Annotated in this window: 46 protein-coding genes and 1 pseudogene; 23 read left to right on the plus strand and 24 right to left on the minus strand. The window is 72.9% G+C overall.

Translation table 11 applies throughout. The features are described 5' to 3' along the window. Together ACWGN5_RS27045 and mreB are read right to left on the minus strand one after the other, a co-directional pair. Positions 1-286: pseudogene (locus tag ACWGN5_RS27045) on the minus strand (hypothetical protein); the annotation flags it as partial. A 46-nt stretch (positions 287-332) separates the two neighbouring features. Beyond that, positions 333-1,394, minus strand: coding sequence for a rod shape-determining protein MreB (gene mreB / locus ACWGN5_RS27050; RefSeq protein WP_453519730.1), 1,062 nt, complete (start codon positions 1,392-1,394; stop codon positions 333-335). Between the two features lie 288 nt (positions 1,395-1,682). Between mreB and ACWGN5_RS27055 the strand changes: the two genes are divergently transcribed. Beyond that, positions 1,683-2,819 carry an SCO2400 family protein gene (locus tag ACWGN5_RS27055; RefSeq protein ID WP_453519733.1) on the plus strand — a complete coding sequence of 379 codons (1,137 nt, stop codon included), beginning with the start codon at positions 1,683-1,685 and terminating at the stop codon, positions 2,817-2,819. Here the strand turns inward: ACWGN5_RS27055 and ACWGN5_RS27060 are convergent. Then, on the minus strand, positions 2,816-3,256 hold the full coding sequence (locus ACWGN5_RS27060) for a MarR family winged helix-turn-helix transcriptional regulator (RefSeq protein ID WP_453519735.1): 441 nt from the start codon (positions 3,254-3,256) through the stop codon (positions 2,816-2,818). The two genes, ACWGN5_RS27055 and ACWGN5_RS27060, sit on opposite strands and share 4 nt — an antisense overlap. 106 nt (positions 3,257-3,362) lie before the next feature. Here ACWGN5_RS27060 and ACWGN5_RS27065 point away from each other — a divergent pair, with 106 nt between their 5' ends. The 4 genes from ACWGN5_RS27065 to ACWGN5_RS27080 all read left to right on the plus strand — a co-directional run bounded on the left by ACWGN5_RS27065 (position 3,363) and on the right by ACWGN5_RS27080 (position 7,316). Continuing rightward, a complete protein-coding gene (locus ACWGN5_RS27065) occupies positions 3,363-4,382 on the plus strand; it encodes an NADP-dependent oxidoreductase (protein WP_453519738.1) in 1,020 nt (339 codons plus the stop codon). A 64-nt stretch (positions 4,383-4,446) separates the two neighbouring features. Continuing rightward, on the plus strand, positions 4,447-4,869 hold the full coding sequence (locus ACWGN5_RS27070; RefSeq protein ID WP_453519739.1) for an organic hydroperoxide resistance protein: 423 nt from the start codon (positions 4,447-4,449) through the stop codon (positions 4,867-4,869). A gap of 112 nt (positions 4,870-4,981) precedes the next feature. After that, the gene (locus tag ACWGN5_RS27075; protein WP_453519741.1) at positions 4,982-6,499 is read left to right on the plus strand and encodes a serine/threonine-protein kinase; all 1,518 of its coding nucleotides are present in this window, start codon (positions 4,982-4,984) and stop codon (positions 6,497-6,499) included. Between the two features lie 10 nt (positions 6,500-6,509). Beyond that, positions 6,510-7,316, plus strand: a complete 807-nt coding sequence (locus ACWGN5_RS27080) for an EI24 domain-containing protein (protein WP_453519744.1) — start codon at positions 6,510-6,512, stop codon at positions 7,314-7,316. A gap of 6 nt (positions 7,317-7,322) precedes the next feature. On the opposite strand, the gene ACWGN5_RS27085 is transcribed toward ACWGN5_RS27080, so the two are convergent. Continuing rightward, positions 7,323-8,285, minus strand: coding sequence for a LysR family transcriptional regulator (locus ACWGN5_RS27085; RefSeq protein WP_453519746.1), 963 nt, complete (start codon positions 8,283-8,285; stop codon positions 7,323-7,325). Between the two features lie 138 nt (positions 8,286-8,423). Between ACWGN5_RS27085 and ACWGN5_RS27090 the strand changes: the two genes are divergently transcribed. After that, positions 8,424-10,613 carry a M4 family metallopeptidase gene (locus ACWGN5_RS27090; protein WP_453519748.1) on the plus strand — a complete coding sequence of 730 codons (2,190 nt, stop codon included), beginning with the start codon at positions 8,424-8,426 and terminating at the stop codon, positions 10,611-10,613. Between the two features lie 99 nt (positions 10,614-10,712). Here ACWGN5_RS27090 and ACWGN5_RS27095 read toward each other — a convergent pair whose 3' ends face one another. Further along, complete coding sequence (locus ACWGN5_RS27095; protein WP_453519751.1) at positions 10,713-11,426, minus strand: carbon-nitrogen hydrolase family protein; 714 nt, start codon at positions 11,424-11,426, stop codon at positions 10,713-10,715. A gap of 32 nt (positions 11,427-11,458) precedes the next feature. Continuing rightward, positions 11,459-12,376 carry a LysR family transcriptional regulator gene (locus ACWGN5_RS27100; protein ID WP_453519753.1) on the minus strand — a complete coding sequence of 306 codons (918 nt, stop codon included), beginning with the start codon at positions 12,374-12,376 and terminating at the stop codon, positions 11,459-11,461. A gap of 49 nt (positions 12,377-12,425) precedes the next feature. On the opposite strand from ACWGN5_RS27100, the gene ACWGN5_RS27105 reads away from it, so the two are divergent. After that, complete coding sequence (locus ACWGN5_RS27105; RefSeq protein ID WP_453519755.1) at positions 12,426-13,259, plus strand: NAD(P)-dependent oxidoreductase; 834 nt, start codon at positions 12,426-12,428, stop codon at positions 13,257-13,259. Positions 13,260-13,434: 175 nt separating this feature from the next. Here the strand turns inward: ACWGN5_RS27105 and ACWGN5_RS27110 are convergent, their stop codons facing one another. Next, positions 13,435-14,016, minus strand: a complete 582-nt coding sequence (locus ACWGN5_RS27110) for a TetR/AcrR family transcriptional regulator (protein WP_453519757.1) — start codon at positions 14,014-14,016, stop codon at positions 13,435-13,437. Between the two features lie 158 nt (positions 14,017-14,174). Between ACWGN5_RS27110 and ACWGN5_RS27115 the strand changes: the two genes are divergently transcribed. Beyond that, complete coding sequence (locus tag ACWGN5_RS27115; RefSeq protein WP_453519759.1) at positions 14,175-16,631, plus strand: beta-glucosidase; 2,457 nt, start codon at positions 14,175-14,177, stop codon at positions 16,629-16,631. A gap of 52 nt (positions 16,632-16,683) precedes the next feature. Here the strand turns inward: ACWGN5_RS27115 and ACWGN5_RS27120 are convergent, their stop codons facing one another. After that, positions 16,684-17,565 carry an SGNH/GDSL hydrolase family protein gene (locus ACWGN5_RS27120; RefSeq protein ID WP_453519761.1) on the minus strand — a complete coding sequence of 294 codons (882 nt, stop codon included), beginning with the start codon at positions 17,563-17,565 and terminating at the stop codon, positions 16,684-16,686. A gap of 260 nt (positions 17,566-17,825) precedes the next feature. Here ACWGN5_RS27120 and ACWGN5_RS27125 point away from each other — a divergent pair, with 260 nt between their 5' ends. Together ACWGN5_RS27125 and ACWGN5_RS27130 are read left to right on the plus strand one after the other, a co-directional pair. Continuing rightward, positions 17,826-18,320 (plus strand): DUF3145 domain-containing protein, encoded by a 495-nt coding sequence (locus tag ACWGN5_RS27125; RefSeq protein WP_041129084.1) that lies wholly within the window; start codon positions 17,826-17,828, stop codon positions 18,318-18,320. A 69-nt stretch (positions 18,321-18,389) separates the two neighbouring features. Beyond that, entirely contained in the window at positions 18,390-19,895 is a 1,506-nt protein-coding gene (locus tag ACWGN5_RS27130) for an outer membrane protein assembly factor BamB family protein (protein ID WP_453519764.1), read from the plus strand. A gap of 56 nt (positions 19,896-19,951) precedes the next feature. Here the strand turns inward: ACWGN5_RS27130 and fabF are convergent, their stop codons facing one another. The 5 genes from fabF to fasR form a co-directional block, all read right to left on the minus strand. Next, complete coding sequence (gene fabF / locus ACWGN5_RS27135; protein ID WP_453519765.1) at positions 19,952-21,214, minus strand: beta-ketoacyl-ACP synthase II; 1,263 nt, start codon at positions 21,212-21,214, stop codon at positions 19,952-19,954. 79 nt (positions 21,215-21,293) lie between these two features. Next, positions 21,294-21,542, minus strand: a complete 249-nt coding sequence (locus tag ACWGN5_RS27140; protein ID WP_351191550.1) for an acyl carrier protein — start codon at positions 21,540-21,542, stop codon at positions 21,294-21,296. A gap of 58 nt (positions 21,543-21,600) precedes the next feature. Continuing rightward, complete coding sequence (locus ACWGN5_RS27145) at positions 21,601-22,632, minus strand: beta-ketoacyl-ACP synthase 3 (protein WP_453519767.1); 1,032 nt, start codon at positions 22,630-22,632, stop codon at positions 21,601-21,603. 18 nt (positions 22,633-22,650) lie between these two features. Next, the gene (locus ACWGN5_RS27150; protein WP_453519769.1) at positions 22,651-23,568 is read right to left on the minus strand and encodes an ACP S-malonyltransferase; all 918 of its coding nucleotides are present in this window, start codon (positions 23,566-23,568) and stop codon (positions 22,651-22,653) included. A gap of 89 nt (positions 23,569-23,657) precedes the next feature. Further along, complete coding sequence (fasR, locus tag ACWGN5_RS27155) at positions 23,658-24,839, minus strand: fatty acid biosynthesis transcriptional regulator FasR (protein ID WP_351191556.1); 1,182 nt, start codon at positions 24,837-24,839, stop codon at positions 23,658-23,660. 58 nt (positions 24,840-24,897) lie between these two features. Here fasR and ACWGN5_RS27160 point away from each other — a divergent pair, with 58 nt between their 5' ends. Continuing rightward, positions 24,898-25,566, plus strand: a complete 669-nt coding sequence (locus ACWGN5_RS27160; protein ID WP_453519771.1) for a pirin family protein — start codon at positions 24,898-24,900, stop codon at positions 25,564-25,566. Positions 25,567-25,570: 4 nt separating this feature from the next. Here the strand turns inward: ACWGN5_RS27160 and ACWGN5_RS27165 are convergent, their stop codons facing one another. Continuing rightward, a complete protein-coding gene (locus tag ACWGN5_RS27165) occupies positions 25,571-26,746 on the minus strand; it encodes an Ig-like domain-containing protein (protein ID WP_453519773.1) in 1,176 nt (391 codons plus the stop codon). 208 nt (positions 26,747-26,954) lie between these two features. Here ACWGN5_RS27165 and ACWGN5_RS27170 point away from each other — a divergent pair, with 208 nt between their 5' ends. From ACWGN5_RS27170 to ACWGN5_RS27190, 5 genes are read left to right on the plus strand one after another with little or no spacing between them, the layout of a single operon-like run. Next, positions 26,955-28,142 (plus strand): lipid II:glycine glycyltransferase FemX, encoded by a 1,188-nt coding sequence (locus ACWGN5_RS27170; protein ID WP_453519775.1) that lies wholly within the window; start codon positions 26,955-26,957, stop codon positions 28,140-28,142. Beyond that, positions 28,139-29,749 (plus strand): murein biosynthesis integral membrane protein MurJ, encoded by a 1,611-nt coding sequence (gene murJ / locus ACWGN5_RS27175; protein ID WP_453519778.1) that lies wholly within the window; start codon positions 28,139-28,141, stop codon positions 29,747-29,749. The genes ACWGN5_RS27170 and murJ overlap by 4 nt, the downstream gene beginning before the upstream one ends. Positions 29,750-29,799: 50 nt before the next feature. Further along, positions 29,800-30,483: a response regulator gene (locus tag ACWGN5_RS27180; protein ID WP_453519779.1), complete on the plus strand. Its 684-nt coding sequence runs from the start codon at positions 29,800-29,802 to the stop codon at positions 30,481-30,483. 8 nt (positions 30,484-30,491) lie between these two features. Further along, positions 30,492-31,985, plus strand: a complete 1,494-nt coding sequence (locus ACWGN5_RS27185) for an ATP-binding protein (RefSeq protein WP_453519782.1) — start codon at positions 30,492-30,494, stop codon at positions 31,983-31,985. Then, on the plus strand, positions 31,982-32,587 hold the full coding sequence (locus tag ACWGN5_RS27190; protein WP_453519784.1) for a hypothetical protein: 606 nt from the start codon (positions 31,982-31,984) through the stop codon (positions 32,585-32,587). The genes ACWGN5_RS27185 and ACWGN5_RS27190 overlap by 4 nt, the downstream gene beginning before the upstream one ends. A 59-nt stretch (positions 32,588-32,646) precedes the next feature. Here the strand turns inward: ACWGN5_RS27190 and ACWGN5_RS27195 are convergent, their stop codons facing one another. Further along, positions 32,647-33,477, minus strand: coding sequence for a serine hydrolase domain-containing protein (locus tag ACWGN5_RS27195; protein WP_453519786.1), 831 nt, complete (start codon positions 33,475-33,477; stop codon positions 32,647-32,649). Between the two features lie 52 nt (positions 33,478-33,529). On the opposite strand from ACWGN5_RS27195, the gene ACWGN5_RS27200 reads away from it, so the two are divergent. Both ACWGN5_RS27200 and ACWGN5_RS27205 read left to right on the plus strand, forming a co-directional pair. Further along, positions 33,530-33,940 carry a MerR family transcriptional regulator gene (locus tag ACWGN5_RS27200; protein WP_453519788.1) on the plus strand — a complete coding sequence of 137 codons (411 nt, stop codon included), beginning with the start codon at positions 33,530-33,532 and terminating at the stop codon, positions 33,938-33,940. Beyond that, a complete protein-coding gene (locus tag ACWGN5_RS27205) occupies positions 33,937-34,962 on the plus strand; it encodes an aldo/keto reductase (protein WP_453519789.1) in 1,026 nt (341 codons plus the stop codon). The genes ACWGN5_RS27200 and ACWGN5_RS27205 overlap by 4 nt, the downstream gene beginning before the upstream one ends. A 185-nt stretch (positions 34,963-35,147) precedes the next feature. Here the strand turns inward: ACWGN5_RS27205 and ACWGN5_RS27210 are convergent, their stop codons facing one another. The 7 genes from ACWGN5_RS27210 to ACWGN5_RS27240 form a co-directional block, all read right to left on the minus strand. Continuing rightward, complete coding sequence (locus ACWGN5_RS27210; protein ID WP_453519791.1) at positions 35,148-36,344, minus strand: acyltransferase family protein; 1,197 nt, start codon at positions 36,342-36,344, stop codon at positions 35,148-35,150. Then, a complete protein-coding gene (locus ACWGN5_RS27215) occupies positions 36,341-37,330 on the minus strand; it encodes an alpha/beta hydrolase (RefSeq protein WP_453519792.1) in 990 nt (329 codons plus the stop codon). The genes ACWGN5_RS27210 and ACWGN5_RS27215 overlap by 4 nt, the downstream gene beginning before the upstream one ends. Positions 37,331-37,513: 183 nt before the next feature. Beyond that, positions 37,514-38,191 (minus strand): response regulator, encoded by a 678-nt coding sequence (locus ACWGN5_RS27220; protein ID WP_369144046.1) that lies wholly within the window; start codon positions 38,189-38,191, stop codon positions 37,514-37,516. Then, positions 38,188-39,504 carry a sensor histidine kinase gene (locus tag ACWGN5_RS27225; protein ID WP_453519795.1) on the minus strand — a complete coding sequence of 439 codons (1,317 nt, stop codon included), beginning with the start codon at positions 39,502-39,504 and terminating at the stop codon, positions 38,188-38,190. The genes ACWGN5_RS27220 and ACWGN5_RS27225 overlap by 4 nt, the downstream gene beginning before the upstream one ends. Positions 39,505-39,944: 440 nt before the next feature. Beyond that, the gene (locus ACWGN5_RS27230) at positions 39,945-40,868 is read right to left on the minus strand and encodes a DUF4429 domain-containing protein (protein WP_453519796.1); all 924 of its coding nucleotides are present in this window, start codon (positions 40,866-40,868) and stop codon (positions 39,945-39,947) included. A 74-nt stretch (positions 40,869-40,942) separates the two neighbouring features. Next, positions 40,943-42,154 (minus strand): alpha/beta hydrolase, encoded by a 1,212-nt coding sequence (locus ACWGN5_RS27235; RefSeq protein WP_453519797.1) that lies wholly within the window; start codon positions 42,152-42,154, stop codon positions 40,943-40,945. Between the two features lie 49 nt (positions 42,155-42,203). Beyond that, positions 42,204-42,839: a TetR family transcriptional regulator gene (locus tag ACWGN5_RS27240; RefSeq protein ID WP_453519812.1), complete on the minus strand. Its 636-nt coding sequence runs from the start codon at positions 42,837-42,839 to the stop codon at positions 42,204-42,206. A gap of 129 nt (positions 42,840-42,968) precedes the next feature. On the opposite strand from ACWGN5_RS27240, the gene ACWGN5_RS27245 reads away from it, so the two are divergent. After that, the gene (locus ACWGN5_RS27245; RefSeq protein ID WP_453519798.1) at positions 42,969-44,591 is read left to right on the plus strand and encodes an MFS transporter; all 1,623 of its coding nucleotides are present in this window, start codon (positions 42,969-42,971) and stop codon (positions 44,589-44,591) included. A gap of 131 nt (positions 44,592-44,722) precedes the next feature. Beyond that, a complete protein-coding gene (locus ACWGN5_RS27250) occupies positions 44,723-45,157 on the plus strand; it encodes a peptidase inhibitor family I36 protein (RefSeq protein ID WP_453519801.1) in 435 nt (144 codons plus the stop codon). Here ACWGN5_RS27250 and ACWGN5_RS27255 read toward each other — a convergent pair. Together ACWGN5_RS27255 and aceE are read right to left on the minus strand one after the other, a co-directional pair. Next, positions 45,138-45,908, minus strand: a complete 771-nt coding sequence (locus ACWGN5_RS27255; protein WP_453519815.1) for a potassium channel family protein — start codon at positions 45,906-45,908, stop codon at positions 45,138-45,140. The genes ACWGN5_RS27250 and ACWGN5_RS27255 overlap by 20 nt on opposite strands. A 140-nt stretch (positions 45,909-46,048) precedes the next feature. Beyond that, the gene (gene aceE / locus ACWGN5_RS27260; protein ID WP_453519803.1) at positions 46,049-48,781 is read right to left on the minus strand and encodes a pyruvate dehydrogenase (acetyl-transferring), homodimeric type; all 2,733 of its coding nucleotides are present in this window, start codon (positions 48,779-48,781) and stop codon (positions 46,049-46,051) included. A 451-nt stretch (positions 48,782-49,232) separates the two neighbouring features. Here aceE and ACWGN5_RS27265 point away from each other — a divergent pair, with 451 nt between their 5' ends. The 3 genes from ACWGN5_RS27265 to ACWGN5_RS27275 all read left to right on the plus strand — a co-directional run bounded on the left by ACWGN5_RS27265 (position 49,233) and on the right by ACWGN5_RS27275 (position 50,971). Continuing rightward, a complete protein-coding gene (locus ACWGN5_RS27265) occupies positions 49,233-49,655 on the plus strand; it encodes a DUF3052 domain-containing protein (RefSeq protein ID WP_225799709.1) in 423 nt (140 codons plus the stop codon). Positions 49,656-49,786: 131 nt separating this feature from the next. Further along, the gene (locus ACWGN5_RS27270) at positions 49,787-50,245 is read left to right on the plus strand and encodes a peroxiredoxin (RefSeq protein WP_453519806.1); all 459 of its coding nucleotides are present in this window, start codon (positions 49,787-49,789) and stop codon (positions 50,243-50,245) included. Positions 50,246-50,395: 150 nt separating this feature from the next. Continuing rightward, the gene (locus ACWGN5_RS27275) at positions 50,396-50,971 is read left to right on the plus strand and encodes a TerD family protein (RefSeq protein ID WP_030495317.1); all 576 of its coding nucleotides are present in this window, start codon (positions 50,396-50,398) and stop codon (positions 50,969-50,971) included. The last annotated feature ends 31 nt before the right edge of the window (positions 50,972-51,002 follow it).

Consider the following 51,002-nt stretch of genomic DNA (forward strand, 5'->3'; position numbering starts at 1 on the left):
GGCCCGCCGACCCGGCGCCCGCCCCCACGACCCCGCGCCCCGGCTGCCGCCCCCCGCCCGTCAGGCCGGGGGCCCCCCCGGGGGGGGGGGGGGGGGGGCGGGGGCCCCCCCCCCCCCGCGCCCCGTAGCGGGCTCCGGTCAGCTCGGTGGCGGAGTCCACGATGTGCTGGAGGGTGGTGCGGAGTTCGAGGTCCGTGCCGACGCTGAGGACCGCTTCGAGCAGCATGGGCAGGCGGGGAGCGTCCGTGCCGTCGTCGGCGTCGGCGTCCTCGTCCATGATCGTCATGGTCTCATTGTCGTACGAATCGCTCGAATCATCAGGTTTCGGCCACTCAGTCCTCGTCGGCCAGCGGGTCGCGCTCCGCCAGCGGGTCGAGGACCATCGGCTGGACCTTGCCCTCCAGCATCGCGCCCAGACCCAGGACCGCGCAGACGTCCGGCCGTTCGGCGATGTGCACCGGCATCCCGGTCGCCTCGCGCAGCATCTGGTCGAGCCCCGGCAGCAGGGCGCTGCCGCCGACCATCATGATCCCGCGGTCCGCGAGGTCGGCCACCAGGTCCGGCGGGCAGTCCCGCAGCACCTTCCCGATGCCGTCGAGGACCGCCGTCAGCGGGGTGTGGATCGCGTCCCGTACGGCGGCGGTGTCGACGGTCACCGAACGGGCCAGGCCCGTGGCGACGTCCCGCCCGTGGATCTCCGTCCAGGCGGGCCCCTGCGTGGTCAGCCCGTTGCCGCTGAGGGCGAGTTGCAGCGGGCGCACCGACTGGCTCGGCAGCATCAGCTCGTGGTGGTGGCGCAGGTGCTGGATGACGGCGTGGTCGATGGCGTCGCCGCCGACCGGCATCCGCTCCGCCGTCACGATCGCGCCGAGCGACAGCACCGCGACCTGCGTGGTCGCCGCCCCGCACACCAGGATCATGGTCGCGGTCGGCTGCTCGACGGGAAGCCCGCAGCCCACGGCCGCCGCGATCAGCGTGTCGACCAGCTCGACCCGGCGCGCCCCGAGACCGACGAGGGTCTCCACGGCGGCGCGCTGCGCCAGCGGATCGCTGTCGTGCGGGGTGCAGGCCGCCGCGCGCAGTCTGGGCTTGCGGCGCAGCTGCCGGCGCAGCTTCTCGCCGAGGAGGTGACGGAGCATCCGCTGCGCCATCTCGATGTCGACGACCGTGCCGCCCGAGACCGGGCGCACGACCCGGATGTAGTCGGGGGTGCGGCCGGTCATCTTCTCGGCGAGGGCGCCGACGGCGATCAGAGCTCCGGTACGGGTGTTGACGGCGGCGACGCTCGGCTCGTCGACGACGAGTCCGGCGCCCTTGACGAAGACCCGGGTGCGCGCGGCACCCAGGTCGACGGCGACATGGCAACGACGCAGCTGCTCAAGGCTGACGGTCACGGCGGATCCTCCGGAGTGCGGTGCTGGCACGGGCGAGGCGGGTCGCGATTCGCGGTCCTGTTCGCATCGTCCGGCCGTCCGCGGCGCGGCGCGCGCTGGGCTGCGCCGCCCGGGGCTCCGGTGCGGGCCGTGTCGGCGGCCTGACTCCGGGTGAGGAGAGTGCCGGAAGCCCATCCCTCGCGAAGCGGGAGAATCACGGCGCACCGCCGCCGACCTGCGGTTTCCACACAGGATCCTCACTTCTGTGCCTACCTGACGTCGCACCGGGCGACATAGCCTGCGGGCCCCATGGACTACTGCCACGCGTGCCGGCGGCATCTCAACGGGGCCCTCGCCTGTGCCGGGTGCGGGACTCCCGTCGAGGAACTGCGGTACGAGACCCCCCACATACCGGTCCACACCCCGGACCACAGCTACGGCGGGCCGACCAGGCCCGCGGTCTACGAGACGCCGAACCAGCCCGCGACGTACGGCGGGCAGGGCCAGTCCGCGATGTACGGCGGGCAGGGCCAGTCCGCGATGTACGGCGGGCAGAACCAGGCCACGATGTACGGCGGGCCGCCCGCGCCCGCGGCCTACGGTGCGCCGAACGGGCAAGCGGCTTACGGCGAGCCGCCCCGGCCCGGGGTCTACGGCGAGCCGATGCGCCCCGCGATCTACGAGTCGCCCGCGACTCCGGACGCCTCCGCGGCCTACGAGTCCCCGGAGGCCTACGAGTCCCCGGAGGTCTCCGAGGGCTCCGACGGCCACGACGACCCCGACCGCCCCGCGCCCGAGCACGTCTACGAGCTGGACGTCCTCGAACCGCCGCGCCCCGCCCCCGGCGGCCGTCGCGCCGCGGCGCGGGGCCGCTCCGCCCCGCGGCGGGGGAGGGGCGGGCGCTCGCGCCGGGGCCGTACGGTCCTGGTGGGAACGGTGGGACTGGTTCTCGCGGCGGGGACGCTGACCCTGGCGAAGCTCGCCCTCGAAGAACCGCCGCAGGACGGCGCCGCCACGGCCGTGGAGGAGCTGGAGGTCACCGAGACCCCGATGCCTCCCACCTCCGCGGAGCCCTCCGAGACGACGGAGGGGACGAGCCCGGCCCCGGCGACGGACGCACCGAGCTCCGTCTCGGCACGCCCCCGCCAGGTGAGCAGCGGCTCGGGATCCGGCTCGGGTACGGGCACGGGCACGGGCTCCGGTACGGGCTCGGGTACGGGTACGGGGACCGGCGGCGCCCCCGCCCCCGCGCCGACGACCACCGGCCCGGCCTCCCCGTCCGCTCCGCCCAGCGCGAGCTCGTCCGCGACGCCGAGCGGCCCGACGCCGACCGGCTCGGGCACGCCCGGCACGGCCGCGCCCGCGACCACCGGCCCCGCGCCGAGCCAGAGCCCGACGCCCAGCCCGGAGCCGACCTGCACCCGCTTCCTCTGGTGGTGCGTCTAGAGCGGCGCCGCGTCCTCGCCCAGCATCCGCTTCAGCAGGTCCCGCAGCAGGGTCCGCTCGGCCTCGGTCAGCTCGCCGAGCGGCTCGCGCGCGAAGTCGAGGGACTCGCGGAGGCGGCGGGCGGTGTCCCGGCCCTCCTCCGTGGGGACGGCCAGCTTGACCCGCCGGTCGTCCGGGTCGGGCTTGCGCTCGACCAGGCCGCGGGCCTCCAGGCGGTCGACGATCCCGGTGATGTTGGAGGGCTCGCACTTCAGCTTCTGCGCGATGCGGCGCATCGGCAGCGGGTCGAGCGAGAGCAGGCCGAGGACGCGGGCCTGGGCGCCGGTCAGCGCGTGCTGTGCGGCCGCCTGCTCGTACTCCTCGTAGTAGCGCGCGACGACCGTGCCGATCAGCTCGACGACTTCGAGGGTCAGGGGGTCCGTGCGTGAGGTGGCCATGGGGCTCAGTCTACCCAGATACTTGACAACATGAAATATCCAGGCGCATGGTTGTTTCAGTCAGTGAACCTTTTGTGATGTCAAGCTTTGCCTGGAGGCCGTGCTCATGTCCGTTCTTCCCGCGTCCAGCCGTGAGTGGCACCTCGTCGCCCGTCCGCACGGCTGGCCCGTGCCGGCGGACTTCGCCCTGCGCGAGACCCCGGTCGCCGAGCCGGCCGAGGGCCGCATCCTCGTGCGCAACCTGCACTTCTCCGTCGACCCGTACATGCGCGGACGCATGAACGACGTGAAGTCGTACATCCCGCCCTTCCAGCTCGACCACCCCATGGACGGCGGCGCGGTCGGCGAGGTCGTCGCCTCCAACGCCGAGGGCTTCGCCGTCGGCGACCACGTCCTGCACGGCCTCGGCTGGCGCGAGTACGCCGACGTCCCGGCCAAGGGCGCCACCAAGGTCGACCCGAAGCTCGCGCCCCTCTCCGCCTACCTCGGCGTGCTCGGCATGACCGGCCTCACGGCCTACGCCGGCCTCTTCGAGGTCGCCTCCTTCAAGGAGGGCGACGCCGTCTTCGTCTCCGGCGCGGCCGGCGCCGTCGGCAGCCAGGTCGGCCAGATGGCGAAGCTCAAGGGCGCCTCCCGGGTCATCGGCTCCGCCGGCTCCGACGAGAAGGTCAAGTGGCTCGTCGAGGAGCTCGGCTTCGACGCCGCCTTCAACTACAAGAACGGCCCGGTCAAGGACCAGCTCCGCGAGGCCGCCCCGGACGGCATCGACGTCTACTTCGACAACGTCGGCGGGGACCACCTGGAAGCCGCGATCTCCTCGCTCAACGTGCACGGCCGCGCCACCATCTGCGGCATGATCGCCCAGTACAACGACACCGAGCCGGTCCCCGGCCCGCGCAACATGGCGATGATCATCGGCAAGCGGCTGCGGCTCCAGGGCGTCCTCGTCGGCGACCACTACGGCCTGCAGAACCAGTTCGTCCAGGAGGTCGGCGGCTGGCTCGCCTCGGGCGAGCTGAAGCACCGCGAGACCTTCGTCGAGGGCATCGAGAACGGCGTGGACGCCTTCCTCGGCCTGCTGCGCGGCGACAACACCGGAAAGATGATCGTTTCGGCGACCCGCTAGTCTTCCCTCAGCCGCCGCGATCGTGGGCGCGAGTCGCGGCGAACCGAAGAAGGAAGACAACAGCATGTCGATCCAGCAGTCCGACGTCCTGTACACGGCCATCGCCACCGCCGAGAACGGCCGTGACGGCCGTGTCGCCACCGACGACGGTCAGCTCGACGTCGTCGTGAACCCGCCCAAGGCCATGGGCGGCTCCGGCGCGGGCACCAACCCCGAGCAGCTCTTCGCGGCCGGCTACAGCGCCTGCTTCCAGGGCGCCCTCGGCGTCGTCGCCCGCAACGAGAACGCCGACGTGTCCGGCTCGACGGTCACCGCCGAGGTCGGCATCGGCAAGAACGACGAGGGCTTCGGCATCATCGTCAAGATCTCGGCGACCATCCCGAACGTGGACGCCGAGACCGCCAAGAGCCTGATCGAGAAGGCCCACCAGGTCTGCCCGTACTCCAAGGCGACCCGCGGCAACATCACGGTCGAGCTCGCCGTCTGACCCGGCGCGCGACGAGCGAGGGCCGCACCCCGACCGACCGGGGTGCGGCCCTCGCCGTGTCCGGACGCGCTGCGGCATCATGTCCGTGTCCTGCGGACAAGGGGAGCGAGTGGTGGCGTACGACGGGCCGGAACAGGCCGATCACGAGCTGATCGGCGGGCGCTACCGCCTCGGCGAGCGGCTCGGCCAGGGCGGCATGGGCGTCGTCCGGCGGGCCACCGACGAGCTGCTCGGCCGCCAGGTCGCCGTCAAGACGCTCGCGCTCGACTCCGGCGCCGACCCGGCGGGCGCCCTGCGGGAGGCCCGGGTCGTCGCCCAGGTCCGCCACCCGCACGTGATCGTCGTCCACGACGTCGTCGAGCACCGGGGGCAGCCCGCCCTGGTGATGGAGCTCGTCGACGGCGGCTCGCTCGCCGACCGTCTCGCCGCCGGCGAGGTCCTGTCCCCGCGCGAGACCGCGCGGCTCGGGCTCGACCTGCTCGACGCGCTGTCCGCCGCCCACGCCCGCGACGTCCTGCACCGGGACGTGAAACCCGCCAACGTCCTCCTGGAGAAGGGCACCGGCCGGGCGGTGCTCACCGACTTCGGCATCGCGAGCCTCCCCGGCGCGACGACGCTCAGCCGCACCGGCGTCTTCATCGGCACCCCGGAGTACACGGCACCGGAGCGGATGCGCGGCGACGACGCGGGACCCGCCTCCGACCTGTGGTCGCTCGGCGCGCTGCTCTGCGCGGCGGCGACGGGCACGTCGCCGTTCCGCCGGGACTCGATCGGTGCCGTCCTGCACGCGATCGTGTACGAGGAGATCCGGCCGTCCGCACGGATGGGACCGCTCGTCCCCGTCGTCCAGGGCCTCCTCGAACGCGACCCGGCCCGCCGCCTGGGCGCCGCCGAGGCCCGCCGGCTCCTCGCCGCCTGCGCGGCCGAACCCCGGCCGGCGCCGGACCCCCACCTGGCGACCGCGCGGGACACCGCCCCGGAGCCACGACACCAGGCCGACGCCCCCGCCGGCCCCTCCCGCCGGGGCGCGCTCGCGTTGCCGTTCGTCGTCGCTGCCGTCGCCGCCTCCGCCGCGGCCGTGACGGTGGCCGTGCTGCTCGCCGGCCGCGACCAGCCGCCCGCGGGGGCGGAGCCCTCCGCGACCGCCTCAGGGAGCTCGGCCACGACACCCGCGCCCGCGCCCGTACCCGCCGGATACACGGCCGTGCGGGACGAGCGCGGCTTCACCCTCGCCGTGCCCGCCGGTGCGGACCGCTCGACCGACGGCGAGCGGGTCTTCTACACGACGGGGGACGGGGCCGTCTGGGTCGGGATCAGGATCCGGGCGATCCCGCCCGGCGGGGCGATCGGGGCGATGCGTACCGCCGACGCGGCCGGCCCGAAGACCAACAAGGGCTACCGCGACGCCACGGTCGAGGAGACGCGGCACAAGGGACTGCCCGCCGCCCGCTGGGAGTTCACCTGGGACGGCTTCACCGGCGCCGAGGGCCCCCGGCACACCGTCGACGTCTGCTGGGAGCAGGCCGGGACCCTGTACGACCTGTGGGCCTCGGCCCCGGTGGGCCGCGCCGACGAGGCCCGCCGTCACTTCGACACGGCCCTGGAATCCTTCCGTACGACCGGCGGTTAGGGTTTCCCCCATGCGTGATCTCGGGGTGGGTTTCAAGTACTTGCTGCAGGGCCAGAAGTGGGTCGGCCGGCACGGGCGGTGGTTCGGCTTCGGGCTGCTGCCCGGGCTCGTGACGCTCGTCCTCTACGCGGGGGCGCTCGTCGGCCTCGGTTACGGCGCCGACGACCTGGCCGCGTGGGCGACGCCGTTCGCCGACGACTGGAGCTCGCCCTGGCTCGGCCTCCTCCGCGGCACCCTGACGGGGCTCGTCCTCGTCTTCGGGCTGTTCCTCGCGGTCATCACCTTCACCGCCGTCACCCTCCTCGTCGGCCAGCCCTTCTACGAGTCGCTGTCCGAGCAGGTCGACCGCAGCGAGGGCGGCGAGGTCCCCGAGTCGGGCCTGCCGCTCTGGCGCGAGCTGTGGATCTCGGCCCGCGACAGCCTGCGAGTCGTGCTGCGGGTGGCGCTCTACGGCGTGCTGCTCTTCGCCTGCGGGTTCATCCCCGTCGTCGGCCAGACCGTCGTCCCCGCCATCGGCTTCTGCGTCTCCGGCTTCTTCCTCACCGAGGAGCTGACGGCCGTGGCGCTCCAGCGCCGGGGCGTCGAGCTGAAGGAGCGGCTGCGGCTGCTCCGCGGGCGCCGGATGGCCGTCCTGGGCTTCGGCGTGCCGCTGACGCTCGCCTTCCTGGTGCCGTTCGTCGCCGTCTTCCTCATGCCGGGAGCGGTCGCCGGAGCGACCCTGATGGTCCGTGACCTGCGCGGCGAGACGTCCGGGGACGCGGACTCCGAGGACGAGGACAAGGACGAGCACCAGGACGCGCCCCACCTGGCTCGTTAGGACCCGTCAGACCTCGAGGACCGGGTGCAGTTCCGGCCGGGCGTCCCACCAGGCCCGGTGGAAGTCGTTGTTGTCGACGTTCGCGAGGTAGGCGCGGGCCGCCGCCCGGTACAGCAGCTCCGCCTGCGGGGCGGGGACCGCGGCCCGGTTCCAGGCGAGCCGGATCCGCCCGGTCACCGGGTCGCCCTCCAGGGGCCGCAGGACCGTGCCCTCCGCCGCCGGGGCCGTCGGCTGGCTCATCGAGATCGCCCGGCCCGCCGCGATCAGGTCGTAGTGCATCTTGCGGTCGGCGACCCGGTGCCGCAGCGAGGGCGTGAACCCGGCCTTCTCGCAGGCCGCGACCAGCGCCTCGGGGCCGCCGTCGTCGTCCTCCACCAGCGTCATCCAGGACTCGCCGGCGAGCTCGGCGAGCGCGATCCGGTCGCGTCCCGCCAGCGGGTGCGCCGCCGAGAGCCGCACGCAGAACGGCTCCTTGGGGACGAGCGTACGGGCCGACGTCCCCTCGGGCAGTGGCACCTCGTGGTCGTTGACCTCCCCGTACAGCACGGCGTCGTACCGTCCCGCGCCGAGCTGCCGGGTCAGCGTCGTCGCCGAGTGCTCCACGGTGACGGCGATCTCCTGCCCCGCCACGACCTCCTCCAGCTCCCCGAGGAGCCGGTCGACGAGGACGAGCAGGATGCAGCCGAGCCGCAGCGGGGTGTGCGGGGCGACGGCCCGCGCCCCGGCGGCGAGGGCGTCCATCTCGCCGAGCACCAGCCGCGCCTTGGAGAGCACGAACTCGCCCAGCGGGGTGGGTTCCACGCCGTGCCGGCCGCGCAGGAAGAGCTCCCCGCCGGCGACCCGCTCGATGCGGCGGAGCTGCGCGGAGAGGGCCGGCTGAGAGACCCCGAGCCGCCCTGCGGCCCGCCCCAGACTGCCCGCTTCGGCTATCCGGCAGACGGCTTCGAGATGCCTCAACTCCAGCTGCATTTCAGCAGCGTACGCAGCGGTGGCTGGTCTGCACCATAACCCGCGTCTTATGCCGCGTGAGATGTCCCGAACTCGCCATGTCCACGCCCATACTCGGCGCGACGATCCGTCTCCCCCACCCTTGAACGGAGCACGACGTTGCACCCGACCAGACTCACGGCGGCCGTGGCCGCCCTGGCGCTCTCGGCGAGCCTCGCGACCGCCCTCGTCGGACCGGCGACCGCGGCGACCCCGCAGGCGCAGCCCGTACCCCCGGGGCACGGTAAGGCGCTCGCCCTCGCCGCCGCCGACAAGGCCGCGAGCAGCGGTCTCGACGAGCTGCGGCACGGCGCCGACGAGGACCTCGTCCGGACGTCCGTCACCCCGTGGGCGAACGGCCTGTACTACGCCTCGTACGAGCGCACCTACCGCGGCCTGCCGGTCGTCGGCGGCGACGCGGTCGTCGTCTCCGACAGCTCCGGCAAGGTCCGCGAGGTCACCGGCGCCCCGGCCCCCGCGATCCGGCTCTCCACGAAGGCGACGGTGACCGCCGACGCGGCCCTCGCCACCGCCCGGAAGCAGCTGGCCACGGTCGAGAGCGCGAGCGCGCCCGAGCTGACCGTGCTGCTCAAGGGCGGCAAGGCCGTCCTGACCTGGCACACCCTGGTCATCGGCCGGACCGCGCAGGACGCGCCGAGCTCCCTGGATACCTTCGTCGACGCCCGCACGGGGTCCGTGGCCCGCGCCACCGACAAGATCCTGCACGCCGACGGCCGCGGCTACCACAACGGCAACGTCACCATCGACACCGCCGCCACCTCCATGACCGACACCAGCCGCGGCGGCTTCAAGTGCGGCGGCCAGAACGGCAGCGCCTACACGGGCTCCTCGCCGTGGGGCAACGGCACCGCGAACGACCTGGTGACCGCCTGCGTCGACATCATGTACGCGGCGCAGAAGGAACACTCCATGCTCAAGGAGTGGTTCGGCTACAACGGCCAGAACGGGCAGGGCGGCATGGTCCCGGCCCGCGCGGGACTCGGCGAGGTCAACGCGTACTACGACGGTACGAAGACCACGTACGGCCGCAACCAGACCGGCAGCATGCAGCTCACCGGCATCGACGTCGTGGCGCACGAGTACGGCCACGAGATCTTCGACCGGACGCCGGGCAGCTCGGGCTCGTCCAACGAGAACGGCGGCATGAACGAGTCGACGGGCGACATCTTCGGCGCGCTCACCGAGCACTACGCCAACAACCCGAACGACACCCCGGACTACACGGTCGGCGAGAAGCTGAACTTCCTCGGCGACAACAAGCCGATCCGCTACATGTACAACCCCTCGCTCGCCGACAACGCCCCCAACTGCTACCCGCAGCTGACCTCGGGCACCGAGGTGCACGCGGCGGCCGGCCCGCAGAACCACTGGTTCTACCTGCTCGCCGAGGGCTCCAACCCGGGCGGCGGAAAGCCCAGTAGCCCCATATGTTCCGGCGGTCCGTCCTCCGTGACCGGCATCGGCATCCAGAAGGCCGGCAAGATCTTCATGGGCGCCCTGCTCATGAAGACCTCCTCCTGGAACCACCCCGCGGCCCGCAGGGCGACCCTGAGCACCGCCAAGAACACCTACGGCAGCGCCGAGTGCAACGCCGTGAAGGCGGCCTGGAACGCGGTCGGCGTGCCGGCCCAGTCCGGTGAGACCGACTGCGGCGGCACCACCACCCCGGACTTCTCGCTCGCCCTGAACCCGTCCTCGGGCTCGGTGCAGCCGGGTGCCTCCGTCACCTCCACGGTGAACACCTCCACCACCGGCGGCAGCGCGCAGACCGTGCAGCTCTCCGCGAGCGGCGCCCCGAGCGGGGTCACCGTCTCCTTCAGCCCCTCCTCGGTGACCTCGGGCTCCTCGTCCACGATGACCGTCCAGGTCGCCGCGGGCACCGCCAACGGCACGTACCCGATCACCGTCACCGGTACGGGCTCCGCCACGCACACGGTCACCTACCAGCTGTCGGTCGGCACCACGACCCCGCCCACCGGCTGCGACAACACCGAGTACACGTACCAGGGTTCGCTGACCGACGGCGCGGCCGAGGCCCAGCCCGACGGTTCGTACTACTACTCGGCGACCTCCGGCACCCACGTGGGCTGCCTGCGCGGCCCGGCCGGCACCGACTTCGACCTGTACCTGCAGAAGTGGAACGGGTCGACCTGGGCGGACGTGGCCGTCGGCGGCACGGCGACCGCCGACGAGGACACCAGCTACTACGGCACGGCGGGCTACTACCGGTACGTGGTCCACGCGTACAGCGGTTCCGGCGCGTACACGCTGGGCCTGAGCGCCCCGTAAGGGGGGCGGGGTGACGCCGCGGGCCGGGGGTTCCGCGGCGGCCTCCCCGGAGGGCCGGACGGTCGTATGTCCCACGACCGTCCGGCCCCTTCCGTGCGCTCAGCCCACCTCGGCGAGCACGAACCCCGGCTCCTCGGAGCCCGCGTCCGCGATCCGCCCGCCGTCCGGCCCCCAGGCCCCGGCCAGGCCGCAGCCCACGCCGTCCTCGTTGGCCCCCAGGACGTTGCCGAGCACCACGTACAGACCGAAGTCCCTGGCCCGCACCGGGTACACCGTCTCGAAGGAGTCGTTGTCGGCGCCGAGCACCGAACTCGCCAGATACACGGCGCAGTCGTCGGCGGCGGCCCGCTCGGCGAGCTCGGGGAAACGGTTGTCGTAGCAGGTGGCCAGGGCGAAACGGACCCCGTCGAGGGTGAACCGCCCGTCGGTGGAGCCCGGCGCGAAGACCTCGGCCTCGACGCCGTACAGGTGCTGCTTGTCGTAGCGGGCGAGGAGCGAGCCGTCGGGGCCGATCACGAGCGTGGTGATCCCGGCGCCCGAACCGCCCGTCCGCACGGGCCCGTTGACCACGGCCGCCGCACCGGCGGCCCGGCACGCGTCCCGTACGGGGTCGAGTCGGGGATCGTCCTCGGCGAGGGCGAGGCCGGGCGTGTCCCGGATCAGGGACGGCTCGTACCCGGTGAGCGAGAGCTCGGAGAAGACCACGACCCGGGCCCCCGCCGCCCCGGCCGCCCGGACCAGACCGGCGATCGTGCGGACGTTGGCGTCGATGTCCCCGGCGACCGGGGCGAACTGGGTGGCTGCGACGATCATGACGGCCATCCTCTCCCGCCCATGTGTAAGGGTCAATATGGCGTGGAGTCTATTAGCTCACGGGCCGTCTCGCGCAGGACGGCGAGGAAGGCGGTCGCCGCGACCGTCGGGGCCGGCGGGGTGGCCGCGCAGATCCGGCGGTACGGGGCGTCCTCCGGGTGGATCGTGACGAGGGCGACGTCCGGACGGACCGAGGCCGCCGCGAGCGCCGGTACGAGGGTGACGCCCAGGCCCGCCGCGACCGCGCCGAGCTTGGCGATCCAGTCGTGGGCCAGCAGGCCGGTGCGCGGCCGGAACCCGGCCGCGACCGCCGGGCGGAACAGGGTGTCCTCCAGGCGCTCGTTGCCGACGATCCACTCCTCGTCCGCGAGCTCGGCGAGCCGCACCGCCCGCCGCCCCGCGCGCGCGTGCCCCCGCGCGAGCGCCACCAGCATCGGCTCGTCCAGGAGGTGGTGCAGCGTCACGCCCGGCGGCGGGGGGGTGCCCTCGGGCGGGCTGACCACCGCCAGGTCCTCCTCCCCGGCGGCCACCAGACGCAGATGCTTCACCGAGGGGCCCTCCACCCGGCTGACCGTCACCCCCGGGTGCCGCTCCCGGAACGCGGCCTGCGCCCGCGGCACCAGGGCCGCCGTGGCGCTGGAGAAGGAGCCGAGCCGGAGCAGTCCGCCGTCCAGGGAGCGCAGCGCCTCCAGCTCCGCCCGTGCGGTGGCCAGCCGGTCCCGGACCGCCTCCGCGTGCGGAACCAGCACCCGGCCCGCCTCGCTCAGCCGCACCCCGCGCGGCAGCCGCTCGAAGAGCTCCGCGCCGACCTCGTCCTCCAGCGACTGGATCTGCCGCGAGACCGCGGACTGGGTGTAGCCGAGGAGCTGGGCGGCGGCGGTGAAGGAGCCCGCGCGGGCGACGGCGAGGAACACCTCGTACAAGCCATGAGAACGGGGCATGGCATACATGCTAGACATTCGCTTGTCGCATGGGACGGCCGGTCATAGCGTCGACAGCATGGACAACACCCCGCAGCAGAGCCGGCAGAAGATCGCCTTCCTCGGCCTCGGATCCATGGGCCTGCCCATGGCCCGCCGCCTCCTCGACGCCGGACACCCCCTCACCGTCTGGAACCGCACGGCCGCCAAGGCCGACGCCCTCGTCGCCGACGGCGCCGTCCGCGCCGCGAGCCCCGCCGAGGCCGTCCGCGACGCCGACGTCGTCGTCACGATGCTCGCCGACCCGGCCGCCGCCCTCGCCGTCGCCGGCGAACTGCTCCCCGCGCTGCGCCCCGGCACCCACTGGATCGACACCTCGACGGTCGGCCCCGACACCGTCGCCGCCCTCGCCGCCCGGCTCCCCGCCGGGGTCACCCTGATCGACGCGCCCGTCATGGGCAGTGTCGACCGGGCCGCCACCGGTGAACTGCTCATCCTCGCGGGCGGCGACACCGCGCCCGTCGCCGCCGTCCTCGACCGGCTCGGGACGGTCACGCCCTGCGGCGGCCCCGGCACCGGCGCCGCCCTCAAGCTGGTCCTCATCAACGCCGCCATCGGCGGGGTCGCCCTCGTCGCCGAGGCCCTCGCCCTCGCCGGCTCCCTCGGCCTGCCCCGCGAGCTCGCCCTGCGCACCCTCGGCGCGGGCCCCCTCTCCGGCGCCGTCGCCCGGGCCACCGCCACCGGCTCGTACTTCCCGGTCGCCCTCGCCGCGAAGGACGTCGCCCTGGCCACGTCGGCGGCGAAGCTCCCCGTCCTGGAGGCCGTCCACGCCCTCCTGACGGCAGACCCGGCCCTCCTCGGCGAGGACCTGGCGGCCATAACGCGCTGGAGGTCCGCCGAGGCGCGCTCCTAGAATCCGGCGCAGCGGTACCGCGCGCGGTACCGCAGGGTGCGGGGCCGTGGCAGAGCGGTCCATCGCGGATCCGGGCGGAGGAGGTCCCCGAAGCCCGGGGAGGGCGGGTGGTCGCCGGACCTGGCGGCTGCACCGCGCGGGTTCGAATCCCGTCGGCCCCGCGCCCGGCCCTGCCTCAGGGCCTGTCCGGAGGCGCGTCCCCGCGCAGCAGCCGCAGGAAGTCGCGGAACGCGCCCGGCATGTCCACCGCCGACGGGTCCAGGAGCCACTGGTACTGGAGGCCGTCCATCACCGCCGTGAGCAGCGGCGCCGCCCGCTCCGGGGTGAGGCCGCCCGGCAGCCGCTCGCCGAACTCCAGGCGCAGCACGTCCGCCATGTTGGCCCGCACCTGCGCGTACCGCTCGGTGAAGAACTCCCGCGCCGGATGCCCGTCGGTGACGCTCTCGCCGAGCAGCGCGGAGAAGGTCTGCACGATCCCTGGCCGCATCGCGTTGTACTCGACGAGGGACTCCAGGAGGTCGAGCCGCCAGCCCTCGCGGTCCCGGCCCCCGCTGGTGTCCCAGCGGTCGCGCTCCTCCAGGACCGCGACGAGCAGCGCCTCCTTGGTCGGGAAGTAGTGCAGCAGCCCCTGCTGGGTCAGCCCGACGCGCTCGGCGACCGAGCCGAGGGTGGCGCCCCGGTAGCCGCGCTCGGCGATCACTTCGAGGGCGGCGCGCAGGATGTCCGCGCGTCGCTCCTCGCTTCTGGCCCGCACCATCGCCGTGGCCCCCTTCCGCAGGTTCGTCCGACAGGACCGTACCCCCTCGTGACGTCACGGAAGTAACAGAATCATTACGTCACCTACCGATCTACAGGTAGGTGGGTGCACGATGAGCGCATCGGGGTCATTCGGTACGTCAACGAGGAGGTACGGCCATGGCGGAGACCAGCGCGGAGACCGTGAGGAACACGGTCGTCGAGGCGGCGCTCGGCAAGCTCGACCTGGACGCCAAGACCCGGCTGCTCGCCGGCCAGGACATGTGGTCCCTGCCCGCCCTGCCGGAGATCGGCCTGAAGTCCCTGGTCATGTCCGACGGCCCCATCGGCGTCCGCGGCGTCCGCTGGACCGCCGACGACCCGTCGATCGCCCTGCCGTCCCCGACCGCCCTCGCCGCCACCTGGGACCCCGCGCTCGCCCGCCGGGCCGGCCGCCTCCTCGCCCAGGAGGCCCGCCGCAAGGGCGTCCACGTCCTCCTCGCGCCCACGGTCAACCTGCACCGGACCCCCCTCGGCGGCCGCCACTTCGAGGCCTACAGCGAGGACCCGTACCTCACCGGCGCCATCGGCACCGGCTACGTCCAGGGCGTCCAGGACGGCGGCGTCGGCACCACCGTCAAGCACTACGTCGCCAACGACGCCGAGACCGACCGCTTCACCGTCGACAACCGGATCGCCCCGCGCCCGCTCCGCGAGCTCTACCTCGCCCCCTTCGAGGCCATCGTCAAGAACGCCCACCCGTGGGGCATCATGACCGCCTACAACCAGGTCAACGGCGTCACCATGACCGAGCACCACGAGCTCGTGAACGAGGTCCTGCGCGGCGAATGGGGCTTCGACGGCTACAACGTCTCCGACTGGATGGCCGCCCGCTCCACCACCGCCGACCTCGCCGGCGGCCTCGACGTCGCCATGCCGGGACCCGACACCGTCTACGGCGCGGCCCTCGCCGCCGCCGTCCGCGCCGGCGAGGTCGAGGAGTCCGCCGTCGACACGGCCGTACGCAACGTCCTGCGGCTCGCCGCCCGCGTCGGCGCCCTCGAAGGCGCCCCGCCGGTCGTCACCGAACACCCCGCCGCCCTCGACGGCGACGCCCTCGCCCGCGAGATCGCCCGCCGCGGCTTCGTCCTCGTACGGAACGAGAACGCCCTCCCGCTGAAGAACGGCACCGTCGCCCTCTCCGGCGCCGCCGCCCGCGACGCCCGCGTCCTCGGCGGCGGCTCCGCCCAGGTCTTCCCCGACCACGTCGTCTCCCCGCTCGACGGCCTCACCGCCGCCCTCCCCGAGGGCGCCCTGACCTACGCGATCGGCGCCGACCCCAGCGAGGAACTCGCCCCCGCCGACCAGGGCTTCACCCTGCGCGCCCGCTGCCGCGACGCCGCCGGACACGTCATCGGCGAGGGCTCCCTGCCCAACGGCCAGGTCCAGTGGATCGGCGACGACCTCCCCGAGGGCGTCACCCACGAGGCCCTCGCCTCCATCGAGGTCATCGGCACCTTCACCCCGCGCGAGTCCGGCGAGCACGCCTTCGGCACCCGCGGCCTCGGCGCCTTCACCCTCGGCGTCGCCGGCGAGACCGTCTTCGACGGCGTCCAGGCCATGGGCCCCGAGACCGACCCCTTCGAGGCCTTCTTCGGCTCCCCGGTCGAGCGCGCCAAGGTCACGCTCGCCGCGGGCGAGACCGTCGAGGTCTCCCTGCTGCACACCCTCGACAAGGAGTTCGCGGCCCCGCTCCCGGCCGTCATGTTCTCCTTCGTCCACCTCGGTCCCCGCCGTGACCCCGACGAACTGATCGCCGAGGCCGTCGAGGCCGCCCGCGCCGCCGACACCGCCGTCGTGGTCGTCGCCACCACCGAACGCGTCGAGTCCGAGGGCTTCGACCGCAAGGACCTCGCCCTCCCCGGCCGCCAGGACGACCTCGTACGGGCCGTCGCCGCCGCCAACCCGAACACCGTCGTCGTCGTCAACGCCGGCTCCCCGGTCGAACTGCCCTGGCGCGAGGACGTGGCCGCGATTCTGCTCAGCTGGTTCCCCGGACAGGAGGGCGGCGCCGCCCTCGCCGACGTCCTCACCGGCACCGAGGAGCCCGGCGGCCGGCTCCCCACCACCTGGCCCGTCGCCCTCGCCGACGCCCCCGTCACCGAGGTCACCCCGACGGACGGCGAACTGCACTACACCGAGGGCGTCTTCATCGGCTACCGCGCCTGGGACAAGGCCGGCGCCGTCCCCGCGTACCCCTTCGGCCACGGCCTCGGCTACACCACCTGGACGTACGACTCCCTGGTCGCCGCCCCCGAGACGGTCACCGTCCGCATCACCAACACCGGCGACCGCCCCGGCCGCGAGACCGTCCAGATCTACCTGGCCCCGGTGTCGACTGTGTCGATTGGCGCGCGGAGCACGACGGTGGAGCGCCCCGCCCGCTGGCTCGCCGGCTTCGCGAGCGTCGAGGCCGCGCCCGGCGAGACCGTCGAGACCGAGATCGCGCTGCCCCGCCGCGCCTTCGAGATCTGGGACGAGGAGAAGAACGACTGGACCTTCGTCACCGGCGCGTACGAGGTCGTCGCCGCGCACTCCCTGACGGACGCGCGCCTGACCGCCACCCTGGAGGTCTGACCTCCCCACGACCGGGCCCCGGGGCGGAACCTGACAACCGCCCCGGGGTCCCTCACTCCTTCGTGATCCGCCGGTACGCCAGCTCCGCGAGCCGCGCCTGCCCGTCCTTGCTCGGATGGAACCAGTCCCAGGGGCTCAACTGCGCGCCGTCGAAACGGAAGCCGAAGACCGCCCCGCCGTCGTACCGGCAGCGCGCGTCCCTCGCGCAGACCTGCTCCAGGACCTCGTTGTACGCCACCACCCGGTCCCGCACTGAAGCCCGCCGCCGCTCGGCCGCCGGGCCCAGGTCCTCCGCGTCCGCCAGCATCGCCCCGCAGATCCCCAGCTTCCACACCTGGCGCCCCAAGGGGCTCACCCGCCCCGTGGACCACAGGCGTTTCAGGTCCGGCACGCTCGCCACATACACCTGCGCCTTCGGCGCGCCCGCCCGCAGCCGGGCGAGGGCCGACTCGAAGGAGGCGCGGAAATCGGCCACCGGGGTCATCAGGTCCGGGGTGGCCCGGCAGGCGTCGTTCGCCCCCATCATCACCGTCACCAGCTCGGGCTTCGCGGCGGCCGCCCCGGCCATCTGCTCCGGGAGCTCCGCCATCCGCGCGCCCGTCCTGGCCAGGTTCCAGCTGCGGGTGGCCACCTTCTCCGGGCCGAGGAGCCGCAGCGCCAGACTGTTGACGGCGGCGTCCGTCCCGGTCGCCCACGACACCTCGGGGCAGTCCGACAGGACCGAACAGGCGTCGAAGGCGCGGGTCACGGAGTCGCCGACGGCCGCGACGGAGGCGGGGGAGACGTCCCACAGCGGGGTCGGCTTCGGCGCGGCCCGCTTGCTGGGAGAGGCCGCGACCGGCTCCCCGGCCGTGCAGCCGGAGAGCAGCCCGCCGCACAGCAGCGCGGCCGTCGCGGCGGCGACGGCGGTACGGAATCGGCCTCGGCCACGCATCCCCGGCCCCCTCGTTCGGCGTCCTGGTGGGTGAAAGCTTCGTGTTCACCGGCCCCCGGACCGACCGTACGTCACACCGATGACGGTGCGGCACGGTAGCTTTTCCCCCGTCGAACCAGAGGCGCCTTCGCCGACCGGCTCCGGTAAATTACATCACGTCACATGCTGTCCCCTTTTTGAGGGTTTGCGATGTTCTGCTCCTGATGCTGTTTACTGAGGCCGCTGGGCAAGGCGAACCTCGTCCCACACTGGAGGTCCCGGTGACGACACGTGGAGTCCTGTACGTACACTCCGCACCGCGCGCGCTGTGCCCGCACGTCGAATGGGCGGTCGCGGGCGTCCTCGGTGCGAGGGTCCAGCTCGACTGGATCCGCCAGCCGGCGTCCCCCGGCACCTGGAGAGCCGAGTTCTCCTGGCAGGGCCAGACCGGCACCGCCTCCAAACTCGCCTCCGCGCTCCGCGGCTGGCAGATGCTCCGCTTCGAGGTCACCGCGGAGCCCTGCCCCACCGCCGAGGGCGAGCGCTACAGCGCCACCCCCGACCTGGGCATCTTCCACGCCGTCACCGGCATGCACGGGGACATCCTGATCCCCGAGGACCGGCTGCGGGCCGCCCTCGCCCGCTCCGCGCAGGGCGAGACCCAGCTGGAGGCGGAGATCGCCAAGCTGCTCGGCAAGCCCTGGGACGACGAGCTGGAACCCTTCCGGTACGCGGGAGAGGGCGCCCCCGTCCGCTGGCTTCACCAGGTCGTCTGACGCCCTTCACCAGCGCGTTGTAGATTCCGCGCGGGCGCGCAGGGGGCGCGCCGGGTGGGGAGAGAAGCGATGCGTGACGGTATACCGGGCGCCGCGTTCGGCGCGGCGGCGGTCTTCCTGGGGGCGGGTGTCATCGGCGGTGCCTGGCCGACCGGCTGGTCGGCCCTCGTGTGCGCCCTCGTCTGCGGGGCGGTGGGGGCGACGTTGCTCGCGGTGCGGCGCGGCGGTCGTACGGCTGAGGACGCGGCTCCGGCTCCGGGGCTCGCCAAGGAGGACGTGACACCGGACGCGAAGCCCGCGCGGCCCGGCCGGTCCTCGCTGGTGGCCGCGGCCGTGGTCTGGGCGCTCGCCGTCGTGGCCGGCGGCTTCTGGGCGCTTGCGGCGGGGGACGACGACACGGAGGACACCACGGCCGGCGGCAAGGCGCCCGCGAAGCCCTCGGCCACGGCCTCCGCCGCCCTCGACCCCAGGCCGGCCGTCGCGTGGACGGTCCCGGGCGTCGGCCAGAAGTACGACGAGGGGGTCGGCTCCTGGGGCCTCGGCTCCGTCGTCGCCCAGGGCCGGATCGACGGGGTCTTCGCCTACGACGGCGCCGACGGCCACGTCCGGTGGAGCGTGCCCGCGCCCACCCGTGCGGCCCTGTGCGCGATGAGCCGGGACACCGAGGAGGGCGTCGGGCTCGTGGCGTACGGCCGCCACGACAAGCCGTGCGCCGACCTGCGCGCCGTCCGCGCCTCCGACGGAAAGGTCCTGTGGACGCGGACCCTCGCCGGAAAGGGCCTCGCCGCAGGCACCCTCGCCGTCGGCGGCACCACCGCCGTCGGCGTCGAGGACGGGGTCGTACGGGCCCGCTCCACCGAGTCGGGCGAGCAGCGCTGGCAGCGGGCGGTGCCCAAGGGGTGCGAGATCCTGGCGGTCGACGCCGACGGCACCCGTACGCTCCTCGTCGAGCAGTGCGGCCAGGGCGCGAAGCTCCTCGCCCTCGACACCCGTACCGGCGCCCAGCGGTGGACCCGCGAGCTGCCCGTCGAGTCGAAGGCCACGGCGGCGGTCGTCTCCGTCTCGCCCGTCGTCCTCGCGGTCGACGAGGCGGACAACCGCGGCACCAGCGCCTTCCTGGGCTTCGACGACAAGGGCGCCCCGACCGCGACCGTGCCGCTGAACGGTCCCGAGGGCGTCCTCTCCGCTCCCGGCGAGGTGGGCGACGGCCGCGCCGTCAGGCCCCTCGTGCTCGGGGACCTCCTGGTCACCTTCGCGGAGAGCGGTTCGATCGTTCCGACGTCGGTCGTCGCGTACTCCCTCAAGGACGGCCGGAAGGCGTGGCAGCACGCCAGTGAGCACCAGACGATGGCCCTCGCGGCGGAGCCGGACGGCCGCGTCGCCGTCCTCGCGTACCACGCGGGCATCACGCTCCTCGACCGCGCCACGGGCCGGGTCCGTACGCGCCTCGCCCCCGACACGGCCAAGACGCCGGAGATCTCCATCAGACCCCTGCTGCACCCCGTCCCCGGCGGCCACGTCGTCCTCAACCAGATCCTGATGCAGTCGGAACCGGCAGCCTTCGCCCTCCGCTGACCCACGAGAAAGGCCCACCCCCGACCAGGGGGTGGGCCTCACTGTTCAGTCGCGGATCAGACCGTACGGAACGCCAGCACCACGTTGTGGCCACCGAAGCCGAACGAGTTGTTGATCGCGGCGATCGTGCCCTGCGGGAGTTCGCGGGGCTCGTTGCGGACGATGTCCGCCTCGACGTCCGGGTCCAGCTCGTCGATGTTGATCGTCGGCGGGGCCAGGCGGTTGTGGAGGGCCAGGACCGTCGCGACGGTCTCGATGCCGCCCGCGCCGCCCAGGAGGTGACCGGTCATCGACTTCGTCGCGGAGATCGCGACGTGGTCGAGGTCGTCGCCCAGGACCTTCCGCAGCGCCTTGATCTCGGCGACGTCGCCCTGCGGCGTCGACGTGGCGTGCGCGTTGAGGTGGACGACCTCGGACGGCTTGAGGTCCGTGGAGTCCAGCAGGTTCTGCATCGCGGCGGCGATACCCCGGCCGGTCGGCTCGGGCTGCGCGATGTGGTGGCTGTCGGCCGACAGACCCTGGCCGAGCACCTCGCAGTAGATGCGGGCGCCGCGCGCCTTCGCGTGCTCCTCGGACTCCAGGATCACGACGCCCGCGCCCTCGCCGAGCACGAAGCCGTCGCGGCCGGTGTCGTAGGGACGCGAGGCCTTCGTCGGCTCGTCGTTGTTCTTGGACATCGCCATCATGTTGGCGAACGCGGCGATCGGCAGCGGGTGGATCGCGGCCTCGGTACCGCCGGCGACGACCACGTCGGCACGGCCGGTACGGATCATCTCGACGGCGTAGCCGATCGCCTCGGCACCCGACGCGCACGCGGAGACGGGGGTGTGGACGCCCGCCCGGGCGTTCACCTCCAGGCCGACGTTCGCGGAGGGGCTGTTGGGCATGAGCATGGGGACGGTGTGCGGGGAGACGCGGCGGACGCCCTTCTCCTTCAGCACGTCGTACTGGTCGAGCAGCGTGGTGACACCGCCGATGCCGGAGGCGATGACGGAGCCGAGCCGCTCGGGCACGATCTTCCCGTCCTCACCGGCCGGGCCGGTGTAGCCCGCGTCGGCCCACGCCTCACGGGCCGCGATCAGCGCGAACTGCGCCGAGCGGTCCAGCTTGCGGGCCAGCGGACGGGGCAGCACATCGCCGGGGTCGACCGCGGCGAGGGCCGCGATCTGGACGGGCAGTTCGGCGAAGCGCTCGCCCTCGAGGGGCTTGACGCCGGAGCGTCCCGCGATCAGACCTTCCCAGGTCGATGCGGAGTCGCCACCCAGCGGTGTGGTTGCGCCGAGACCGGTGACGACCACGGTGCGATTGGTCGAGCTCACAGGAATTCTTTCTCCACGTGTGTGATGGTCGAAATACGGCGCCACCGCCGGGTGGCGAACCGAGTCAGCGAGGACCGAATCAGTCCTGGTGCTTCAGGATGTAGGCGGCAGCGTCGCCCACGGTCTTGAGGTTCTTGACGTCCTCGTCGGGGATCTTGACGTCGAAGCGCTCTTCGGCGGCGACGACGACCTCGACCATGGACAGCGAGTCGACGTCCAGGTCGTCGGTGAAGGACTTGTCCAGCTGGACGTCCTCGACGGGGATGCCGGCGATCTCGTTGACGATCTCGGCGAGACCGTCGACGATCTCCTTCTCGGTGGCGGCCATGTGGCGCTCCTTCTTGTGTCTGTACTGAGGAAAACGGCTACCGGAAGATCCGGTGTGCCTAGGGGAGGGTAACGACCGTCGCGGCGAAGACGAGACCCGCCCCGAAGCCGATGACGAGCGCGGTGTCGCCGCTCTTCGCCTGCCCGGTCGCCAGGAGCCGCTCCATCGCGAGCGGGATCGAGGCGGCCGAGGTGTTGCCGGTGGTCTCCACGTCACGGGCGACCGTGACGTGCTCCGGCAGCTTCAGAGTCTTCACCATCGAGTCGATGATCCGCATGTTCGCCTGGTGCGGGATGAAGACGTCGAGGTCGTCCGCCGAGATGCCGGCGGCGTCCAGCGCCTGCTGGGCGACCTTCGCCATCTCGAAGACGGCCCAGCGGAAGACCGCCTGGCCCTCCTGCGTGATGGCGGGGAACTTGATCTCGCCCTGCTGGTTGAGCGGCAGCTTCGAGGCGTCGCCGACCTGGAACTCGTTCCACGGCACGGTCTGCTTGATCGTCTCGGACTTGTCGCCCTCGGAACCCCACACGGTGGGGCCGATGTGCGGCTCGTCCGAGGGGCCGACGACCACGGCGCCGGCGCCGTCGCCGAACAGGAAGGCCGTCGCGCGGTCCTCCAGATCCGTCAGGTCGCTGAGCCGCTCGACGCCGATGACGAGGACGTACTCGGCCGAACCCTCGACGATCATGCCCTTGGCGAGCGTCAGGCCGTAGCCGAAGCCCGCGCAGCCGGCGGAGATGTCGAACGCGGCCGGCTTCCCGGCGCCGATCTTGTCGGCGATCTCGGTGGCGACGGCCGGGGTCTGCTTGAAGTGCGAGACCGTGGAGACGATCACGGCGCCGATCTGCTCGGGGCTGATCCCGGCGTCGGCGATGGCCTTGCCCGAGGCCTCCACCGACATGGCGGCGACCGTCTCCTCCGGAGAGGCCCAGTGGCGGGTGGCGATGCCGGAGCGCGAGCGGATCCACTCGTCGGACGAGTCGATCTTCTCGAGGATCACCTCGTTCGGCACGACCCGGGTGGGGCGGTAACCGCCGACACCGAGGATCCGCGCGTACGGGGCGCCCTTGCTGGGCTTGATCTTCGACATGTTTCTCGACACTCCTTGTCAGACGGCCGCGTGCTCGGCGATGAGCGTACGGGCCGCGTCGAGGTCGTCGGGAGTCTTGAGGGCGACCGTGGCCACGCCCGGCAGCGCGCGCTTGGCGATGCCGGTCAGGGTGCCGCCGGGGCACACCTCGATCAGCGCGGTCGCGCCGAGCTCCTGGAAGGTCTCCATGCACAGGTCCCAGCGGACCGGGTTCGCGACCTGGCCGACCAGGCGGGCCACGACCTCGGCGCCGTCGGTGACGACCTGCCCGTCCTTGTTGGAGACGTAGCGGGTGGTCGGGGCGGCCGGGGACAGCGTCTTCGCCGCCTCCTCCAGCTTCGCCACGGCCGGGGCCATGTGGTGCGTGTGGAACGCGCCGGCGACCTTGAGTGCCACGACCCGGCGGACGCCCTCGGGCTTGTCCGCCTCCAGGGCGGCCAGCTGCTCCAGGGTGCCGGCGGCCACGATCTGGCCCGCGCCGTTCACGTTGGCGGCGGTCAGGCCGAGCTTCTCCAGGTGCGGGACGGTGACCTCGGGGTCGCCGCCGAGCAGCGCCGACATGCCCGTCGCGGTGATCGCGGCGGCCTCGGCCATCGCGAGACCACGGGTACGGACGAGGCGCAGCGCGGCCTCGTCGTCGAGGACGCCCGCGAAGGCGGCGGCGGTGAACTCGCCCACGCTGTGACCGGCGACGACGCCGGGGGTTACGTCGCCGAGCGCGGCCGCGGAGAGCAGGCCGGCGGCGACGAGGAGGGGCTGTGCCACGGCGGTGTCACGGATCTCGTCCGCGTCCGCCTTCGTGCCGTAGTGGACGAGGTCGAGCCCGATCGCCTCGGACCAGGCCGCGAGGCGGTCGGCGGCGCCGGGGAGTTCGAGCCAGGGGGTCAGGAAGCCGGGCGTCTGGGCGCCTTGGCCGGGAGCGACGAGTACGAGCACCCTCACACCTTCTCTTGGGGACGGCTCCGAGCGCCCGTGGGGACAAGGACGAAGAACCGTCGGGGGATTTGTTGGTGTTCGACAAAAGTCTAGGACTGCGGATCTCCGTCGGCCAAGCGTCCCAGGATCAGGGCGATCCGCAGCGTGAACGCGGAGCGAACATCGGAGGGTGACCAGCCGGTGACGTCGGTCACACGTCGGAGCCGGTAGCGCACGGTGTTCGGGTGGACGAAGAGCATCCGGGCCGCGCCTTCCAGACTGCTCGCCTGCTCGAGATAGACACTGAGAGTTTCGAGCAGCGCCGAGCCCGCTTCCTCCAGTGGTCTGTAGATCTCCTCCACCAGCTGCTCGCGGGCCGAAGGGTCGGAGGCGATGGCGCGCTCCGGGAGGAGATCGTCCGCCAGGACCGGCCGGGGCGCGTCCTGCCAGGCCGAGCAGGCCTTGAGCCCGGCGGCGGCGGCCTGCGCGGACCGGGTCGCGGCGAGCAGATCGGGCACGACGGGCCCGGCGACGACGGGCCCCGGCGCGTACGGCCCGATCAGCGCCTTGGCGACGGCGAGCGGATTGTCGTTGCCGCCGGCGATGACGACGAGCCGGTCGCCGAGGACGCCCGTGAGGACCTGGAGCTTGGCGTGCCGGGCGGCCCGGCGGATCGCCTCGACGGTGAGCTCGCTGTCCCCGTCGGGGGCGGTGCCGAGGACGACGCAGACGTGGTCGGGCGAGTTCCAGCCGAGGGCGGCGGCCCGGGAGACGGCCCCCTCGTCGGCCTCGCCGGAGAGCACCGCGTTCACCACGAGCGACTCCAGCCGGGCGTCCCAGGCGCCCCGGGCCTCGGCGGCCTGCGCGTACACCTGGGCGGTCGCGAAGGCGATCTCCCGGGCGTAGACGAGGAGCGCCTCCCGGAGCACGGACTCGTCCCCGGGGGCGGCGACCTCCTCGATCGCCGACTCCATGACCTCGATGGTCGTCCGGACCATCTCGACGGTCTGGCGCAGGGTGATCGCGCGGGTCAGCTCGCGGGGCGCGGTGCCGAAGACGTCCGTCGAGATGGCCTGCGGGGTCTCCGGGTGCCGGAACCACTCGGTGAACGCGGCGATGCCGGCCTGGGCGACCAGACCGATCCACGACCGGTTCTCGGGCGGCATCGCGCGGTACCACGGCAGCGTCTCGTCCATGCGGGCGATGGCGCCGGCGGCGAGCCGCCCGGACGACTGTTCGAGGCGCTTCAGGGTCGCGGCGTGCGGATGGGCGGCGTTCACGGGTTCAGGCACGGGGACAAGACTGCCTTATCGGGACGCCGGCGTGCGGGGTCGGGGCTACGGTACGTCCGTGATACGCATCCAGCGCGCCGCCGAGCGCTACCCCGGGGGCGACCCGGCGGCCGGGATCGAGACCCGGCACGCCCTGTCCTTCGGGGCGCACTACGACCCCGACAACCTCCGCTTCGGCGCGCTCCTCGCCTGCAACGAGGAGCGGCTCGCGCCGGGCGCGGGCTTCGACGAGCACCCCCACTCCCACACGGAGATCGTGACGTGGGTGGCGGAGGGCGAGCTGACGCACGCCGACAGCACCGGGCACACGTCGGTGGTCCGCCCCGGCGACCTCCAGCACCTCAGCGCGGCGGGCGGCGTCCGCCACGTCGAACGCAACGACGGCCCGGCCCCCCTGGTCTTCGTCCAGATGTGGCTGGCCCCGCTGTCACCGGGCGGCGAGCCGTCGTACGAGGTGGTGCGGGGCGTCGGCGCCACGTACGAGCTCCCGGCGGCGGGCGCGGTCCTGCACGTCCACCGCCTGAGCGCGGGCGAATCCGCGGAGGTGCCGCCCGCGGACTTCGCCTACGTGCACGTCGTACGGGGCGGGGTGACGCTGGGCGACGAGGAGCTGGCGCCGGGCGACGCGGCCCGGCTCACCGGCACGGGGGGAGCCGAACTGGCCGCCCTGTCCGAGGCGGAGGTCCTGGTCTGGGAGATGACGGACTGGCGCAAGGCCCTGGGCTGACCGTTCAGGCGAGGGCGCTCTTCGCCTTCCACTGCTCCCAGTTCAGGTTCCACGCGCCGTACCCGTTGCCCTCCGCCACCGTCCCCTTCGTCTCCCGCCCCTTGATCTCGAAGGGGTCACCCACATTCACCGACGCGTAGAACGAGGCCGCGTTCTCCTTGCTCATCCCGATGCACCCGGAACTGTGGTTCTCCCTGCCGAAGTACGCGGCGTTCCACGGCGCCGCGTGCGCGTACATCCCCGACCACGTCAGCCGCATCGAGTAGTCGACCATCTTGTCGTAGGCGTCGCCGAGGCCGACCGTCTCCGAGTTCATGTTGATGGTGCCCTCCTTCGCCATCAGCACGGCCGTGCCCCGCCAGGACCGCTTGTCGCCGCCGGGGGTGCCGCCGGAGACGGGGATCGTGCGGACCGTCCGCCCGTCCCGTACGACACTCAGCCGGTGCGTGTCCAGGTCGACCTTGACGACCTGCGCCGCGCCGACGGTGAAGCCGGTCCGGTAGTCCCGTACGAACCAGCCGCCGCCCGAGTCCGTGCCGTCGAGCTCCGCTTCGAGGGTGACCTTCGTGCCCGGCTTCCAGTACTCCCGCGGCCGCCAGTCCGCCCGGTCCCGGCCCGAGTAGTCCTTGACCCAGCCCCAGGAACCCTCGGTGTCGTTCGAGGTGGTCACCTTGAGCTGCTTCTCCACGTCGGCCTTCCGCGTCACCGGCAGGTCGAAGACGATCGACAGGGGGTGGGCGATGCCGACCGTGGTGTTCTTGCCGGGCGCCAGGGTCAGCTTGTTGACCTTCCGGGGCTCCGGGGTGGTGAAGGACGACCGGCTGATCGACTCCTTGCCGTCGGCGGTACGGGACGTCACCTCGACCGTGTAGGAGGTGCCGGGCACCGCCTTGCGGTCCGACGCCCAGTTCGTACCGCCCGCGTCCGTACGGCCCTTCAGAACCCCGCCGTCGGCGTCCACGACCCGTACCGCCGCGAGCGTGCCGCCGGACGCGGTCACCGTCACCGGGCTGCCGGCCGTCTTCGTCACCACCGTCACCTTCGCCGGCGGCGCCGCCTCGGACGCCCCGGCCCGCGACCCGGACGGGCCGCCGTCGGCCGCCTGGGCCGTGCAGGCGGTGAGGGACACGGTCAGCGCGACGACCGCCAGGGCGGGACGGGAAGTGCGTATCGGCAGCACGGAAGACCTCCGCGAGTGAGGGAGAAAGGTGGGATGTCCAGGACTGTAGGCCGCCGGAGAGCGCCCCCGGGGCGCCCGACGCCTCTGTGACGGCGGCTGCGGCGGAACGGTCATCGTCCGGTCACAATCGCCGCGCGCATCCGTCGAATTCGGCTGTGAGCCTGCTGTGCGCCCCACCACCGAGGGGCGGAACAAGGAGGCTCCCGTTGTGTCAGCGCTGCTCGTGACGGCCGCACCCACCGACCGCCGCGCCCCCGCAGGACCGGTCAGGCTCGGGCCCGTGACCCCCGAGGCGTACCGCGCGTTCCTCGACTCCCGATCCGGCGCCGAGGGACCCAGCTTCCTCCAACTCCCCTCCTGGGCCCAGGTGAAGGACGGCTGGAACCACCAACTCGTCGGGTGGGGGCGGGAAGGAGAGGCCCTCTCGGGCGTCGCGCTCGTCCTCCTCCGGCCCTTCCCCGGCACCCGGAAGTACTTCGCCTACCTGCCCGAAGGGCCGGTCGCCGACTGGGCCGACCCCGACCTCGACGGCTGGCTCGCCCCGCTCCTCGGCCATCTGCGCTCCCTGGGCGCCTTCGCCGTCCGCATGGGACCCGGGCCCGCCTACCGCCGGTGGGACGCCGCCACCGTCAAGGCCGGCACCGGACCCGGCCGCCGGCTCTCCGACGTCCTCGCCGACGAGGTCGACCCGCTGGGAACGGCCGTCGCCGAACGCCTGCGCGCCCGCGGCTGGCGCAAGTGCGGCGGCGACTCCGAGGACGGCGCCGACGCCCAGCCCCGGCACGTCTTCCAGGTCCCCCTCGCCGGCCGCAGCACCGACGACCTGTGGACCGGCCTCAACCAGGAGTGGCGGCGCAACGTCCGCAAGGCCCGCAAGTCCGGCGTCGAGATAGTCGTCGGCTCCGCCGCCGACCTCCCCGAGTTCTACCGGCTGCTCCGCATCACCGAGGAACGCGACGGCTTCCGCCTCGGCCGCTCCCTCGCCTACTACGAGCGCCAGTACGCCGTCCTCAACGCCGAACAGCCCGGCCGCATGAAGCTCTACCTCGCCCGCCACGAGGGCGAGATCCTCGCCGCGCACACCATGCTCACCGTCGGCGGCCGCGTCTGGTACCAGACCGGAGCCTCCGCCGACCACCGCCGCGAGGTCCGGCCCTCCAACGCCCTCCAGTGGCGCATGATGCTCGACGCCCACGCGCTCGGCGCCGCCGTCTACGACCTGCGCGGGGTACCCTCCACCCTTGATCCGGACGACCGCGCCCACGGGCTCCTGCGCTGGAAGCTCGGCACGGGCGGCCAGGTCGTCGAGACGCTGGGGGAGTGGGAGATTCCGATGCAGGGCACGACCAACGGGGCGCTGTACCGCGCCTTCCAGGCCTATCTGGCCCGTCGATGACGGCGACGCTCACCGCCGCACCACCCCGGCCGAAGTCCTCCGCCCTCCGCAGCGGCGCCCTCATGGCCGCCGGCTCGCTCGTCTCCCGCGCCACCGGCTTCGTACGGGCCTCCGTCGTCGCCGCCGCGCTCGGCGCGGGCCTCGTCGCCGACGGGTACGCGGTCGGGAACTCGGTCCCCACCATCGTCTACATGCTGCTCCTCGGCGGCGCCCTCAACGCCGTCTTCGTCCCCGAACTCGTCAAGGCCGCCAAGGAGCACGAGGACGGCGGCGTCGCCTACACCGACCGCCTCCTCACCCTCTGCGCGCTCGCCCTCGCCGCCCTCACGGCCGTCGCCGTCCTGGCCGCCCCGCTGATCGTCGACACGTACACCGACTACGCGGGCGGACAGCGGGACATGACCATCGCCTTCGCGCGCGCGTGCCTGCCGCAGATCTTCTTCCTCGGACTCTTCACCCTGCTCGGACAGGTCCTCAACGCCCGGGGCCGGTTCGGCGCCATGATGTGGACCCCCGTCCTCAACAACGTCGTCGCCGTCACCGTCTTCGGCCTCTTCCTGGCCGTCAGTGACGGCGGCGAGCTCACCCCCGGGGAGACCGCCCTCCTCGGCTGGGGCACCACCGCGGGCATCGCCGTCCAGGCCCTCGCCCTGCTGCCCTCGCTGCGCGCCGCCGGATTCCGCTGGCGGCCCCGCTTCGACTGGCGCGGCAGCGGCCTCGCCGCCCCGCTGCGCTCGGCGGCCTGGCTGGTGCTCCTCGTCCTCACGAACCAGGGCGCGTACTGGGTGACGACCTGGATCGCCACCTCGGCCGGCGGCCTGGTGCGGGACGGCGGCGCGGGCCTCGCCGCGTACAACAACGCCTACCTCCTCTGGACCGTCCCGCACGGCATCATCACCGTCTCCCTCGTCACGGCGCTGCTGCCCCGGATGAGCGGCGCGGCCGCCGAGGGCGACCTCGCGGGCGTCCGGCGGGACGTCTCGTACGCCCTGCGGACCAGCGCGGCGGCGGTGGTCCCGGCGGCCTGCGCGCTCCTCGCCCTCGCCGTCCCCCTGATGACCCTGGTCTTCGGGTACGGGGCGACCGGCGGCGACGACGTCCGCGCGATGTCCTGGACCCTGACGGCCTTCGCGCCCGGCCTGATCGCCCTCTCCGGCCAGTACGTGTGCACCCGGGCCTTCTACGCCCTGCGGGACACCCGCACCCCGTTCTTCCTCAACCTCGTCATCGCCGCCCTCAACGCCGGCCTGTCCCTGGCCGCGTACCACTGGCTCCCGACCCGCTGGGCCGTCACCGGCATGGCGGCGGCCTACTCCCTCGCGCTGTGGGCGGGCTGGGCGGCCACGGCGTACGTGCTGCGCCGGCGCCTCGGCGGCACGGCGGGCGGCGCGGTCCCCGCCCTGGCCCGGCTGCTCGTCGCGGCCGTGCCGGCGGCGGGCTACGGCCTGTTCGCCGCGGACACGGCGGCAGTGGCCGGACCGCTGGTCGCGGGCCTCGCGGGAGCCGCGACGATCCTGACGACCTTCGCCCTCCTCGCCCGCCCCCTCCGCCTCACGGAGCTCCAGGCCCTCCTCGCCTCCGCCGCGAACCGCCTCCGCCGCACCTGACCCCACCCGCCCCGTGGGGGCGCCCGTACCGACCTTGGGATACTCCGCACATGCCCCGCGTGCTCCTCATAGAAGACGACCCCTCCGTCCGCGAAGGCGTCGAGCTGGGTCTCCGCCGCCGCGGGCACGACGTCAGGACCGCCCCCACCGGCGAGGCGGGGCTCGCCGCCCTCGGCGAGTTCCGGCCCGACCTGCTGCTCCTCGACCTGATGCTGCCCGGCATGAACGGCGTCCAGGTCTGCCGCCGGGTCCGGGAGAGCAGCCAGTTGCCGATCATCATGCTCACCGCACGCGGCGACGACTTCGACGTCGTCGTAGGCCTGGAGGCCGGCGCCGACGACTACATCATCAAGCCCGCCCGTACCGAGGTCATCGAAGCCCGGATACGGGCCGTGCTGCGGCGCATCGAGGAGCCGGGATCCGGCCGGTCCGCCGTCGAGTTCCACGGGGAGCTCGCCATCGACCGGGCCGGCCTGACCGTCGCCAAGGCCGGCGAGCGCCTCGCCCTCGCCCCCTCCGAGCTGAAGCTCCTGCTCCACCTCACCGCCGCCCCCGAGCAGGTCTTCAGCCGCCAGCAGCTCCTCGAACACGTCTGGGAGCACAGCTACCACGGCGACGCCCGCCTGGTGGACGCCTGCGTCCGCCGGCTGCGCAACAAGATCGAGGACACTCCCGGCGAACCCCGCTACATCCAGACCCTGCGCGGCTTCGGCTACCGCTTCGGTCCGCTGTGAAGGCCTGCGTGACCCCGGAGCCGGGTGCCGAGCCGCCGACGGGACGGGCCCGCCGCCGGGCCCGCCGACCCCGGCTGCACCCCTTCGGCCTCCGCACCCGCCTCGTCCTCGCCTTCCTCCTCGTCGCGGCCGTCGGCTGCGGCACCACCGCCGCGCTCACCTACCGCGCCGCCCGCAACGCCATCCTGGAGCAGACCCAGGACACCGCCGTCTCCGCCCTGCGCGACCAGCTCGACCCGCTCGTCATCAGCCTGCCCGTCACCGCCGACTCCCTGCACGACGTGGTCCTCTCCATCGCCCGCCAGGGCAAGCCCCGTCCATGGCGGGTCTACGCCGAGTACGGCGGCGTCCGCGTCTCCTCCACCGACCGCCCCACCTCCTCCGTCATCACCCCCGAACTGCGGGCCCGCGCCCAGGCCCGGCCGACCACCCCGCACGGCAGCTTCCAGCGGGTCGTGAAGAACGGCACCCCCTACCTGACCATCGCCGTCCCCGCCGTCTTCCGCACGCACGCGACCGAGGGGACCGCCCAGCCCACCGGCCTCGTCTTCTACGCCGTCATGGAACTCGACGACGAGGAGGCGAACATCGAGGCCATGGTGTCCGCGGCCCGCGACGGCGCCCTCCCGGCCCTGGCCGTGGCCCTGATCCCCGCGCTCATCGCCTCGCGCAGCGTGCTCCGCCCCGTACGGGAACTGCGGCACGCGGCCCACAGCATGGGCCGGGGCCGGCTCGACACCCGCATCCACGCCAAGGGCAGCGACGAACTCGCCGATCTCGCCCGCACGTTCAACGAGTCCGCCGCCGAGCTGGAACGTTCCGTCGCGGAGCTCCGCAACGCCGAGGCCCGCGCCCGCCGCTTCGCCTCCGACGTCTCGCACGAACTGCGCACCCCGCTCGCCGGCATGCTCGCCGTCACCGAGGTCCTCGACGAGGACGCCGGAAGCCTCGACAGCGACACCGCCCGCGCCGTCCGGCTGATCAGCGCCGAGACCGGGAAGCTCGCCGTGCTCGTCGAGGACCTGATGGAGATCTCCCGCTTCGACGCGCGCGCGGCCGAGCTGCACACCGACGAGGTCGACGCCGCCGACTGTGTCCGCAAGACCCTCCAGCACCGGCACTGGACCGACCCGGCGCAGGTCGTCCCGTACCTTGAGGAGGGGATCAGGGCCCGGCTCGACCCGCGCCGGTTCGACGTCGTCGTCGCCAACCTCGTGGGCAACGCGCTGCGGCACGGGGCCGCGCCGGTGACGGTCAGGCTGTACGCGGAGGGGGACGAGCTGGTGACGGAGGTCGCGGACCGGGGGCCGGGCATCCACCCCGACGTGCTGCCGCACGTCTTCGACCGCTTCTACAAGGCCGACCAGGCCAGGACCCGTTCGGCGGGCAGCGGCCTCGGCCTGGCGATCACCCTGGAGAACGTCCGGCTGCACGGCGGCACCGTCCAGGCCGCCAACCACCCGGCGGGCGGCGCGGTGTTCACCGTACGGATGCCGCTGTGAGGCGCCGTACGGCCGTCGCGGCCCTGCTCGCCATGGCGTCGCTCGCCGCCTGCGGCATCCAGGAGAGCGACGTCGTCGAGGCGGGCGGCCCGGCGACCGTGGCCGTCATGCCGGCGCCCGAGTTCCGGATGGTGCTCTACTTCCTCGGCCCGGAGGGCCGGCCCGTCCCGGTGGTCCGCGACCTCGAGCGGCCCGTCCCCGAGACGACGTACGTCCTGGGCGGCACCGAGGCGGCCGAGGACCGGAAGGCCCAAGGGCTGGGCTCCGGGTGGGCGCAGGGCACGCACGGCAGCGGGGTCGCCACCGACAAGGCGCTCGCCGCGCTTCTTTCCGGCCCGGCCGGCGCCGACGTCGAGGCGGGTCTGACCACGGGCCTTCCGAGGTCCGGGAAGGTGCCGCACGCGGAGGATGTCGAGGGCCTGACCCCGGAGGGCCGCCGGGTCGTCCGCCTCCGCACGCCGTTCCCCGTCATGGGCCTGTCGGACGCGGCCGTCCAGCAGCTGGTGTGCACGACCGCGTACGCGGAGGACCACGGGGGCATGGTCGAGGTGACCCTCACGAGCGTCGACGGAACCGTCCCGGCGACCCGCTGCGAGACCTAGGGCCGCCGCTTCGGAAGGTCCGCCCGGGCCGTGGACGCCCGCTGCTTTCCCGACAGGCCTCAGGACCTGCGAAGGTCCGCGAGGACCGCGTCCGTGAACGGCGGCCAGGCCTCGACCGCCCACGGCCCGAAGGGCCGGTCGGTGAGGGCCACGCACGCGGCACCGGCGTCCGGGTCGATCCACAGGAACGTTCCGGCCTGCCCGAAGTGCCCGAAGGTGCGCGGCGAGGAGCCCGCGCCGGTCCAGTGCGGGGACTTGCCGTCGCGGATCTCGAAGCCGAGCCCCCAGTCGTTCGGCTTCTGGTGCCCGTAGCCGGGCAGGATGCCGGTCAGACCCGGGTACGTGACGGTCATCGCGTCCAGGACGGTCCGCGCGTCGAGCAGCCGCGGCGCCTGCACCTCGGCGGCGAACCGCACCAGGTCGTCCACGGTCGACACGCCGTCCTTCGCGGGCGAACCCTCCAGGGTCGTCGACGCCATGCCGAGGGGCTCCAGAACCGCCTGGTGCAGATACTCGGCGAAGGGGATGTCGGTGGCCTTGGCGACGTGGTCGCCGAGGGCCTCGAAGCCGGTGTTGGAGTAGATCCGGCGGGTGCCCGGCGCGGCCATGACCCGGTTCTCGTCGAAGGCGAGCCCCGAGGTGTGGGCGAGGAGGTGGCGGACCGTCGAGCCCTCGGGCCCGGCCGGCTCGTCGAGGTCGATCGCCCCCTCCTCGTACGCGACGAGGACGGCGTACGCCGCGAGCGGCTTGGTGACGGAGGCGAGCGGGAAACGCTGCCCGGTGGGGCCGTGGGACCCGGCCAGGGTGCCGTCCGCGCGGACGACGGCGGCCGCCGCGGTGGGGACGGGCCAGTTCTCGATCGACGCCAGGCTCGGCACGCTGCTCTGCATGGGGCCGAGCCTACTTGCTTCGAGTGCACTCCAACGTTTTAGCGTGGGGCCCATGAGCGTGATCGAGAGCACGACCGGGCTTGCCGGGAAGGACCGCTACACGATCAGTGAGGTGGCGGCCATCACCGGACTCACCGCGCACACCCTCCGCTGGTACGAGCGGATCGGCCTCATGCCGCACGTCGACCGTTCGCACACCGGACAGCGCCGCTTCACCGAGAAGGACCTCGGCTGGCTGGCCTTCGTCGGCAAGCTGCGGCTGACCGGAATGCCGGTGGCCGACATGGTCAGGTACGCCGAGCTGGTGCGCGAGGGCGACCACACCCGGGACGCGCGACGGGAGCTCCTGGAGGCCACCCGGCGCGACGTGCTCTCCAGGATCACCGAGCTCCAGGACACGCTCGCCGTGCTCGACATCAAGATCAGCCATTACGGGACCGCATGCGGAGGAACACCTTCATGACCAGCGTGACCAGGATCGACACCGTACGGCTCGGCGGCCAGGACGGACCGGAGATCGGCGTCCAGGGCTTCGGCGCCATGGGCATCAGCGAGTTCTACGGGGACACCGACGAGGCCGCGGCCCGCGACACCCTCGACGCGGCCCTGGAGGCCGGCGTCACCCTGATCGACACCGCCGACATCTACGGCAGCGGCGCCAACGAGGAGTTCCTCGCCCCGTTCCTCGCCGCCCACCGCGACGAGGTCACCCTCGCCACCAAGTTCGCGATAGAGCGCCGCGCCGACGACCCCACCTACCGGGGCGTCCGCAACGACCCCGCGTACGTCAAGAAGGCCGCGGAGGACAGCCTGCGCCGCCTCGGCGTCGAGGTCATCGACCTCTACTACATGCACCGCCGCGACCCGGAGGTCCCCTTCGCCGAGTCCGTCGGCGCCATGGCCGAGCTCGTCCAGGAGGGCAAGGTCCGCTTCCTCGGCCTGAGCGAGGTCACCGGACCCGAGCTGCGCGAGGCCCACGCGGTCCACCCGATCGCCGCCCTCCAGTCGGAGTGGTCGCTCTTCTCCCGGGACGTGGAGCGCAGCGCCGTCGGCGCCGCCGCCGAGCTCGGCGTGACCTTCGTGCCGTACTCGCCGCTCGGCCGGGGCTTCCTGACCGGCGCGTTCGCGGACGCCGCCAAGGAGCTGTCGGGCGGCGACTTCCGCAAGTACCAGCCCCGGTTCACCGGCGAGAACGCCGAGCGGAACGCCGCCCTCCTCGACCCGGTCCGCAAGATCGCCGCCGCCCACGGAGCGACCCCGGCGCAGATCGCCCTCGCCTGGGTCCAGCAGCGCGCCGCCGTGCACGGCCTCACGGTCGTCCCCATCCCCGGCACCCGCAAGCGCTCCCGCCTCCTGGAGAACGCGGCCGCCACGCGGATCACCCTCACCGCCGCGGAACTGGCCGAACTGGAGCCGATCGCGGGCCTGGTGGCGGGCGACCGCTACCCGGACATGCGCTTCACGTCGGTCAACCGTGAGGTCTGACATCTAGGCTCCGATATCCGGGCTCCGATATCCGGGCTCCGAAATCCAGGATCCGACATCCGGGCTCCGGCATCCAGGATCCGATATCCAGGATCCGATATCCGGGCTCCGGCATCCGGTCTCCGGCATCCGGGCTCCGATATCCACGCTCCGGCATCTCGGCTCCGACATTTCGGCTCCGGCATCTAGGCCAGCCCCAGGGCGAAGACCGCGAAGCCCGCCGCCAGGACACCCGCCAGGGTGCGGCGGGCCGGGCCGGTCTTCGCCCACGGGGACTCGAAGACGCGCGCGTACCGGCCGATCAGGCCCAGCAGAGCGGCGAAGACCGGTATCCAGGCCAACCGGGCGAGGATCCAGCCGACCGAGTCCGGCGCGCCGACCAGACCGGCGATCTCCCCGGCGTACGAGGCGGGGATCGCGGCCGTGAGCATCGCCGTCTGGTGCCAGCACAGGATCGTCATCGCGGACAGGTTGACCACGACGACCGGCGCCCACACCGCGGGCCGCTTCAGGAACCGGCCGAGCCGGTCCCGGAGCAGGATCGCCGCACCGCTCTGCGCGGCGGCGAGGGCGAGGACCAGCAGCGACGGCGGGTGCGAGTTGGTGCGGGCCTCACCGGGGACACCGACCATCGACGCCGGGTAGCCGAAGACGAGCAGCAGGGCGGCGAAGAGCGCGGCGCCGCCGAGCAGCAGCCCCCACGCGTGGCGCCGACCGACCCGGCCCTCGCCCCAGGAGACGCCGAGCTGATACGCGAAGAGCCAGCCGGGCAGGATGTTCAGCAGGCTCAGCCAGGACGGCACGGCATCGGCGTACGGCCCGTACCGCAGGAAGTCGACGACGGCGACCGAACCGAGCAGCGGCGCCGCGGCCCACACCCCGAGACGGCGGGCCGCCCGCACGCACAGCGGGGTCAGCGCGGTGACCACCGTGTACACGCCGACGAACCAGAGCGGCTGGATCACCAGCGTGGACGCCGTCCGCAGCGTGTCCACGGGCACCCCGAGACCGAGGTGCAGCACCGGAAGCAGAGCCGCCCACACGGCGGTCACCCCGAGCACCGGCCGCCCGAGGCGGGCGAGCCGGCCGCCCAGCCACGCGCGCGTGGAGCCCTTGCGCCGCCGGTACGACAGGACCGAGGCGTAGCCGCCGACCAGGAAGAAGATCCCCAGCATCTGGAGGACCCAGCTGACGGGCGCGAGACCCGCGAAGGTGCCCAGCGGGCTGGCGTTGTGGATCGCGCCGTCGGAGGAGAGCGTGAAGCCGCCGAGCAGCCAGTGCCCGGTCGGCACGGCGAGCAGCGCGAGGGCACGCAGCCCGTCGATCGCGCGGTCGCGGTGGGCGGGGGTGGAGGACTCGATCCTCGCGACGAGCGTCTTCATCGGACGTCCCCCTCGGCGATCGCGGCGAACGTGCGGAGGGAGGAGGTGCCGGGCGCGAAGTAGCCGCCGTGCCCGGCGGCGTCCGCGGCCGGGATCGGGCGGGCCCCGAAGGCCGGGTCGGTGGGGTCGGCGCCGTGCCCGAGCCCCGCGAACTCGACGTTCGGGACCCGGTCGATCCAGTCGGTGGGATCCTTCGCCGCCCAGACCCGGGCGGAGGTGCCGAGTTCGGAGACGTTCTCGGCGCGCATCCCGGGGGAGCCGAAGACCACCAGGTCCTTGGCCTTGAGCTGGTGGGCGGCGAGCCCGCAGACCACGGAGCCGTAGCTGTGGCAGAACAGGGACGGCTCGGCCGCGCCGACCGGCCTCACTGCCGCGAGCCCGTCCGTGAACCGGGCGAGCCGCTCCGCCCCGGCCTCGGCGAGCCGGCCGGTGGCCGCGTCCAGGCCGACGCCGACGGGCGTCGTGTACCCGGCCCAGGCGACGACCGCCGTACGGCCGCCGGTCGCCCGGCGCAGCTCGGTCGCCATGTCGGCGAGCGGCTCGACGTGCTCCGCGTCGATGTCGGAGCCGGGCACGATCACGGCCACGTGCTCGGCCCGCGCCAGGTCCCCGTAGACCAGGGCCACCTGCCCCCGGCCGCGCGGATCGTGGGCGAGGACCCGCGCCCCGCCGAACTCCTTCCGTACGGACCGGGCGTTGGCCTCGTACCGCAGCTCCAGGGGCGCCCCGTCGAGGTTCCCGACGACCGTCGGGTGCGTCCGGGCCAGCTCGTGCTGTCGTACGGGACCGAGCCCGGCGAAGAACCGCGCGACCTCGGCCGGGCCCATCCGCTCCGGGTCGGGCAGCCCCGCGGCCCGCCACGCCGCCGTCCCGGCCGGGGCCCCGGTCACGGCCTCCTGGCTGTTCCCGGACGCCCAGCCGGCCGTCCCGGCGATCACACCGGTCACCACGGCCGCGGTGATCAGGGTCCTCGTGAAGCGGCGCATCGGCCCGCCCTCCCTCGCTCTCGTCGTTGGCGAGAGGAAGGTAGGAAGGGAGTGGGTGACGGAACGTCACACCGGGGAGCCAACTCCCCTTTGATACCGGGGTAGGGGGTGGAGGAGCAGCCAACACCAGGTGGAGGGTGGGGTTTTCCCCCGGGGGCTGGCAGGAGCCTCCGGCCCTGCCGGCTAGGCGCCGGGCGTGACCAGGCCCGACTCGTACGCGAAGACCACCGCCTGCGCGCGGTCGCGCAGGTCCAGCTTGGCGAGGACCCGGCCGATGTGGGTCTTCACCGTCTGCTCGGCGAGGACCAGGCTGTCCGCGATCTCCTGGTTGGACAGACCCCGGGCGATCAGCTCCAGGACCTCCGTCTCGCGCGGGGTGAGCCCGTTCAGGCGCAGCGCCGTGGTGTCCCGGCGGGGAGCGGGCCGCGAGGCCGCGAAATCGGCGATGAGGCGGCGGGTCACGGACGGGGCGAGCAGCGCCTCGCCCGCCGCCACCACCCGTACCGCCGCGATGAGATCGGCCGGCGGCGCGTCCTTGAGGAGGAAGCCGGACGCACCCGCGCGCAGCGCCTCGTACACGTAGTCGTCGACGTCGAAGGTGGTCAGCATCAGCACCTTCGGCCGGTGGGTGACCCCGGCCGGCGGGTGCAGGATCTCCCGGGCCGCCGCGAGCCCGTCCAGCTCCGGCATCCGCACGTCCATCAGGACCACGTCCGGATGCGTCGAGCGCGCCACGTCCACGCCCTGCCGCCCGTCCGGTGCCTCGCCGACCACGTCGATGTCGGGCTGCGCGGCGAGGAGCGCGGCGAAACCGGCCCGCACCATGGCCTGGTCGTCGACGATGATCACGCGGATGGTCACTCGGTGTCCTTCGTACGCAGGGGAAGCCGGGCCGCGACCCGGAAGCCGCCGTCCGGCAGCGGCCCGGTGTCCAGGGAGCCGCCGGTCAACCGTACGCGCTCCCGCATGCCGACGAGCCCGTGCCCGGTGCCGGGGGCGCCGCGCTCGACGGCGGAACGCTCCTCCAGGGAGGGCCCGTTGACGACGAGGACGTTCAGCCACCCGTCCTCGGCCCGTACGGACACACGGGTCGAGGCCCCCGGCGCGTGCCGCACCACGTTCGCCAGGGCCTCCTGCACGATCCGGTACGCGGAGAGGTCCACGGCCTGCGGCAGCTCCCCGAGATCGGCGGCGATCCGCAGCTCCGCCGGCACGCCCGCGCGTACGGTCGCCTCGACGAGCTGCTGCACCCGGTCGAGGCCCGGCTGCGGGGCGCGCTCGCCCTCGCTGCCGTCACTGCGGAGGACGGAGAGCAGCCGGCGCATCTCGGCGAGCGACTCGCGGGCACTGGTGGCGATCGACGCGAACTCCTCGCGGGCCGCGTCCGGGAGCTCGGGGATGCGGTACGGCGCCGAGTCCGCCTGGACGGTGATCACGGACATGTGGTGGGCGACGACGTCGTGCAGCTCGCGCGCGATCCTGGCCCGCTCCTCCAGGAGGGTGCGGTGGGCCCGCTCGGCCTCGCTGATGGTCTCCTGCTCGGCGAGCCGCCGCTGCGCGTCGCCGCGGGCGCGGACCGCCGAGGTGAGCAGCAGCAGCACGCCGCTCAGGACGAGCAGCAGGACGTGCAGGCTGGTCATCCCGGCGGGCCGGAAGGCCTCCAGGACGAAACCCGCCACGCCGGTGGCCAGCCACACCCCGAACAGCGCCCGGCGGGACTCGCGCAGCCCGAGCGCCACCATGAGGGCGCAGTAGCCGATGACGACCGGCGGGGTCCACGGCCACATCTCCGCGCGGGGACCGTCCGAGCCGAGCAGCACGAGCGCGCCGAGCACATCGGCGGCGAACACGATCCACCAGGCCTGGAGGGGGCGGGTGACGGCGAGCAGCAGCGGCGCGGCCTGGGCGGTGCCGAGGGCGCCGGCGAGCGCGCCGTTGACGCCGTAGTCGTTGACGAGGAGCAGGACGGTGGAGGGGAGGAGCGCGGCACTGAACGCCAGGGCGACGACGTACGGCAGCAGCCGCACCCACCGCCCCGAGGCCCCCGCGAGAAGCGGCGCGCCCGGCGAGGCCGGGGTGGTGAGCGCGCCCCCCAGCCCCTGGAACACGTCCCGCACCCGGACGACGACGGACGGGAAACCGGTGGGCGGCTCGGGCCGCGATGCAATACCCATGACGCCCTCAGCCTAGGCAGAGGCCCTGTCCAGCGGCGTCATACCGAGGACTGGGCCAAGAGGTGATACCGAGGTATGACCCCGCCCCGTTGTGGGCAATCGTTCCGCTGGGGCGGAGCCCACCCGCGGACGGCGCGGCCCCGTTGTGGGCAGGCGTTCCGCAAGGGGCGGAACGGGTGGGCACAACGGAACGGCGCCCCTGCTGGCGCCAGAGGCTCCCGCGCTTGAACCCGCACCACGTCGTGCACCGCGCATCCGGTGCGGGTCCAGGCTCGGAAGGCGGAGGCGCCGCTGGAGGGCGCCGTCCCGTGTGCCCACCCGTCCCGCCCAACGGGACGATTGCCCACACGGGCGCGGGCCGATGCCCAGCAGGGTCGCGGGCCCAGCACCGAGCGAGGCCCGCGAGGCCCGCGAGGCCCGGCGGGCCGAGGCCCAGCCGCTCAGAGCTCCGCCAGGAGTTCCGCCTTCTTCGCCGAGAACTCCGCATCCGTAACAAGCCCCGCCCGATGCAGCTCCCCCAAATGCCGAATCCTTTCAGCCACCGCCCCAGGATCCCCCGCCCCCACGACGGGCACGGGAACGGGCACAGGCACGGCCACCGGCGTCCGGTCCTTGCCCCGGATCGCGGCGAGGACCGACGCGGCGAAGGTCAGGGACTCGTACACGGGCCCGTACCGGCCGAAGACGACGCACGCCGGGTCCTGGTCGGGCCGCTCGGACCGGGGCCCGCCGCCCCGCGGCACCAGCCGCAGGTACCCGTCGACGCCGTCGGGCGAGCGCCATTCGACCCCGCAGAGGTCCCGTACGGGAAAGACCTGATCGCCGGACCGCCACTTCTCGGTGGACGCCCCCGTCCAGGACCAGCGGAACGCGACCTCGGAGGTCCCGTCGAAGCTGGCCTTCCCGTCGTACGCCTTGAAGGACTGCGGCCCCGGCGGCGGCGCCACCAGGAACCGCTCGGAGGGCGCGACACCCCCGGCGTCGTACACCTCGTCCTCGTACCCGGCGGCCCCCGCGGCCCCCGGGTGCGACGCGAGGAGCGCCCGCAGCTCGTCCCGGTACTCCTCGGCGAGCGTCTCGCGCTCCGCCGGGATGACCAGGCGGTACGGATCGCTGCCCTCCTTGAGCTGCCCCGCGGCCGCCTCCATCAGCGGATCGGCGCCGGGCCTCGGCACGGCGTGCAGCACGACGGTGCCCCGCTTGCCCGGCGTGAGCGTCACCGACGCCAGCGCCTCGTGCGGTACCCGTCTCTCGCGCAGCGCGGAGAACAGCTTCGGCGTGCGGATCCCCCGATCGAAGCGGATGACGAGGGCGTCGCTCTCGAGCTCCCAGGTGGCATGAATTCCGGCCAGCACATCACCCATACGCCTCATCGTAAGCGGCGTGTGCCCCTGCGTCGCCCCTGTGAAAGGTCCCGAAATTGCGTGATCTACGCGCGTCAGAGCCCTTCCGTGCCGGATATTCCGTCGCGGCAAGCGCTGTCGGCACGTGCGCAGACCAGCTTCGGGTAGGCCCCGACCCCTATGGCCGCGAAGTTGCCGAGGCTCTCCGTACCAGGCTCGAAATAGCCGCCGTGGCCGACCGCCCCGCGCGCGGAGAGCACCCGGGCGCCGAACTCCGGCGCGACGGGGTCGGCACCGTGCCCGACCCCGCCGACCGTCAGGTGCGGCACGTCGGCGATCCAGTCGTCGGCGTCCCGCATGGCCCACACGCGCGCGGGGCTGTCGAGTTCGGCCGCCCGCTCGACCCGCATCCCGGGGCTGCCGGCCACGGCGACGTCGGTGACCCGGGCGGGCAGCCGGCGCGCGGCGACCCCGCAGAGCACGGAGCCGTAGCTGTGGCAGAAGAGCGCCACGCGCGCGTGCGACGGCAGCGACTCCGTGAGGCCGACCAGGCGGACGGCGCCTTCCTCGGCGAGCCGGCCGGTCATCGCGTCGACGCCGATCCCGGCGGGCGCGGTGTAGTCGGCCCAGGCGACCACCGCCACGCGCGCGCGGGGCGAGGCCTGCCGCTCGGCGGCGTAGAGGGCCTCGGCCATGCCGGCGGGGGCGGCGTACCGGCGGTGGGTCTTCTGGAAGGTGAGCAGGTTGGTGTCGACGCCGGGCACGATCACCGAGACGCGCCGGGCCCGCTCCAGGTCCCCGAGGACTTCGGCGGCCCGTCCCGTACCGGTCGGGTCGAAGGCGAGGACCTGTCGGCCGGGCCGCATGAGCGAGGCGAAGCGGTCGACGCGGCGCCGGGCCTCGTGCCGGCCCTCGGCGGAGAGCCTGGTGTCGTCGACGCGGCCGCGCTCGGCGGCGTACGCGCGCGCGAGGCTGATCCGGTTGGCCCGGTAGCGCAGGGCGATCGGGGCGCCGTCGAGGTTGCCGACGACGAGCGGGTGCCGGGCGGCGAGCCGGGCGCCGTCCACCGGGGCGAGTGCGGCGAAGAAGGCGGCGACGGTACGGGCCGGGGCGCCCGGGTCGGGCAGCGGACGGGCGTCGATCCGGTCGCGCGCCCAGGCGGCGAGCGCGGCCTCGCGGGACGCCCAGGGCGCCGGCTGGTGCCGGATGGTGGTCCACCCGGTGGTCGCGAGGAGCACGAACACGACGGCGACGGCGAGGAGCGCGCGCGTGGCGACGAGGGCGGGCGAGGAGTCGACGGAGGTCACGGGCGGCCACCCTACGGGGCGAAGATGACGGCACCGGACCTGCAGCGTCCTAGGGGGCGTCCCGCCAGTGCGGGGCGAGCGCCGGGCCGAGGTGGTCGAGGTACTCCTCGGTCAGCGCGCGGATGGCCTCCAGGCTCTGGTCCGTGCCGCGGCCCCACATCTGGCCGGTGACCCGCATCACCCCGCTGAACGCCGCCACGGCGATCCGGGGACGGGGGTCCTCGTCGACGTCGAGGCCCTCGCGCGCGGCGATGATCCGGGCGACGGTCTCCTCCATCTCCGTGGAGCGGCGCAGATGGACGGCGAGCAGCGCGGGCGTCGACTCGATCATGCGGTACGTGCGCAGGTGCAGCTCGACGGGGACGACCTCGGCGATCGCCTCGCCGATGGTGTCCCAGGCGCACAGGACGGCGTTGCGCATCGCGTCGAGGGGCGCCTCGTCCGGGGGCCGCTGCCCGAGCGCCTCCACGAAGCGCTCCTCCACCATCTGCTGGACGGCGAAGGCGACCTCCTCCTTGGAGGAGAAGTACCGGAAGAAGGTGCGCTGGGAGACCTCCACGGCGTCGACGATCTCGTCGACGGTGGTCCGCTCGTACCCCCGGGTGGTGAAGAGCTCCAGGGCGACCCGGGTGAGTGCGTCGCGCGTGCGCTGCTTCTTCCGCTCGCGCAGTCCGGGCAGGGACACGGGCAGGGTCACGTAGAGGTCCTCTTTCCAGGCATTTCGTCCTGCTCAGCGTACCTGTGAGCTACGTGACAGTTACCGACGCGTGAATCGCTTTGTCAATTGTCAGTGACTGTCATTAGCCTCCTTCTCATGACTAGTCAGACCACCGTGGAAAAGGCCCCGCAGGGTCAGGGGGACACCCGGGAACCCGCTCCGGTCCCGGCGAAAGGACTGCGCGGCCACCCGTGGTTGACGCTCTTCAGCGTGGCCGTCGGCGTGATGATGGTCGCGCTCGACGGCACGATCGTCGCCATCGCCAACCCGGCCATCAAGGAGGACCTCGGCGCCACCCTCGCCCAGGTCCAGTGGATCACCAACGGCTATCTGCTCGCCCTCGCCGTCGCCCTGATCACCGCCGGCAAGCTCGGTGACCGCTTCGGCCACCGGCAGACCTTCCTCATCGGCATAGCCGGCTTCGCCGCCGCCTCCGGCGCGATCGGCCTGTCGCACTCCATCGGCGCCGTGATCGCCTTCCGCGTCCTGCAGGGCCTCTTCGGCGCCCTGCTGATGCCGGCCGCGCTGGGCCTGCTGCGCGCGACCTTCCCCGCCGAGAAGCTGAACATGGCCATCGGCATCTGGGGCATGGTCATCGGCGCCTCCACCGCGGGCGGCCCGATCCTCGGCGGCTTCCTCGTGGAGCACGTCAGCTGGCAGTCCGTCTTCTTCATCAACGTGCCGGTCGGCGTGCTCGCCCTCGTGCTCGGCCTCGTCATCCTCAAGGACCACCGCGCCGAGAACGCGCCGCGCTCCTTCGACCTCCTGGGCATCCTGCTGCTCTCCGGCGCCATGGCCGCCCTCATCTGGGGCATCATCAAGGCCGGTGAGTCCTGGGGCTGGGCGAGCGGCAACACCTGGGGCTGCCTGATCGGCGCCGTGGCCCTGTTCGCGGTCTTCGCCTTCTGGGAGACGAAGGTCAAGGAGCCGCTCATCCCGCTGGGCATGTTCCGCTCCGTGCCGCTCTCGGCCGGTGTGGTGCTGATGGTCCTGATGGCCTTCGCCTTCATGGGCGGCCTGTTCTTCGTGACCTTCTACCTCCAGGGCGTGAAGGGGCTCGGCCCGGTCGACGCCGGTCTGCACCTGCTGCCGCTGACCGCGATGATGATCGTCTCCTCGCCGCTGGCCGGCGCGCTCATCACCAAGTTCGGGCCGCGCGTGCCGCTCGTCGGCGGCATGGTCTGCACGGCCGTCGCGATGTTCGGCATGATCACGCTCACCTCCGGCACCGGCACCCTCGCCATGTCCCTCTGGTTCGCCCTGCTCGGCCTGGGCCTCGCCCCGGTCATGGTCGGCGCGACCGAGGTCATCGTCGGCAACGCCCCCCTCGAGCTCTCCGGCGTGGCCGGCGGTCTGCAGCAGGCCGCCATGCAGGTCGGCGGCGCGCTCGGTACGGCGGTGCTCGGTGCCGTCATGTCCTCCAAGGTCTCCGACACCTTCGCGGGCAACTGGAAGGAGGCCGGCATCCCCGTCCCGGCCGACCCGCGTCTCGAGCAGGCCGCCGAGTTCGGCATGACCCCGCCGGAGCTGGCCCAGGCGCCGGGGATGACCCCCGGCCTCCTCCAGCAGATCACCGGGGTCATCCACGACACCTTCCTCGACGGCATGGGCCTGGCCTTCACCGTCGCCGGCGGCGTCGCCGTCGTCGCGGCCCTCGTGGCCACGCTCACCAAGCGCGGCGAGAACGCGGAGGCGGGCGGCATGGGCGGTCACATCTGACATCGGCCCATCAGGGTTCCCGTAGGGGGCCGTCACCCGTTCGCGTGAACGGGGGCGGCCCCTCTTCCGTTGCCGGGAGACCTCGGCCATTCTCGTGATTACAGAGAGTGACGAAACGGGGGCTCATCAGCATGTATACGAAGACAACGGCTCTGGCGATCGCAGCGGTCCTGACCGCCCTCCTCGCCGTACCCGCGGGCGCCGTACCCGCGGGCGCCGTACCCGCGAGCGCCGCACCCGCGGGCGCCGCACCGGCGAGCGCCGCACCCGCCGGGGGTACGGCTCTCGGGGCCTGTGGACCGGGCCGGCTCTGTCTCTGGCCCAAGCCCGACTTCAAGGGCAGGCCGTGGACGTACGAGCTGGCCACGACCGACATCGACAGCTGCGTCGCCCTGCCGCCGGGCACCTCGGCCCAGTCCCTCGCGAACCGCACGGGGCGGCCGGTCACCACGTACCAGTCGGCGGAGTGCGGGGAGGCGGGGGAGTTCGAGACGTACCCGGGGCGGGGGACCTGGGTGCCGCAGACGGCCTACGAGGTCAGAGCGTTCAAGCTCTGGGAGCGGTAGGCGAGGGGACGTCGCGCGGCTCGGTAGGCCCCGGAGGTTCCGGCGGGGCCGACAGCCGGGCGACCTCGGCCCGCAGCTCCCGGACCTCCCGGGTGAGCGCCTCCAGGAGCTCGGTCTGCCGGCGCTCCACCGCGTCGTCGCGGTCGAAGCGTGAGATGAACCAGGCCGCGATGTTGGCCGTGACGACACCGAGAAGGGCGATGCCCGAGAGCATCAGGCCCACCGCGAGGACCCGGCCGAGACCGGTGGTCGGGGCGTGGTCGCCGTAGCCGACCGTGGTCATCGTGGTGAACGACCACCACACCGCGTCCCCGAGCGTCTTGATGTTGCCGTTCGGGGCGTCCCGTTCCACGTGCAGCACGGCCAGCGAGCCGAACATCATCAGCCCGACCACCGCGCCCGTCACATAGGTGGTGAGCGTTATCTGCGGGGCCATCCGGGCCCGCCGGCCCACGAGGAGGAGCGTGGAGACGACCCGCAGCAGCCGCAGCGGCTGCACCATCGGCAGTATCACCGCGAGCAGGTCCAGCGGATGGCCGCGGACGAAGCGCCAGCGGTCCGGGGCCAGGGCGAGACGGACGAGATAGTCGAGCGCGAAGGCGCCCCAGACGACCCACTCGACGTGGGTGCAGAGCCGATGAACCCACGGCTCGGCGCCGGGAGCCACGATCGGCACCGCGTAGGCGAGGCCGAACGCGACCGCGAGCACCAGGAGCGGTGTCTGGGTGCGCTCTTCCCAGCGCAGCTTCATGACGGGCATGACCGGCATCGTAAGGAATGGAGGGAATGACGAAGGGCGGCGGGACCCACGTCCCACCGCCCTCACCAGCCAAAACGAACGCCCGACCGAACCGGCCTACCTACTGTCCGTCAGCCGTCAGCCGTCAGCCGTCAGGCGTCGCCGCCCGCCGCGCCCGGGTCGGCGGCCGCGACGTCGAGCAGCTGGTAGCGGTCCACGGCCTGCTTCAGGGCCGAGCGCTCGACCTTGCCCTCGCGGGCGAGCTCGGTCAGCACCGCCAGCACGATCGACTGCGCGTCGATGTGGAAGTACCGGCGGGCCGCGCCGCGCGTGTCCGCGAAGCCGAAGCCGTCCGCGCCCAGCGAGGTGTACGAGCCGGGGACCCAGCGGGAGATCTGGTCCGGCACCGTGCGCATCCAGTCCGAGACCGCGACGAACGGGCCCTCGGCGCCCTGGAGCTTGCGGGTCACGTACGGGACGCGCTGCTCCTCGTCCGGGTGGAGCAGGTTGTGCTCCTCGACGGCCACGGCCTCGCGGCGCAGCTCGGTCCAGGAGGTCGCGGACCAGACGTCGGCCTTGACGTTCCACTCCTCGGCGAGGATCCGCTGCGCCTCGATCGCCCACGGCACGGCGACGCCCGAGGCCATGATCTGCGCCGGGATCGTGCCCGCCTCGCCGGCCTTGAGGCGGTGGATGCCCTGGAGGATGCCGTCGACGTCCACGTTCTCCGGCTCGGCCGGGTGCTGGATCGGCTCGTTGTAGACGGTCAGGTAGTAGAAGACGTCCTCGGCCTCGGGGCCGTACATCCGGCGCAGACCGTCCTTGACGATGTGCGCGATCTCGAAGCCGAACGCCGGGTCGTAGGCGATGCAGGCCGGGTTGGTCGAGGCCAGGAGGTGCGAGTGGCCGTCGGCGTGCTGGAGGCCCTCGCCGGTCAGCGTCGTCCGGCCGGCGGTGGCGCCGAGCACGAAGCCGCGCGCCAGCTGGTCGGACATCTGCCAGAACTGGTCGCCGGTCCGCTGGAAGCCGAACATCGAGTAGAAGACGTACACCGGGATCAGCGGCTCGCCGTGCGTGGCGTACGCCGAGCCGGCGGCGATCAGCGAGGCCGTGCAGCCGGCCTCGGAGATGCCGTCGTGCAGCATCTGGCCGCTCGGCGACTCCTTGTAGGCGAGGAGGAGTTCGCGGTCCACCGCCTCGTACTGCTGGCCCAGCGGGTTGTAGATCTTGGCGCTCGGGAAGAACGCGTCCATGCCGAAGGTGCGGTACTCGTCGGGGGCGATCAGCACGAAGCGCTTGCCGATCTCCTTGTCCCGCATGAGGTCCTTCAGGATGCGGACGAAGGCCATCGTGGTGGCGATCGACTGCTGCCCCGAGCCCTTCTTGGCGGCCGCGTAGGCCTTGTCGTCGGGGAGGACCAGCGGCTTCGCGCGCACGACGCGGGTGGGGACGTACCCGCCCAGCGCCTTGCGGCGGTCGTGCATGTACTGGATCTCCTCGGAGTCCCGGCCCGGGTGGTAGTACGGCGGGAGGCCCTCCTCCAGCTGCCGGTCCGTCACCGGGATGTGCAGCCGGTCGCGGAAGCGCTTGAGGTCGTCGACCGTCAGCTTCTTCATCTGGTGGGTCGCGTTGCGGCCCTCGAAGTTCGGGCCGAGCGTCCAGCCCTTGACGGTCTGCGCGAGGATCACGGTCGGCTGGCCGGCGTGGGCCTTCGCCGCCGCGTAGGCCGCGTAGATCTTCTTGTGGTCGTGACCGCCGCGGCCCAGGTGCAGGACCTGCTGGTCCGACATGCCCTCGACCATGGCCCGCAGCCGGTGGTCGTCGCCGAAGAAGTGGTCGCGGATGTAGCCGCCGGTCTCCGTGGCGTACGTCTGGAACTGGCCGTCCGGGGTGGTGTTGAGCTTGTTGACCAGGATGCCGTCGCGGTCCTGCGCGAGCAGCGGGTCCCAGGAGCGGTCCCAGATCAGCTTGATGACGTTCCAGCCGTTGCCACGGAAGGTCGACTCCAGCTCCTGGATGATCTTGCCGTTGCCGCGGACCGGGCCGTCGAGCCGCTGGAGGTTGCAGTTGACGACGAAGGTGAGGTTGTCCAGGCCCTCACGGGCAGCGATGGAGAGCTGGCCGAGCGACTCGACCTCGTCCATCTCGCCGTCGCCGAGGAACGCCCAGACGTGCGACTTGGAGGTGTCGGCGATGCCGCGCGCCTCCATGTACCGGTTCATCCGCGCCTGGTAGATCGCGCCGAGCGGGCCGAGGCCCATCGACACGGTCGGGAACTCCCAGAAGTCCGGCATCAGCCGCGGGTGCGGGTACGACGACAGGCCGTTCGGGAACTTCGACTTCTCCTGGCGGAAGGCGTCGAGCTGCGTCGCGTCCAGCCGGTCGAGGAGGTACGCGCGGGCGTAGATGCCGGGGGAGGCGTGCCCCTGGAAGAAGATCTGGTCGCCGCCGTCGCCCTCGTCCTTGCCGCGGAAGAAGTGGTTGAAGCCGACGTCGTACAGGGAGGCCGAGGAGGCGAAGGTGGCGATGTGACCGCCGACGCCGATGCCCGGGCGCTGGGCGCGCGAGACCATCACGGCCGCGTTCCACCGGGTGGCGTTGAGGACCTTGCGCTCGATCTCCTCGTTGCCGGGGAAGAACGGCTCGTCCTTGGTGGCGATGGTGTTGACGTAGTCCGTGCTGCGCATCTCGGGCACGGCCACGCGCTTCTCGCGGGCCCGCTCGATCAGCCGGAGCATGAGGTAGCGGGCCCGCTCACGGCCCCGCTCGTCGACGGCGGCGTCGAGGGAGTCGAGCCATTCCTGGGTCTCTTCCGGGTCGAAATCCGGGACCTGGCTGGGAAGGCCGCCAATGATGATCGGGTTGCGATCGGATCCGGGAGCCACGCTCTTCCTTCGCTGTTCGGTGGTGCCCACGGGGCCACGGGCTGGTGGGGATGTCCATCGTGTACCCCGCCGACGCCAGACGTCACATTTTCCGAGGGGTAACCCCCGGGGGGTGCCTCGCCCTGCCCTCTCAGATGTCCGGTGCGGTCGATCCGGCTGTTGCGTGCGGTCAAATCGCAACCTTACGCCCAACCCGCGCATGCGTTTCGTCCGGGCGTTCGGCAGACTGAAACCGCAGACGTCAGCAAAACGGGACGAACCATGTGTGCCTGATCGCGGAGGAGGGTCCGACGATGCCGGAAGTTGCGGCGAGACGGCCCCAAACGTCACCGTTTCGGCGGTCTCGGCGGCCGGGTACTTGCGCGATCCGCCCCGGCACGTGTGGACTACGGCCAGCGCCGCGCGCATACGCGCGGCCCACAGGATTTTCCGAATGAGCAGGAGGCAAGCCGTGAGCGCGACCGCGGACCACGCGGAGGAGCGGACCAACCCGGCAGCGAGGCTGGGGTTCGAGCCCGGACAGGTGGTCCAGGAGATCGGCTACGACGACGACGTCGACCAGGATCTCCGTGAAGGCATCGAGTCCGTCATCGGAGCCGACCTCGTGGACGAGGACTACGACGACGTCGCCGACGTCGTCGTGCTGTGGTTCCGGGACGAGGACGGCGATCTCACCGACGCCCTGGTGGACGCCATCGGTCTTCTGGAGGACGGCGGCAACATCTGGCTGCTGACCCCGAAGACCGGCCGCGACGGCTACATCGAGCCGTCCGACATCCAGGATGCCGCGCAGACAGCGGGTCTCTCCCAGACCAAGAGCATCAGCGTCGCCAAGGACTGGACGGGCACCCGCCTGGCCGCCCCCAAGCGCTGATCACCACGCTGCGAGAAGCCCCCGCCGGTCCGCCGGCGGGGGCTTTCGTGCGCAGGCCGTAGGGTGGGTGCCACCCGGGTTCACCGATACGGCCCAAGCCCCCGGGACCCGTCGAAAGGGACGCGTACGCGATGGCGATCGAGGTCGGCACCCAGGCCCCGGAATTCGAGCTCAAGGACAACCACGGCCGGACCGTGCGCCTCTCCGACTTCCGCGGCGAGAAGAACGTGGTGCTGTTCTTCTACCCCTTCGCCTTCACCGGCGTCTGCACCGGTGAGCTGCGCGAGCTCCGCGACCACCTCGCGGCGTTCGTCAACGACGACACCCAGCTCCTCGCCGTCTCCAACGACTCCATCCACACCCTCCGCGTCTTCGGCGACCAGGAGGAGCTCGAGTTCCCGCTGCTCTCCGACTTCTGGCCGCACGGCGAGGCCTCCCGGGCCTACGGCGTCCTCGACGAGGAGAAGGGCTGCGCGGTCCGCGGCAGCTTCGTCATCGACAAGGCGGGCGTGGTCCGCTGGACCGTCGTGAACACCCTGTCGGACGCCCGTGACCTCGGCGACCACCTCAAGGCCCTCGACGCCCTCTGAGCGCCCGCGGGGCCGAATCGTTCCCGACACCCTCGGATTCACCGGGCGAATCGACTGTTTCGACCGGGAACCCGTCACTAGGATCCAGACGTTGATCCGATGCCAACGCACGACTGGGGGCGCTGCCCCTGGAAACCTATGGAGGGACTCGTGGGAGTCAGCCTCAGCAAGGGCGGCAACGTCTCGCTGACCAAGGAGGCCCCTGGCCTCACCGCCGTGACCGTCGGTCTGGGCTGGGACGTCCGCACCACCACCGGTACGGACTTCGACCTCGACGCCAGCGCCATCCTGGTGAGCGAGGCCGGCAAGGTGCGCAACGACCAGGACTTCGTCTTCTTCAACAACCTGAAGAGCGCCGACGGTTCCGTCGAGCACACCGGTGACAACCTCACCGGCGAGGGCGAGGGCGACGACGAGCAGGTCAAGGTCAACCTGGCCGGTGTGCCGGCCGACGTTGCCAAGATCGTCTTCCCGGTCTCGATCTACGACGCCGAGAACCGCCAGCAGTCCTTCGGCCAGGTGCGCAACGCGTTCATCCGCGTCGTGAACCAGGCCGGCGGCGCCGAGATCGCCCGGTACGACCTCTCCGAGGACGCCTCGACCGAGACCGCGATGGTCTTCGGCGAGCTGTACCGCCACGGTGCGGAGTGGAAGTTCCGCGCCGTCGGCCAGGGGTATGCCTCGGGTCTGCGCGGCATCGCGCAGGACTTCGGCGTCAACGTCTGAGCCGAGCACCGTTCGAACCGTCCGGCGCCCC

Source organism: Streptomyces sp. NPDC055815 (assembly GCF_053616475.1).

Bases quoted from the DNA above. Each gene is read 5' to 3' on its own strand.
- ACWGN5_RS27085 (WP_453519746.1), bottom strand. From the start codon at position 8,285: ATGCAGCTGGAGTTGAGGCATCTCGAAGCCGTCTGCCGGATAGCCGAA.
- ACWGN5_RS27060 (WP_453519735.1), bottom strand. From the start codon at position 3,256: ATGGCCACCTCACGCACGGACCCCCTGACCCTCGAAGTCGTCGAGCTG.
- ACWGN5_RS27180 (WP_453519779.1), top strand. From the start codon at position 29,800: ATGCCCCGCGTGCTCCTCATAGAAGACGACCCCTCCGTCCGCGAAGGC.
- ACWGN5_RS27225 (WP_453519795.1), bottom strand. From the start codon at position 39,504: ATGGGTATTGCATCGCGGCCCGAGCCGCCCACCGGTTTCCCGTCCGTC.
- ACWGN5_RS27255 (WP_453519815.1), bottom strand. From the start codon at position 45,908: ATGAAGCTGCGCTGGGAAGAGCGCACCCAGACACCGCTCCTGGTGCTC.
- ACWGN5_RS27100 (WP_453519753.1), bottom strand. From the start codon at position 12,376: ATGTATGCCATGCCCCGTTCTCATGGCTTGTACGAGGTGTTCCTCGCC.
- ACWGN5_RS27120 (WP_453519761.1), bottom strand. From the start codon at position 17,565: ATGCGTGGCCGAGGCCGATTCCGTACCGCCGTCGCCGCCGCGACGGCC.
- ACWGN5_RS27250 (WP_453519801.1), top strand. From the start codon at position 44,723: ATGTATACGAAGACAACGGCTCTGGCGATCGCAGCGGTCCTGACCGCC.
- ACWGN5_RS27105 (WP_453519755.1), top strand. From the start codon at position 12,426: ATGGACAACACCCCGCAGCAGAGCCGGCAGAAGATCGCCTTCCTCGGC.
- ACWGN5_RS27140 (WP_351191550.1), bottom strand. From the start codon at position 21,542: ATGGCCGCCACCGAGAAGGAGATCGTCGACGGTCTCGCCGAGATCGTC.
- murJ (WP_453519778.1), top strand. From the start codon at position 28,139: ATGACGGCGACGCTCACCGCCGCACCACCCCGGCCGAAGTCCTCCGCC.
- ACWGN5_RS27055 (WP_453519733.1), top strand. From the start codon at position 1,683: ATGGACTACTGCCACGCGTGCCGGCGGCATCTCAACGGGGCCCTCGCC.
- ACWGN5_RS27230 (WP_453519796.1), bottom strand. From the start codon at position 40,868: ATGGGTGATGTGCTGGCCGGAATTCATGCCACCTGGGAGCTCGAGAGC.
- ACWGN5_RS27205 (WP_453519789.1), top strand. From the start codon at position 33,937: ATGACCAGCGTGACCAGGATCGACACCGTACGGCTCGGCGGCCAGGAC.
- ACWGN5_RS27095 (WP_453519751.1), bottom strand. From the start codon at position 11,426: ATGATCGTCGCAGCCACCCAGTTCGCCCCGGTCGCCGGGGACATCGAC.
- ACWGN5_RS27270 (WP_453519806.1), top strand. From the start codon at position 49,787: ATGGCGATCGAGGTCGGCACCCAGGCCCCGGAATTCGAGCTCAAGGAC.
- ACWGN5_RS27245 (WP_453519798.1), top strand. From the start codon at position 42,969: ATGACTAGTCAGACCACCGTGGAAAAGGCCCCGCAGGGTCAGGGGGAC.
- ACWGN5_RS27115 (WP_453519759.1), top strand. From the start codon at position 14,175: ATGGCGGAGACCAGCGCGGAGACCGTGAGGAACACGGTCGTCGAGGCG.
- ACWGN5_RS27210 (WP_453519791.1), bottom strand. From the start codon at position 36,344: ATGAAGACGCTCGTCGCGAGGATCGAGTCCTCCACCCCCGCCCACCGC.
- ACWGN5_RS27195 (WP_453519786.1), bottom strand. From the start codon at position 33,477: ATGCAGAGCAGCGTGCCGAGCCTGGCGTCGATCGAGAACTGGCCCGTC.
- ACWGN5_RS27065 (WP_453519738.1), top strand. From the start codon at position 3,363: ATGTCCGTTCTTCCCGCGTCCAGCCGTGAGTGGCACCTCGTCGCCCGT.
- ACWGN5_RS27200 (WP_453519788.1), top strand. From the start codon at position 33,530: ATGAGCGTGATCGAGAGCACGACCGGGCTTGCCGGGAAGGACCGCTAC.
- ACWGN5_RS27130 (WP_453519764.1), top strand. From the start codon at position 18,390: ATGCGTGACGGTATACCGGGCGCCGCGTTCGGCGCGGCGGCGGTCTTC.
- ACWGN5_RS27215 (WP_453519792.1), bottom strand. From the start codon at position 37,330: ATGCGCCGCTTCACGAGGACCCTGATCACCGCGGCCGTGGTGACCGGT.
- ACWGN5_RS27145 (WP_453519767.1), bottom strand. From the start codon at position 22,632: ATGTCGAAGATCAAGCCCAGCAAGGGCGCCCCGTACGCGCGGATCCTC.
- ACWGN5_RS27080 (WP_453519744.1), top strand. From the start codon at position 6,510: ATGCGTGATCTCGGGGTGGGTTTCAAGTACTTGCTGCAGGGCCAGAAG.
- ACWGN5_RS27070 (WP_453519739.1), top strand. From the start codon at position 4,447: ATGTCGATCCAGCAGTCCGACGTCCTGTACACGGCCATCGCCACCGCC.
- ACWGN5_RS27110 (WP_453519757.1), bottom strand. From the start codon at position 14,016: ATGGTGCGGGCCAGAAGCGAGGAGCGACGCGCGGACATCCTGCGCGCC.